Source organism: Pseudomonas sp. (assembly GCF_036387035.1).
Taxonomy (GTDB): Bacteria; Pseudomonadota; Gammaproteobacteria; order Pseudomonadales; family Pseudomonadaceae; genus Aquipseudomonas.
On record NZ_DASVUM010000086.1, the window covers coordinates 1 to 51,080 of the forward strand.

The 51,080-nt window shown below is 60.1% G+C and carries 43 protein-coding genes and 1 pseudogene; 24 read left to right on the top strand and 20 right to left on the bottom strand.

Features of this window, described 5'->3' with window-relative positions; all coding sequences use genetic code 11:
• Positions 1-69 precede the first annotated feature (69 nt).
• The 7 genes from VF672_RS07670 to VF672_RS07700 form a co-directional block, all read right to left on the bottom strand.
• On the bottom strand, positions 70-396 hold the full coding sequence (locus tag VF672_RS07670; RefSeq protein WP_331103271.1) for a GIY-YIG nuclease family protein: 327 nt from the start codon (positions 394-396) through the stop codon (positions 70-72).
• 45 nt (positions 397-441) lie between these two features.
• Positions 442-927, bottom strand: a complete 486-nt coding sequence (locus VF672_RS07675) for a nuclear transport factor 2 family protein (protein WP_331103273.1) — start codon at positions 925-927, stop codon at positions 442-444.
• Positions 928-1,016: 89 nt separating this feature from the next.
• Positions 1,017-2,330, bottom strand: a complete 1,314-nt coding sequence (locus VF672_RS07680) for a CynX/NimT family MFS transporter (RefSeq protein ID WP_331103275.1) — start codon at positions 2,328-2,330, stop codon at positions 1,017-1,019.
• Between the two features lie 180 nt (positions 2,331-2,510).
• On the bottom strand, positions 2,511-3,275 hold the full coding sequence (locus tag VF672_RS07685; protein ID WP_037014923.1) for an amino acid ABC transporter ATP-binding protein: 765 nt from the start codon (positions 3,273-3,275) through the stop codon (positions 2,511-2,513).
• Positions 3,276-3,285: 10 nt separating this feature from the next.
• Positions 3,286-4,383 (bottom strand): amino acid ABC transporter permease, encoded by a 1,098-nt coding sequence (locus VF672_RS07690; protein ID WP_331103279.1) that lies wholly within the window; start codon positions 4,381-4,383, stop codon positions 3,286-3,288.
• Positions 4,384-4,393: 10 nt separating this feature from the next.
• Positions 4,394-5,575, bottom strand: coding sequence for an amino acid ABC transporter permease (locus tag VF672_RS07695; RefSeq protein ID WP_331103281.1), 1,182 nt, complete (start codon positions 5,573-5,575; stop codon positions 4,394-4,396).
• A 64-nt stretch (positions 5,576-5,639) separates the two neighbouring features.
• On the bottom strand, positions 5,640-6,671 hold the full coding sequence (locus VF672_RS07700) for an amino acid ABC transporter substrate-binding protein (RefSeq protein WP_331103283.1): 1,032 nt from the start codon (positions 6,669-6,671) through the stop codon (positions 5,640-5,642).
• Positions 6,672-7,161: 490 nt separating this feature from the next.
• Between VF672_RS07700 and VF672_RS07705 the strand changes: the two genes are divergently transcribed.
• Together VF672_RS07705 and rhlB are read left to right on the top strand one after the other, a co-directional pair.
• Entirely contained in the window at positions 7,162-7,818 is a 657-nt protein-coding gene (locus VF672_RS07705; protein WP_331103285.1) for an alpha/beta hydrolase, read from the top strand.
• Between the two features lie 108 nt (positions 7,819-7,926).
• Entirely contained in the window at positions 7,927-9,399 is a 1,473-nt protein-coding gene (gene rhlB / locus VF672_RS07710; RefSeq protein WP_331103348.1) for an ATP-dependent RNA helicase RhlB, read from the top strand.
• Between the two features lie 33 nt (positions 9,400-9,432).
• Here the strand turns inward: rhlB and moaE are convergent, their stop codons facing one another.
• From moaE to VF672_RS07735, 5 genes and pseudogenes are all read right to left on the bottom strand, one after another.
• Positions 9,433-9,882: a molybdopterin synthase catalytic subunit MoaE gene (gene moaE, locus VF672_RS07715; protein ID WP_331103287.1), complete on the bottom strand. Its 450-nt coding sequence runs from the start codon at positions 9,880-9,882 to the stop codon at positions 9,433-9,435.
• A 1-nt stretch (position 9,883) separates the two neighbouring features.
• The gene (locus VF672_RS07720; RefSeq protein ID WP_414705581.1) at positions 9,884-10,135 is read right to left on the bottom strand and encodes a MoaD/ThiS family protein; all 252 of its coding nucleotides are present in this window, start codon (positions 10,133-10,135) and stop codon (positions 9,884-9,886) included.
• Positions 10,132-10,617 carry a cyclic pyranopterin monophosphate synthase MoaC gene (moaC, locus tag VF672_RS07725; protein ID WP_331103289.1) on the bottom strand — a complete coding sequence of 162 codons (486 nt, stop codon included), beginning with the start codon at positions 10,615-10,617 and terminating at the stop codon, positions 10,132-10,134. Before moaC ends, VF672_RS07720 begins: the two co-directional genes overlap by 4 nt.
• Before the next feature lie 224 nt (positions 10,618-10,841).
• Positions 10,842-12,236 carry a PhoH family protein gene (locus VF672_RS07730; protein WP_331103291.1) on the bottom strand — a complete coding sequence of 465 codons (1,395 nt, stop codon included), beginning with the start codon at positions 12,234-12,236 and terminating at the stop codon, positions 10,842-10,844.
• Positions 12,237-12,642: 406 nt separating this feature from the next.
• Positions 12,643-13,803, bottom strand: a pseudogene (locus tag VF672_RS07735) (polysaccharide deacetylase family protein); the annotation flags it as partial.
• Positions 13,804-13,989: 186 nt separating this feature from the next.
• On the opposite strand from VF672_RS07735, the gene yaaA reads away from it, so the two are divergent.
• The 15 genes from yaaA (at position 13,990) to VF672_RS07810 (ending at position 33,942) form a co-directional block, all read left to right on the top strand.
• Positions 13,990-14,769 carry a peroxide stress protein YaaA gene (gene yaaA, locus VF672_RS07740; RefSeq protein WP_331103293.1) on the top strand — a complete coding sequence of 260 codons (780 nt, stop codon included), beginning with the start codon at positions 13,990-13,992 and terminating at the stop codon, positions 14,767-14,769.
• 994 nt (positions 14,770-15,763) lie between these two features.
• Complete coding sequence (locus VF672_RS07745; RefSeq protein ID WP_331103295.1) at positions 15,764-17,080, top strand: nucleotide sugar dehydrogenase; 1,317 nt, start codon at positions 15,764-15,766, stop codon at positions 17,078-17,080.
• A 129-nt stretch (positions 17,081-17,209) separates the two neighbouring features.
• Positions 17,210-18,691, top strand: a complete 1,482-nt coding sequence (alg8, locus tag VF672_RS07750) for a mannuronan synthase (protein WP_331103297.1) — start codon at positions 17,210-17,212, stop codon at positions 18,689-18,691.
• 53 nt (positions 18,692-18,744) lie between these two features.
• Complete coding sequence (locus VF672_RS07755) at positions 18,745-19,917, top strand: PilZ domain-containing protein (RefSeq protein WP_331103299.1); 1,173 nt, start codon at positions 18,745-18,747, stop codon at positions 19,915-19,917.
• Between the two features lie 2 nt (positions 19,918-19,919).
• On the top strand, positions 19,920-21,332 hold the full coding sequence (gene algK / locus VF672_RS07760; RefSeq protein ID WP_331103301.1) for an alginate biosynthesis TPR repeat lipoprotein AlgK: 1,413 nt from the start codon (positions 19,920-19,922) through the stop codon (positions 21,330-21,332).
• Positions 21,329-22,834, top strand: a complete 1,506-nt coding sequence (locus VF672_RS07765) for an alginate export family protein (RefSeq protein ID WP_331103303.1) — start codon at positions 21,329-21,331, stop codon at positions 22,832-22,834. Before algK ends, VF672_RS07765 begins: the two co-directional genes overlap by 4 nt.
• A gap of 27 nt (positions 22,835-22,861) precedes the next feature.
• Positions 22,862-24,508 (top strand): mannuronan 5-epimerase AlgG, encoded by a 1,647-nt coding sequence (algG, locus tag VF672_RS07770; protein WP_331103305.1) that lies wholly within the window; start codon positions 22,862-22,864, stop codon positions 24,506-24,508.
• Between the two features lie 13 nt (positions 24,509-24,521).
• Entirely contained in the window at positions 24,522-25,961 is a 1,440-nt protein-coding gene (locus VF672_RS07775; protein WP_331103307.1) for an alginate O-acetyltransferase, read from the top strand.
• 7 nt (positions 25,962-25,968) lie between these two features.
• A complete protein-coding gene (locus tag VF672_RS07780) occupies positions 25,969-27,105 on the top strand; it encodes a mannuronate-specific alginate lyase (RefSeq protein ID WP_331103308.1) in 1,137 nt (378 codons plus the stop codon).
• A 232-nt stretch (positions 27,106-27,337) separates the two neighbouring features.
• Complete coding sequence (locus VF672_RS07785; protein WP_331103310.1) at positions 27,338-28,900, top strand: MBOAT family protein; 1,563 nt, start codon at positions 27,338-27,340, stop codon at positions 28,898-28,900.
• Between the two features lie 10 nt (positions 28,901-28,910).
• The gene (locus VF672_RS07790) at positions 28,911-30,086 is read left to right on the top strand and encodes an alginate O-acetyltransferase (RefSeq protein ID WP_331103312.1); all 1,176 of its coding nucleotides are present in this window, start codon (positions 28,911-28,913) and stop codon (positions 30,084-30,086) included.
• 32 nt (positions 30,087-30,118) lie between these two features.
• Positions 30,119-30,775, top strand: a complete 657-nt coding sequence (locus VF672_RS07795) for an alginate O-acetyltransferase AlgF (protein ID WP_331103353.1) — start codon at positions 30,119-30,121, stop codon at positions 30,773-30,775.
• Positions 30,776-30,980: 205 nt separating this feature from the next.
• Positions 30,981-32,435 (top strand): mannose-1-phosphate guanylyltransferase/mannose-6-phosphate isomerase, encoded by a 1,455-nt coding sequence (locus tag VF672_RS07800; protein WP_331103314.1) that lies wholly within the window; start codon positions 30,981-30,983, stop codon positions 32,433-32,435.
• A gap of 184 nt (positions 32,436-32,619) precedes the next feature.
• Entirely contained in the window at positions 32,620-33,084 is a 465-nt protein-coding gene (locus tag VF672_RS07805) for a multidrug transporter (RefSeq protein WP_331103317.1), read from the top strand.
• Positions 33,085-33,117: 33 nt separating this feature from the next.
• On the top strand, positions 33,118-33,942 hold the full coding sequence (locus VF672_RS07810) for an SDR family oxidoreductase (protein WP_331103318.1): 825 nt from the start codon (positions 33,118-33,120) through the stop codon (positions 33,940-33,942).
• Positions 33,943-34,139: 197 nt separating this feature from the next.
• On the opposite strand, the gene VF672_RS07815 is transcribed toward VF672_RS07810, so the two are convergent.
• From VF672_RS07815 to VF672_RS07830, 4 genes are read right to left on the bottom strand one after another with little or no spacing between them, the layout of a single operon-like run.
• Complete coding sequence (locus VF672_RS07815; protein ID WP_331103320.1) at positions 34,140-35,012, bottom strand: HlyD family secretion protein; 873 nt, start codon at positions 35,010-35,012, stop codon at positions 34,140-34,142.
• A gap of 15 nt (positions 35,013-35,027) precedes the next feature.
• Complete coding sequence (locus VF672_RS07820) at positions 35,028-35,228, bottom strand: DUF1656 domain-containing protein (protein WP_065991906.1); 201 nt, start codon at positions 35,226-35,228, stop codon at positions 35,028-35,030.
• Positions 35,218-37,416 (bottom strand): FUSC family protein, encoded by a 2,199-nt coding sequence (locus VF672_RS07825; protein WP_331103325.1) that lies wholly within the window; start codon positions 37,414-37,416, stop codon positions 35,218-35,220. Before VF672_RS07825 ends, VF672_RS07820 begins: the two co-directional genes overlap by 11 nt.
• Before the next feature lie 22 nt (positions 37,417-37,438).
• Positions 37,439-38,950: an efflux transporter outer membrane subunit gene (locus VF672_RS07830; RefSeq protein WP_331103327.1), complete on the bottom strand. Its 1,512-nt coding sequence runs from the start codon at positions 38,948-38,950 to the stop codon at positions 37,439-37,441.
• Between the two features lie 181 nt (positions 38,951-39,131).
• On the opposite strand from VF672_RS07830, the gene VF672_RS07835 reads away from it, so the two are divergent.
• Both VF672_RS07835 and VF672_RS07840 read left to right on the top strand, forming a co-directional pair.
• On the top strand, positions 39,132-40,079 hold the full coding sequence (locus tag VF672_RS07835) for a LysR family transcriptional regulator (protein ID WP_331103329.1): 948 nt from the start codon (positions 39,132-39,134) through the stop codon (positions 40,077-40,079).
• Between the two features lie 99 nt (positions 40,080-40,178).
• On the top strand, positions 40,179-41,153 hold the full coding sequence (locus VF672_RS07840) for a D-glycerate dehydrogenase (RefSeq protein WP_331103331.1): 975 nt from the start codon (positions 40,179-40,181) through the stop codon (positions 41,151-41,153).
• A 187-nt stretch (positions 41,154-41,340) separates the two neighbouring features.
• Here the strand turns inward: VF672_RS07840 and VF672_RS07845 are convergent, their stop codons facing one another.
• A complete protein-coding gene (locus VF672_RS07845) occupies positions 41,341-42,240 on the bottom strand; it encodes a DMT family transporter (RefSeq protein ID WP_331103333.1) in 900 nt (299 codons plus the stop codon).
• A 132-nt stretch (positions 42,241-42,372) separates the two neighbouring features.
• On the opposite strand from VF672_RS07845, the gene VF672_RS07850 reads away from it, so the two are divergent.
• Positions 42,373-43,245: an AraC family transcriptional regulator gene (locus VF672_RS07850; protein WP_331103334.1), complete on the top strand. Its 873-nt coding sequence runs from the start codon at positions 42,373-42,375 to the stop codon at positions 43,243-43,245.
• Positions 43,246-43,436: 191 nt separating this feature from the next.
• Here VF672_RS07850 and VF672_RS07855 read toward each other — a convergent pair whose 3' ends face one another.
• From VF672_RS07855 to VF672_RS07865, 3 genes are all read right to left on the bottom strand, one after another.
• Positions 43,437-45,758, bottom strand: a complete 2,322-nt coding sequence (locus VF672_RS07855) for a TonB-dependent receptor (protein WP_331103355.1) — start codon at positions 45,756-45,758, stop codon at positions 43,437-43,439.
• A gap of 109 nt (positions 45,759-45,867) precedes the next feature.
• Complete coding sequence (locus tag VF672_RS07860) at positions 45,868-46,851, bottom strand: FecR family protein (RefSeq protein ID WP_331103336.1); 984 nt, start codon at positions 46,849-46,851, stop codon at positions 45,868-45,870.
• Positions 46,848-47,453, bottom strand: coding sequence for an RNA polymerase sigma factor (locus VF672_RS07865; protein ID WP_331103338.1), 606 nt, complete (start codon positions 47,451-47,453; stop codon positions 46,848-46,850). Before VF672_RS07865 ends, VF672_RS07860 begins: the two co-directional genes overlap by 4 nt.
• A gap of 292 nt (positions 47,454-47,745) precedes the next feature.
• Between VF672_RS07865 and VF672_RS07870 the strand changes: the two genes are divergently transcribed.
• The 4 genes from VF672_RS07870 to VF672_RS07885 form a co-directional block, all read left to right on the top strand.
• Positions 47,746-48,168 carry an HPF/RaiA family ribosome-associated protein gene (locus tag VF672_RS07870; RefSeq protein ID WP_074884145.1) on the top strand — a complete coding sequence of 141 codons (423 nt, stop codon included), beginning with the start codon at positions 47,746-47,748 and terminating at the stop codon, positions 48,166-48,168.
• A gap of 538 nt (positions 48,169-48,706) precedes the next feature.
• Positions 48,707-49,036: a DUF3509 domain-containing protein gene (locus tag VF672_RS07875; protein WP_331103342.1), complete on the top strand. Its 330-nt coding sequence runs from the start codon at positions 48,707-48,709 to the stop codon at positions 49,034-49,036.
• A 233-nt stretch (positions 49,037-49,269) separates the two neighbouring features.
• Positions 49,270-49,614 carry a hypothetical protein gene (locus VF672_RS07880; RefSeq protein ID WP_331103344.1) on the top strand — a complete coding sequence of 115 codons (345 nt, stop codon included), beginning with the start codon at positions 49,270-49,272 and terminating at the stop codon, positions 49,612-49,614.
• Between the two features lie 346 nt (positions 49,615-49,960).
• Positions 49,961-51,080: DUF6861 domain-containing protein (locus VF672_RS07885; RefSeq protein WP_331103346.1), on the top strand; the 1,120-nt coding region annotated here is incomplete at its 3' end.

Here is a 51,080-nt window from a genome sequence, read left to right on the forward strand (position 1 = left end):
GACATGCTTCGGGCCATCCGCAGGAGTAAACCGTCAGCTTAGCGCCCCGAGCGCTCACGGCATACCCGCTCAGGCTGATGGCCCGGCATCACTGGGCTGGATGTAGCCGGCTGCCAGGCATTCCTTGGCGCTTTTGCGCAGCTTCTTGATCAACCGTTCCTGACGCAAAGCGTCCCCCTTGTCGCGGCAGGCTTCGACATACACCAGCGCCACCGCCCGGCTTGAACTGAAGAAGCGCGCACCTTTGCCGCTCTGATGCTTGATGAAGCGCCGTTGAGGGTCGGTGCTGATGCCGCAGTACAACGAACCGTTGGCTGCGCGCACCAGGTACACAAACCAGGATTTGGCAGGCGCATCTTCCCCCAGGGGGGTGATGGCGATTTCGATTTCAGGCATGCGGGACCGCGGCACAGTGATCAAGGGTGAAGATTTTACCAAGCGTCAACGCCCGGCTTGAAAAGCTTTCAGCCCTTTCTGTCCCTGTGCACGGATGGCGTTCTGCACAAACGGCGCCCAGCCCAGTAACGCACCTCTGGTCCCCAGCGCTTGGCGCGACCAGCGCCATAAATCGAACTGGTCGTGGTGCTCGCAGATTTTCCCGTCGCGAAACACAAACCGCGCCTGAATATCGTTGATCACCGTGCGCCCGGTCTGGCTGAAGAGGTAGGTGGCAACCCAATGGGCGGCGCCGGTCGTTGCATCCGCACGGACGTGATCGAAAATCACCGAAAAGTCACGGGCGCGCGACGTCAGCATGCGCCACATGTCGCCGGCTTCTCGCCCGCGCAACTCACCAAACACCGGGTCGGAAAACACCACGTCTTCGCTGTAGCACGCGGCCATCGCCTCGGCGTCGAGGCGGCTGAACGCCTCATAAAAGCGCGTGATCAACGCGCTGTTGTGCTCGCTGGTAAGGGTCTCGCTCATGCGAATGACGTCCATGGAAAAGAGGTGCCTGCACGATAAGCGGCTGCACGGCGTTTTGCCACGAGCATTCGCACGGGAAATGCCGTCCCTCAGACTTTCTCGCTGGTGACGTCCACATAACGCGCACGTCCGGCGCCGAGGCCGGCAATGATCGCGGCGGCACCGATGATCCCGAAGATCCAGCCCACCGAGTCCCAGTTGCCGGTCCAGTCATGCACCACGCCTACTGCGAAGGGCCCAAGCGATGCCAGCGTGTAGCCGAAGCCTTGCGCCATGCTCGACAGGTTGGCGGCGACGTGAGAGTCCCGCGAACGCAAGACGATCAGGGTCAGCGCGAGGCTGAACGTCCCGCCCTGCCCCAGCCCGAGCACAATGGCCCAGGCCCACAACTGCTCCAGCGGCGCGTACAGGCAGCCGAACAGGCCCGCCAGGGTCAGCAGCATGACCAGCACGATCGCAATGCGCTGATCCTTGCCGCGAGTGGCGAGCCAGGGAGCCGCCAGCGAGCTGACCAGTTGCACCATGATCGAGCCGGACAGCAATAAGCCGGCTTCAGTGGCGGTGAGACCGCGGCCGATAAGGATGGATGGCAACCAGCCGAAAACGATGTAGGCCAGCGAAGATTGCAGGCCCATATAAAAGGTAACCTGCCAGGCCAGCGGATCGCGGCGCAGACCGCGCACACGATAAGCAACCTGATGCTGGCCGTGGCGCTGACGCGTCTGTGGCCACCAGAAGATCGCCGCGAGAATCGCCGGGACGATCCAGAATCCGAGACCCAGACGCCAGTCGCTGCCGTTGCCGTTGCCGTTACCCAATGCCTCGCTCAACGGAACGGTGGAGCCCGCCGCCACCGCCGCGCCCAGGCACAGCGCCATGGTGTAGACGCCCGTCATCGCACCGGCCTGTTTCGCGAAGTCGCGCTTGACGATACCGGGCAACAACACCCCGATGATGCCAATGCTGGCGCCCGCCATGACGCTGCCGGCAAACAGGCCGAACTCACCCAGCGAACTGCGCAAAACGATCCCGCAGGCCAGCGTCAGCAGTATGCCCAGCACCACCCGTTCGCTGCCGAAACGCCGTGCCAGAATCGGCGCAAGCGGCGCAAACAGACCCAGGCACAACACGGGCAGCGTCGTCAGCAAGCCGGCCGTGGCCGCAGAAATCCCGAGACTGCGTGACACCTCACTCAGCAACGGCGCCATGCTCGACAACGCCGGGCGCAGATTGAGCGCCACCAGCACCAGGCCCAACAGCAGGAACCACGGGCGTTTGAGCACGGGATGTTGCTGCTGCACTTGCTCGTCATCCGCTTCTGCATCGATCAGCAGCTTGTCGATATCGTGAGGGGTCGAAGCATGGGAACGGGTACTGCTCGCCGTCGGCGCCTTGGTCGTCATGGGATTCTCGTGGGGGCAGGAGGATGTAACAGCGCAATTGCGCAAGGCCCAATCCTGTTGGAGATCGAGAGAGAACACAAGTTTTACGAAGATTGCGTACAGTTTTGCAGCGCAGGTGAGGTGATCACCCATAAAAAACCCGGGCACAGGGCCCGGGCTCTTTGCGTAGCGGCTACTGACTCAATGCAGGATCTGGCTGAGGAACAGCCGTGTGCGGTCGCTTTGCGGGTTGTCGAAGAAGTCGTTTGGTGCGGCTTGTTCGACGATCTCGCCCTTGTCCATGAAGATCACGCGGTTGGCCACGGTGCGGGCGAAGCCCATCTCGTGAGTCACGCAGAGCATGGTCATGCCCTCTTCCGCCAAGCCCACCATGGTGTCGAGCACTTCTTTTACCATCTCCGGATCGAGGGCAGAGGTCGGCTCGTCGAACAGCATGATTTTCGGCTTCATGCACAGGGCGCGGGCAATCGCCACACGCTGTTGCTGACCACCGGAAAGCTGGCCCGGGTACTTGTGCGCCTGCTCCGGAATACGCACGCGCTCCAGGTAGTGCATCGCGATTTCTTCGGCCTTGCGCTTGGGCATCTTGCGCACCCACATCGGCGCCAGCGTGCAGTTCTGCAGGATGGTCAGGTGCGGGAACAGGTTGAAGTGCTGAAACACCATGCCGACTTCGCGGCGGATGGTTTCGATCTGCTTCAGGTCAGACGTCAGCTCGGTGCCATCGACCACGATGCGACCCTGCTGGTGCTCTTCCAGACGGTTGAGGCAGCGAATGGTGGTCGACTTGCCTGAGCCCGACGGGCCGCACAAGACGATACGCTCGCCCTGACGCACGTTCAGGTTGATGTCTTTCAATACGTGGAACTGGCCGTACCACTTGTGTACGCCTTCCATCCGGATCATGCCTTCGGCGCCCAGAGGCTTACTGATAGCTTCACTCATCACAAAACTCCTAACGCTTGTGGCCTGTGTCCAACTTACGCTCCAGGTGCATGGAGTAGCGGGACATGCCGAAACAGAAGATCCAGAACACCAGGGCCGCGAACACGTAGCCCTCGGTCGCCATGCCGAGCCACTTGGGGTCGGCGGCGGCTTGCTTGACGCTATTGAGCAGGTCGAACAGGCCGATGATGATCACAAGGCTGGTGTCCTTGAACAACGCAATGACCGTGTTGACCAGGCCGGGAATCACCAGCTTCAAGGCTTGCGGCAGAATCACCAGCCCCATGCGGCGCCAGTAACCGAGGCCCATGGCGGCCGCCGCTTCGTATTGACCCTTCGGAATGGCCTGCATGCCGCCGCGAACCACCTCGGCCACATACGCCGACTGGAACAGGATCACGCCAATCAAGGCGCGCAGCAGTTTGTCGAAGTTCATGCCTTCAGGCAGGAACAACGGCAGCATCACCGACGACATGAACAGCACGGTGATCAGTGGAACGCCCCGCCAGAACTCAATGAACGTCACGCACATCACGCGGATTGCCGGCATCTCGGAGCGACGCCCCAATGCCAGCACCACGCCCAGCGGCAACGCGCCTGCGATACCCACCGTGGCGATCACCAGGGTCAGCATCAAGCCGCCCCACTGACTGGTTGCGACCTGGTCCAGGCCGAACACACCGCCATGCAGCAGGAAGTAGGCCACGATCGGGTAAATGAACAGGAACGACAGGCCGTAGATCGCTTTGCGCGGCATCACGCTGATGAACAGCGGCGCGACGCCGATGATCGCCAGCCAGACGGTCAGATCGACCCTCCAGCGCAGGGCCTGAGGGTAATAGCCGTACATGAACTGGCCGAAGCGCTGCTCGATGAACACCCAGCAGGCGCCCGCCTTGGTGCAGTCTTCACGCGTGGTGCCGACCCAGTTGGCATCAAAGATGGACCAGCTCAGCAACGGCGGAACAACCAGCCAGATCAGGTAGATTGCGAACAGGGTCAACAGCGTGTTGAGCCAGTTCGAAAACAGGTTCTGGCGCATCCACGCCACCGGGCCGAAGACTTTGCTCGGCGGTGGCATGTCGGGTTTGAAAATATGGGATGTCATGCGCGTTTCCTCACCGCTCGATCAGCGCAATGCGCTTGTTGTACCAGTTCATCAGCAGGGAAATGCTGATACTGATCGCCAGGTACACGCTCATGGTGATGGCAATGACTTCGATGGCCTGACCGGTCTGGTTGAGCACGGTACCGGCAAACAGCGAAACCATTTCCGGGTAGCCGATACCGGCGGCCAGCGAAGAGTTCTTCGCCAGGTTCAGGTATTGGCTGGTCAATGGCGGAATGATCACCCGCAGCGCCTGCGGAATGATGACCTTGCGCAGCGTCGGGCCAGGACGCAGACCCAGCGAACGCGCCGCCTCGGTCTGGCCGTGGCTCACCGATTTGATGCCCGAACGCACGATCTCGGCGATGAACGCCGCCGTGTAAACCGTCAAAGCCAGCGTTAGCGCCAGCAATTCAGGGATCAACACCCAGCCACCGACAAAGTTGAAGCCTTTTAGCTCAGGCAATTCCCAATGCAGCGGCGCACCGAAGATCAGCGCGCAGAGCGCCGGGATCACGATGAACAGCGCAAGGCCTGCCCAGAACTTGTGGAACGGCACGCCCGTGGCTTCGAAGCGCTTGTTCGCCCAGCGTGTCATCAGCACGATGGCAACGATCGCCAGCACCACACTGATCACGAACGGCCAGGCCGCATCGGTGGCAATGGCGGCCGGCATGTTCAGACCACGACTGCTGACGAAGAACGAGCCGAAAAACCCGTGGGCAGCCCGCGGCCCCGGCAGTGTCAGGAACACGGCGAAGTACCAGAACAGGATCTGCAGCAGCGGCGGAATGTTACGGAAGACTTCGACGTAAACCGTCGCCAGCTTGTTGATGATCCAGTTGTTGGACAAGCGCGCGACACCGACGATAAAACCGAGCAGGGTCGCGAGGATCACGCCAATGAATGTCACCAGCAGCGTGTTGAGTAAACCGATCAGGAAAACCCGCGCGTAGGTGTCCGACTCCGTGAACGGGATCAGATGCTGCGCGATGCCGAAGCCGGCACTGTTTTCAAGGAAACCGAAACCTGAGGTGATCCCCCGGTGTTGCAGGTTGGTCTGGGTGTTATCGAACAGATACCAACCCATCGCGACTACGGCGACAACCGTAATTATCTGAAATAGCCACGCACGCACTTTAGGGTCGCTGAGGCTGAGCCTCTGCTTTGGTGCGCTGATTTGATTTTGCATGGAGTGCCCCGGAAGAAATGCAACAAAGCGCCCGGCTGCCTTTACGCAGCCGGGCGCAGGTCAATCAACGCACAGGTGGTGCGTATTGAATGCCGCCAGCGTTCCACAGAGCGTTCTGACCGCGGTCGATTTCCAGAGGAGTGCCCTTGCCCAGGTTCTTCTCGAAGATTTCGCCGTAGTTACCGACTTGCTTGACGATTTGCACGACCCAGTCTTTCTTCAGTTTCAGCTGCGGACCGTAATCGCCGTCAGCACCCAGCAAGCGGGCCACGTCAGGGTTCTTGGTCGACTTGGCTTCAGCTTCGACGTTCTTGGAGGAGATGCCCGCCTCTTCAGTGTTCAGCAGCGCGTAGCCAACCCAGCGAACAATGGTGGTCCAGTCTTCGTCGCCACGCGCGACAACAGGGCCCAGTGGTTCTTTGGAAATGGTTTCAGGCAGAACCACGTAGTCCTTCGGCGAAGCCAGCTTGGAGCGCTGTGCGTACAGCTGGGATTTGTCGGAGGTCAGTACGTCGCAACGACCGGATTCCAGCGACTTGGCGCTTTCGTCGGAGGTGTCGAAGGTGATCGGGGTGTACTTGAGGTTGTTGGCGCGGAAGTAGTCCGAGACGTTCAACTCAGTGGTGGTACCGGCTTGAATACAGATGGTCGCGCCGTCCAGTTCCTTGGCACTTTTCACGCCCAGCTTGCTGTTGGCGAGGAAGCCAACGCCGTCGTAATAGGTCACGAAGCCCGGGAACACCAGACCCATGCTCGCGTCGCGGGAGCTGGTCCAGGTGGTGTTACGCGACAGGATGTCGATTTCGCCGGACTGCAGCGCGGTGAAGCGCTCTTTGGCGTTCAGCTGGCTGAACTTGACCTTGGTCGCGTCGCCAAAAATCGCAGCAGCGACAGCGCGGCAGAAGTCGGCGTCGATGCCCTGGATCTTGCCGCTGGCGTCCGGAACCGAGAAGCCTGGCAGACCGTCACTGACGCCACACTGAATAAAGCCCTTCTTCTGAATGGCGTCCAGCTTGGCACCCGCTTGAGCGAACCCGGTCAGGCCGAGCGCTGCAGCGGCGGCCACTACAGCCAGGGTGGATTTCAACATCTTCATTCAAACCTCCAGTTTGCTCTTTGTTGTGTAGGAGCCTTAGCCCCGTCGCACCCTTGTGAGGCATTCATGACCCGTGCTGGCTTATTTTTGGGTCATGCGACGTTGAACCCGTTTTACCGCCACCGACGCCAGGCATCTGGTCATCGCGTGATCGGCATGTTGCGAGTCCAGCAGACTGAAGCCCCATGATGTCCTTGAACCCCGAGGTTCAAAGCGAATCGTGCCGGGAATCCTGCTCGATGATTCCATGCTGCCTCTGACGCAACACCGGGCTGTCTGCTTGATAGCCTATTAGTGTTACCGCGCGAGGTGAGCGCCTTCACTCCGCGGGTTGTGTAGCAAAGCCCGTACCACCATGCTGGCAATGTCGAATTAGCGACAGGTCAAGATCAAAACTTGTAACCTTGCGACATCTTGATTCGAACGCTGACGCCCCGGCGCACCGCCTTAAAGCGCTGCGACGAGGGCATTGCACACTTATGGAGCACACATGACTGAACCCTTGATCATCGAGCCGGAATCGGCCGTCGACGCCTGCGTGATCTGGCTGCACGGACTGGGCGCTGATCGCTACGATTTTCTGCCCGTCGCCGAGATGCTGCAGAAGTCGCTGAGCACCACACGGTTCATTTTGCCGCAGGCGCCCACTCGGGCCGTCACCATCAACGGCGGCTACGCGATGCCCAGCTGGTACGACATCAAGGCGATGAGCCCGGCCCGCGCCATCGACATCGATGAACTGGAAGGCTCGGCGCAGCGCATCATTTCGTTGATCGAGCAGCAACGCGACAGCGGCATCGACCCGGCCAGAATCTTTCTGGCCGGATTCTCCCAAGGTGGCGCGGTGGTGTTGCACACGGCCTTCTTGCGCTGGGAAGGACCGCTGGGCGGCGTGCTCGCGTTGTCCACGTATGCGCCGACCTTCAGCGACGAGATGCACCTGTCTGCCAGCCAGCAACGTATCCCGGCCTATTGCTTGCACGGCAGCAACGACCCGGTGGTTTTGCACGCAATGGGGCGGGCGGCTTATGAGCATCTGAAGGCGCAGGGCGTCACCGTGACATGGCAGGAATACCCAATGGAGCACGAAGTGTTACCGCAGGAAATTTCCGACATAGGTGTCTGGCTCGCGGATAAGCTTCGCTAGCCCACTCATTTGATCCTTCCAATTACGTTGCGGATTTGCTAGGACACTACGCGGCGCCGGGTTCTTGCTTTACACTCCCCGGCGTACATTCCTAAATCAATCGATGAGATCACCGTGCTCAAAGCACTTAAAAAGATGTTCGGAAAAAGCGAGGCTGAGCCGCTCGCGCCTGCCGCTCCCCTTCCCGCCCGCCAGCGCCAGACCGAAAGCGTTTCCCGGGAACCGTCCGCAGCACCCGTGCACGCGCAATCGCCCGAGCACGAGGCAGCCCCCGCATTGGCCGTACCGCCGGCCGCCAAGGCAGAACGCCCGCGCCGTGAGCGTGCGCCCAAGCCCGTCGTCATTCCCTGGAAACCCGAAGATTTCGTCGTCGAGCCCCAGGAAGGCAAAACCCGCTTCCACGACTTCCCTCTTGCTCCTGAATTGATGCACGCCATTCAGGACCTTGGCTTCCCGTACTGCACGCCTATCCAGGCGGGCGTTCTGGGTTACACGCTCAAAGGCCGAGATGCGATCGGCCGTGCTCAGACAGGCACAGGCAAGACCGCCGCCTTCCTGATTTCCATCATTACCCAGCTCACCCAGACGCCTCCGCCAAAAGAGCGCTACATGGGTGAACCGCGTGCGCTGATCATCGCGCCGACCCGCGAGCTGGTGGTGCAGATCGCCAAGGATGCCGAGGCCCTGACCAAGTACACCGACCTCAACGTGATGACGTTCGTCGGCGGCATGGATTTCGACAAGCAACTCAAGCACCTGGAAGCTCGCCACTGCGACATTCTGGTCGCCACGCCAGGCCGTCTGCTGGACTTCGCCCAGCGCGGCGAAGTCCACCTGGACATGGTTGAAGTCATGGTGCTGGACGAAGCCGACCGCATGCTCGACATGGGCTTCATTCCTCAGGTCCGCTCGATCATTCGCCAGACCCCGCACAAGGGCGAGCGCCAGACGCTGCTGTTCTCCGCCACCTTCACCGAAGACGTGATGAACCTGGCGAAGCAGTGGACAACCGATCCGGCAATCGTCGAAATCGAATCGCTCAACGTCGCCAGCGACACCGTCGAACAGCACATTTATGCCGTGGCCGGCGCCGACAAGTACAAGCTGCTGTTCAACCTGATCAACGATAACGGCTGGGAGCGGGTGATGGTGTTCGCCAACCGCAAGGACGAAGTCCGGCGTATCGAAGAACGCCTCGTGCGCGACGGCATCAACGCTGCGCAGTTGTCCGGCGACGTGCCACAGCACAAGCGCATCAAGACGCTGGAAGGCTTTCGTGAAGGGAAGATTCGCGTGCTGGTGGCCACCGACGTGGCCGGCCGCGGAATTCACATCGACGGCATCAGCCACGTGATCAACTTCACGCTGCCGGAAGTACCGGACGACTACGTTCACCGTATTGGCCGAACCGGTCGTGCAGGCGCGGATGGCGTATCGATCAGCTTCGCCGGCGAAGACGATTCGTATCAGTTGCCATCGATCGAAGAAAAACTGGGGCGCAAGATCAGCTGTGAAACGCCGCCGACCGTGTTGCTACGGCCTGTTGTGCGCGTGCAGCGGGCGATTCCAGCGGCGGAATGACGCCACACATCTGTAGGAGCGTGACTCTACCGGCTACTTCCAGCGATCCGCAGCCTTGTGGTCGCTGTCACGCCCTTCGACCCAGCGCGGCCCTTCTGAAGTGTTTTCCTTCTTCCAGAACGGCGCACGGGTCTTTAGATAATCCATGACGAAATCGCAGGCTTCGAATGCCGCCTGGCGATGGGCGCTGGCCGCCGCGACGAACACAATCGGCTCGCCAGGTTGCAACTCGCCCACCCGGTGGATCACCTCAAGCTTGAGCAGCGGCCAGCGTTGCTGCGCTTCGTCGACGATTTTGAGCAACGCTTTCTCGGTCATGCCGGGATAGTGCTCGAGAAACATTCCCGCCACCTCACGGCCGTCGTTGAAGTCACGCACGTAGCCGATAAAGCTGACCACTGCCCCCACGCCAACATTGGCATCGTGCATGGCATTGACCTCAGCACCGGGATCGAACGCCGCGGCTTGTACTCGCACACCCATATCAGCCTCCAGTGACGGTCGGGAAGAACGCCACCTCATCGCCCGGCTCAACCGGTTCGTCCAATGAGCACAGCGACTGATTACGGGCGCACATGATGCCTTTCTCGCCGAGCACCTCCCACACGCCGCCGCGCTCAAGCAAATGCTGGCGCACGGCGTCAACGGTGGCGAACGCGCCTTCGAGGTGCTCGCTCTCGGTGCCGAGGGTTTCGCGAAAACGCGCGAAGAACTGAACTTGAACGTGAATGGTCATCGGGCACTTACCGGTTCGTCAGCAACGAAGTGCCCGCTTTTACCGCCGAGCTTTTCGAGCAATCGCACGTGTTCGATGGTCATGCCACGGTCCACCGCTTTGCACATGTCGTAGATGGTCAGGGCGGCGATGCTGGCGGCCGTCAACGCTTCCATTTCCACGCCGGTCTGGCCGGAGAGTTTGCAGCGCGCGAGGATGTGCACGCTGTCGGGGCTTTCGGCGGTGAGTTCAACTTTCACGCCCGTGAGCATCAACGGATGGCAGAGAGGAATCAGGTCGCTGGTTTTTTTCGCCGCCTGGATACCGGCGATGCGCGCAACGGCAAATACGTCCCCTTTGGGATGCCCGCCCGCTACGATCATTTGCAAGGTTTCGGGCAGCATGCGCACGCGCGCTTCGGCCACGGCTTCACGGAACGTCACGGCTTTTTCAGTGACGTCGACCATGTGGGCGCGACCTTGGGAATCGAGATGGGTAAGCACGGGATAACTCCTGAACAGGAGCGGGGATTGTAACGCCGATGCGGCACGAACGGCACCGCGCTGGGCGAGAAACCGCGTCAGGCGCGGGGTCGTAGGAGCCGGCTTGCTGGCGAATGCAATGGATCAGCCGCCGATGCAGTGCATGACCGAAAGCGTTCGCCAGCAAGCCGGCTCCTACACGTCCAGCGGTAAGTGGATATTCATGTAAGGCGATGGACCACAGTTTACAGATGGCTCTCCGCGTATTCAGCCAGGATGGAGCGTGGAACACCTTGCAGGCTGATGTGCACGCCGTTGGGGAAGTCTTTGAAACGCTCCGTCAGGTAAGTCAGCCCCGAACTGGTGGCTGACAGGTAAGGAGTGTCGATCTGCGCCAGGTTACCCAGGCAGACCACCTTGGAGCCGGCGCCCGCACGGGTGATGATGGTTTTCATCTGGTGCGGCGTGAGGTTCTGGCACTCATCGATCAGGATCAGACTCTGCTGGAAGCTTCGACCTCGAATGTAGTTGAGGGATTTGAACTGCAGCGGCACTTTGCTCAGGATGTAATCGACGCTGCCATGGGTGTTTTCATCGTCCATGTGCAGCGCTTCCAGGTTGTCGGTGATCGCACCAAGCCATGGCTCCATCTTTTCAGCTTCGGTGCCGGGCAGAAAGCCGATCTCCTGGTCGAGCCCCTGCACGCTGCGCGTGGCGATGATGCGGCGATAACGCTTGCTGACCATCGTCTGTTCGATGGCAGCGGCCAAGGCAAGAATCGTTTTGCCCGAACCTGCTGCGCCAGACAGATTGACCAGATGAATATCCGGATCGAGCAGTGCGAACAGCGCCAGCCCCTGATAAATGTCGCGCGGTTTCAGCCCCCACGCCTCCTGGTGCAACAGCGGCTCCTGATGCATGTCCAGCAACAGCAGTTCATCGGGCTTCACGCCTTTGATCCAGCCCACGAAGCCTTGCTCATCAATAATGAATTCGTTGATGTGCACGGCCGGAATCTGCTCGATCATCTGCACCTTATGCCAGGTACGCCCATGATCCTGACGGGTATCGACCTTGCTGACCCGGTCCCAGAAAGAGCCGGTCATGGTGTGGTAGCCACGGGAAAGCATCGACACGTCGTCGACCAACTGGTCGGTGCTGTAGTCTTCCGCTTCGATACCGCAGGCGCGCGCCTTGAGGCGCATGTTGATGTCTTTGGTGACGAGCACGATGCGCGTGTCCTTTTTCAGCGCGTGCAGGTCAATCAACTGGTTGATGATGATGTTGTCATTGAGGTTGTCGGGCAGCAGCCGGTTGGGCTCTTGCCGCTTGTTCATGAGGATAGACAGGTAACCTTTGAAAACGCCTGTACCGCGGTCGATCGGTACGCCTTGTTCGACCTCCTCCGGGGTCGCTTCGCCGAGTGTCTTGTCAATTAACCGGATCGCCTGCCGACATTCGGCAGCCACCGAGTGCTTGCCTGCCTTGAGCTTGTCCAGTTCTTCCAGGACCGTCATGGGCAGTGCAACGTGATGTTCTTCGAAATTCAGAAGCGCGTTTGGATCATGGATCAATACGTTGGTATCGAGCACGTAGAGGATTGGTTGGTTAGAGGAAGGGCTGCGTCCGTGGTCATCCATACTCGCTCACCTTTGTAGTGGCTAGGTGACGCAACACGCTGCGATGCTGCGCCACGAAAAGGCCGTCGAGCTTTCTCCTTGAGGCAGGAGAAAATTGCGCAAAGTGGGGTCTGGAATGACGCCACCTGTCTTGCAGGTTTCGGCGGTCTGTTGTCGTAATACCGCAAAACCGATGACATAAAAACGCGTTTCAACGCTTTTTGAAGTTTATTTCTCAGGGGGCCAATTACCCCTTGGCGGATGGGGCAGGCGCGTTTACAGTCGGAAGTCCGGTCTGGGAGAAATCCTCAGAAATTTCCGACATTCCCCCTCGTCATTCCCGTTCCTGCTCCCCTTGCACGCCCTGACCATCCGCGGGATCCGACTGCTCGGCCGGCGCCTCGGCGGCGTCATCGTCCGGCGTATCAGCGTCCTCATCCTGGGCATCGGCTTCGTCCGCCAGTTGCTGCGGGTAGATGTGGCAGTCTTCCCACATCACGCCGCTTTGCGCGGTATTGGCCATCAGCCACGGCACCGCCTGCTGTGGCTTGTCCGTACTGTCATGGAATACCACATTGCCGCGCCGCCACAGCAGCATCAGCGTGAGCACCCGATTGGCGGCCTGCTCGGCGCTGATACGGCCGGTGCTGTCCTGGGAGTCAATGTTCCACAGCGAGACCCGGAGTTGTTGATCCCGGAAGAACGGCGCGCTGTCCGCACGACGATGACCGTAAGGCGGGCGGAACAGCGGCACGAAATTGTCCGGCAGCACCTGCTGAACCAGCGCGGCCGTACGCTCGATGGAATCTTGCCAGTCGCGCCAGTGCGCATGGGACCTGAACTCCCAGCCCTGCAGGCCGACACATTGCTGACGGTAGAGCGTTTGCAGCGCCTGAGGCGACGAGTTCTCGAGCCGACTTTGCAAGCCCTTGCCCAGCACAAAGAAGGTTGCGGTCAGCTTCTGTTGGCGCATGAAGTCGGCCAGCCAGTCGGTGGCGCCGTCAGCGACGGTCGGACCGCTCTCGAAATTGAGCAGGAAGGTACGGTCCGGCATCTCCTCGCCGCTGAGCTCGTCGGAGTTGTAGCGCTCGATCTCGCTGCTGGTTTGCGGGAACAAGGCGGCCATGCGCAACAGTTCGTTCAGGTAGCGCTGGTTAAACGCATCCGCCGGCGCTGCCCATCGCGCATAGAAAGAGTCGTCGGCGACTTTATATTCAGCGGCGCGCTGGCGCAGCATCGGCACGTCATCGACCAACACACAGAACGAGGCGTCGGCTTCACAGGTTTTTTCAGCGAATTGCCAGTTCTGGAACAGGCGCGTCCACAACCGTGTGCGGATCAGGTTCACCGTCGGCAGGTTGATCTGGCGCAGACCCAGGCGCGCGCCAAGCTGGGCATCGCTGAGGTTTTCGCTTTCGAGCAACTGGTGCGCGAAGCTGAGAATCTGCGCGCGCGAAGCCACATCGAACAGCTGCGGCGTTTCCAGAGCCTCCGGCCAGACACTGCGATCCAGCATCGCAATATCGCCCGTGGCCGCTTGTGCGTTGAGCCCCAGAAGGCAGGCTCCGATCAATAACAGCATGCGCAACACAACGTGCTCCCAATCCTTGATAAATAGGCCGAAAACCGGCGAAGCACTATAGCCGGATTTTGCTCCGGGCCAGAATGCCGTATCGCGGCACCACGGCTGGAGGAACGCCACCTATCACCACCATAGCTGGAGTGATCGGCACGCAACCCCTAGAATCGCCCGACGATTAAAGGAGACCTGCCCATGCTGATGGTGATTTCCCCAGCCAAGACCCTCGACTTTGAAACACCGCCTGTCACCAAACGCTACACACAGCCGCAGTTTCTGGACCATTCTCAGGAGCTCATCACCCAGTTGCGAGACCTGACGCCGGCGCAGATCGGTGAACTGATGCACCTGTCAGACAAACTCTCAGGCCTTAATGCCGCCCGCTTTGGCAGCTGGAACCCGGCGTTCACGCCCAAAAATGCCAAGCCGGCGCTGCTGGCATTCAAAGGCGATGTTTACACAGGCCTTGCCGCCGACACCCTCAGCGAAGCCGACCTGGATTACGCCCAGAAGCACCTGCGTATGTTGTCCGGGCTCTATGGATTGTTGCGTCCTCTGGACCTGATGCAACCGTATCGTCTGGAAATGGGTACCAAGCTGGCAAACGCCAGGGGCAAGGATCTTTATGCCTTCTGGGGCAACCGCATCAGCGAGTGGCTGAACGATGCGCTGAAAGAGCAAGGCGACGACGTACTGCTCAATCTGGCATCGAACGAGTATTTTTCGGCAGTAAAGCGTCCGTCACTCAATGCCCGGGTGATCGAAACAGAGTTCCGCGACCAGAAAAACGGCCAGTACAAGATCATCAGCTTCTACGCCAAGAAAGCCCGGGGGATGATGAGTCGGTTCGTGATCTCCGAGCGCATCAGTAAGCCCCAGGACCTGACGCAATTTGACGTCCATGGCTATCGCTACGACAAAGCGCTGTCGTCGCCCGACAAGCTTATATTCCTGCGCGATGAACAAGACGCCTGAGCTGCCACCCTTCCCTTCTCCAGCACGCATTGCCCGGTGATGCAATCTCCGGGCAAAGCGACGCCATGGGCTCCCCGCTTCGGTGCATTGATCAACACCTTTGAGTGGCCGTTTAAGTGCAACTGAGTAGATCCCACCATTCGAATGGGCTGACCCCTCCAACTGACTGCCAAAGTAAAAAGTGATCCAGGTCGCAAATCTCGACACTTAGTTAGTTCATAAACACGTATTTTCGCAGACGAACGGTAGTGCTGGCGGCTAATTGGCGCCAACCATAAGGCGGAAACTAACGTGCCCTTTTTTTCTCAAAAATTTAACAACTTTTTTTGCAGATTCTGGCGCCTTCATTTGAACTAGTGGCACTCTTCCCTCCAAGCGGACCAAACCCTTATAAACTAAGGCTGGGACCGCTGCCGGCCTCCCGCCGAGAGCCGTCGGTACCCAGCGGGTGTTACGAAAAATCTCAAAAAGAGGACGAGCGGCCCGGAACTTATGGGGATTGCCCACGCTCCTACATCCCGTAACAATTCTCGTCCCCCATGTAAGACATCTCTTACATGGCACATGGACAGATCTGGAAAGTTGCTTCTCAACGAAGTTAGACCCGTCGGTCAGGTGGTACGTACAAGGAGTCACGCACCAAACTAGTTGAAGTGAATTGAGCTAGCACCATTCGGGTGCCCGCAGTCGTGAATCGGGGCTGATTCATCGGGAGACGGCCAGAAGCCTTGTCCCAGACGGCCTGAGCGCGACGCGCAAACCATCCGCTGGAGTGCTTGCCACATCCCAGATCGGGAACCTATATAAATATGTATGGGCTACTCGACGCTTTGGATCTGTAGCATTCGGGTTTGCCTTTCATATAGGTAACTCACCCTTAATTCTGCCTGTGCTTGTCCCGCGACATTCATTTGTTGTGCGTACGAGTGCGCGAAAGTTGTAAGACAGTTTTTATATTCGGCCAACTAATGGCGTAAACATCGAGGAGATTACTATGCGTATCAGCATCTTTGGTTTGGGCTATGTCGGTGCAGTCTGCGCCGGTTGCCTCTCGGCGCGTGGTCATGATGTTGTTGGTGTGGACATCTCCGCTGCCAAGATCGATCTGATCAACAAAGGCAAGTCGCCAATCGTTGAGCCAGGTCTGGGCGAGTTGCTGGAAACCGGCATCAAGACGGGCAAACTGCGCGGCACCACGGACTTCTCCGAAGCCATTCGCGCCACTGACCTGTCGATGATCTGCGTCGGCACGCCAAGCAAAAAGAACGGCGATCTGGAGCTGGACTTTATTGAGTCGGTCTGCCGTGAAATCGGCTTCGTACTGCGTGACAAGAGCACCCGTCACACCATCGTCGTTCGCAGCACCGTTCTGCCGGGCACCGTGGCAAACGTCGTCATCCCGATCCTCGAAGACTGCTCGGGCAAAAAAGCCGGCGTCGACTTCGGCGTTGCTGTAAACCCAGAATTCCTGCGTGAAAGCACCGCGATCGCCGACTACGACCGTCCGCCAATGACCGTTATCGGCGAATTCGACAAGGCCTCGGGCGACGTTCTGCAGTCCCTGTACGAAGAACTCGACGCGCCGATCATCCGCAAGGACATCGCCGTTGCCGAAATGATCAAGTACACCTGCAACGTATGGCACGCGACCAAGGTCACCTTCGCCAACGAAATCGGCAACATCGCCAAGGCAGTCGGCGTCGATGGCCGTGAAGTCATGGACGTAGTGTGCCAGGACAAGGCGCTCAACCTGTCCCAGTACTACATGCGCCCAGGCTTCGCTTTCGGCGGTTCGTGCCTGCCGAAGGATGTCCGTGCCCTGACCTACCGCGCCAGCACACTGGACGTTGAAGCACCTCTGCTCAACTCCCTGATGCGCAGCAACGTGTCCCAGGTTCAGAACGCGTTCGACATCGTCGCCGCCAGCGACACCCGCAAAGTCGCGCTGCTGGGTCTGAGCTTCAAGGCCGGTACCGATGACCTGCGCGAAAGCCCACTGGTCGAGCTGGCAGAAATGCTGATCGGCAAGGGCTACGACCTGAGCATCTACGACGCCAACGTCGAATACGCTCGCGTTCACGGCGCCAACAAAGACTACATCGAGTCCAAGATCCCGCACGTTTCGTCCCTGTTGAACTCGGACTTCGACGCGGTCATCAACAACTCCGACGTCATCATCCTGGGCAACCGTGACGAGCGCTTCCGTGCACTCGCCAACAACGCGCCAGCCGGCAAGCGTGTGATTGACCTGGTGGGCTTCATGAAAGGCACCACCACCGAAAACGGTCAAATCGAAGGTATCTGCTGGTAACACACAGCAAGCTGCAAGCCACGAGCTGCAAGTTTCAGGCTTCATCCCTCCAGTCCCCGGCGTCCGCGCCTGCGACTGGAGGTTTGAAGCTTGCGGCTTGAGGTTGCAACTGACTTAGGGATACACACTATGCAAAGGCTGAAGCACTGCTTCCTCCAGGCCGCAGGTTGGCTGTTTTATTTAAGTTTGCTGGCGGCCATTGCCATGGCGCTGCCTGCATCGCTGTTTGACTCGCATTCCAAAAATTTCATTTTCCTGGTCGGTATCGTCGGCATCTGGCGTTACTCGATGGGCGCAACGCACTTCGTGCGCGGCATGATTTTCCTTTACATCGTCTACCCGCATTTGCGTCGCAAAGTGCGCAAGCTGGGCAAGGCAGCCGATCCCTCCCACGTGTTCCTCATGGTCACCAGCTTTCGTATCGATGCGCTGACCACCGCTCAGGTGTACAGCTCGGTGATTCGCGAAGCCATCAACTGCGGCTTCCCGACCACCATCGTGTGCTCGCTGGTGGAAATGTCCGATGAGCTGCTGGTCAAGGCACTGTGGGCCAAATACAACCCGCCGGAACACGTGAAGCTCGACTTCGTGCGCATTGCCGGTACCGGCAAGCGTGACGGCCTGGCGTTCGGTTTCCGCGCCATCTCCCGCCACATGCCTGACGACCGCGCCGTGGTTGCGGTAATCGACGGCGACACCGTGCTCGCTGAAGGCGTGGTGCAGAAAACAGTTCCGTGGTTCCAGCTGTTCGGCAACGTCGGCGGGCTGACCACCAACGAGTTCTGCGAAGTGCGCGGCGGCTACATCATGAGCGAGTGGCACAAGCTGCGTTTCGCTCAGCGTCACATCAACATGTGTTCGATGGCGCTGTCCAAGCGCGTGCTGACGATGACCGGCCGTATGTCGGTGTTCCGCGCAACGGTGGTAACCGATCCGGTTTTCATCGCCGACGTGGAAAGCGACTCGCTGCAGCACTGGCGTCTGGGCCGCTTCAAGTTCCTGACCGGCGACGACAAGTCCAGCTGGTTCAGCCTGATGCGCCTGGGCTACGACACGTTCTACGTGCCGGATGCCGCGATCAACACCGTTGAGCACCCGCCGGAAAAGAGCTTCCTGAAGGCCAGCCGCAAACTGATGTATCGCTGGTACGGCAATAACCTTCGCCAGAACTCCCGTGCATTGGGCCTGGGCGTGGGTCGTCTCGGCATCTTCACCAGCATCGTGCTGTTCGACCAGCGCGTGTCGATGTGGACGTCGCTGCTTGGTCTTACCGTTGCCATGCTGGCGAGCCTGAAATACGGCATCGAATACCTGCTGGCGTACCTGCTCTGGATCGGTATCACCCGCTTGATCCTGACGCTGTTGCTCTCGTGCAGCGGCCACCGGATCGGGCCGGCCTACCCGATCATTCTGTATTACAACCAGATCGTCGGCGCCCTGATGAAGATTTACGTCTTCTTCCGTCTCGACCGACAGTCCTGGACCCGCCAGGACACAAAACTGAGCCGCGACATGGCGAGCTTCCAGGGTTGGTTCAACACCTGGTCGTCGCGGACCATGACTTTCTCGGCTGGCAGCATCTTCGTTGCCGTGCTGCTGACAATGGTCTGAACGGGCCTCTGACCGAAACAATGGATCAACTCGATTAATCAGGAATTATCACCATGAATACAGCCGTGAATGCCAATGTCGTCCATGAATCCGAAGCCCAGCGTCAACACGCACGGGTCAAGATCCCGGCCAAACTGCGACTGCTCAATGGCCAGCCGAACGCCCCACTGGTGCGTGTCGAAGACCTTTCAGCTGGCGGTTTGAGCTTTGTTGCTCCTGCCAACCTGCGCCCAAGCGTGGGTCAGGTCATCAAGGGTCGTCTGCAGTTCCTGATCGACAACCTCGGTCTGGCGATGGACATCGACCTGCAAGTGCGCACCATCGACTCTGCCACTGGCCGGGTTGGCTGCCAGTTCCAGAACCTCGAACCCCAGGACATCGCCACTCTGCGTCAGTTGATCACGTCGCACCTGTCGGGCGATCTCATCAGCATGGGCGAAGTGCTCGCGACCCTGCAGCGCGACAACTTCACCAAAGCGCGCAAGAACAAAGACTCCGGCAGTGGCCAGAGCGCATTCGGTCGCCTGCGTGCCGTGACGTTCAGCGCCGGTATCTTCATCGTGGGTCTGGCTGCATTCGGCTTCGTCGCCAAGTCGGTTTACGGCATGTACTTCGTCAGCCACTCCACCTCCGGTCTGGTCAGCGTGCCAAGCCTGGATGTCACCATGCCACGTGAAGGCACCGTGACCAGCCTGGTCGCACCAAACGGCGAAGTCGCCAAAGGCGCTCCGCTGGCCACCTTCAACACCAGCATGCTGGACATGTTGAAAGGCAACCTGGACCCGGACGAAATGCAGCCGGCCAAGATTGAAGAGCTGTTCGGCCGTCAACTGGCTGGCACCATGACCAGCCCGTGTGACTGCGTGGTGGCCAAACAACTGATCGCCGATGGTCAGTACGCCGCCAAGGGCCAGGTCATCTTCCAGATGGTGCCGCGCAATGTCGCCGCCAACGTTGACGCCCGCTTCACCTACCGCCAGTTCGCAGACGTCCAGCCGGGCGCTCGTGTGAACTTCCAGGTTGCTGGCGAAGAAGGCAGCCACAGCGGCAAGATCGTCAGCGCCACGGCTCTGAGCCCTGCTGATCTGTCTTCCGACATCCGCGTTCAGATCCAGCCTGACGAAGCCATCAACAGCAACCTGGCCGGTCGCCCGGTTGAAGTGGTGAGCAATCGTGGCCCGTCGCTGAACTGGCTGATCGACAAAGCCACGGCGGCAGGTTTCTAAACATGGCTAGCCCACTACGAAGCTTGTCAGCCCCTACATTGTTGAGCCTGGCGATCGCTATCGGTTTGGGCGGCTGTGCCGGCCTGCCCGATCAGCGCCTGGCCAACGAAGCCCTGAAACGCGGCGACACTGCGATGGCGGAGCAAAACTATCGGCAACTGGCGGACCTGGGCTATAGCGATGCACAGGTCGGCCTCGCGGATATCCAGGTGGGTACCCGCGACCCGGAGCTGATCAAACAGGCCGAGGCGACTTACCGCGCGGCGGCTGCCACTTCGCCACGGGCGCAGTCGCGTCTGGGCAAGTTGCTTGCAGTCAAGCCGAACTCCACCGAAGCCGAGCAACGTGAAGCCGAAGGTCTGCTGAAAAAGGCCTTTGCCAATGGCGAAGCCGGCACCCTGATCCCGCTGGCCATGCTGTATCTGCAGTACCCGCACACGTTCCCGAACGTGAACGCACAGCAGAAGATCAACGAATGGCGCGCCACCGGTTATCCGGAAGCGGGCCTGGCCCAAGTGCTGTTGTATCGCACGCAGGGCACGTATGACCAGCATCTGGCAGAGGTCGAAAGCATCTGCAAACAGGCGCTGCACACCAGCGACGTTTGCTACACCGAGCTGGCGACGGTCTACCAGAAGCGCGGCGAAACCGACAAGCAGGCTGCGCTGATCGAGCAGATGCAAAGCGGCTATGCCATGGGCAGCGTGCCTGCCATGCGTGTCGACAGCGTCGCTCGCGTGCTGGCCGATTCGACCATCGGCAAGCCGGACGAAAAGACCGCGCAGTCGCTGCTGGAGAAAGTCGCCCCCGGCTACCCCGCTTCGTGGGTCAGCCTGGCGCAGCTGTTGTACGACTTCCCCGAACTGGGTGACGTCAACAAGATGATGGAATATCTGGACAACGGCCGTGCTGCGGATCAACCGCGTGCCGAGCTGCTGCTGGGCAAACTGTATTACGAAGGCAAGCTGGTCTTGCCGGACGCGAAGAAAGCCGAAGAGCACCTGACCAAGGCCGCCGCGACGCAAATCTCCGCGCATTACTACCTGGGCCAGCTTTATCGCCGGGGTTATCTGGGCCATCCAGACCCGCAGAAAGCTGTCGACCAGTTGCTGACCTCCGCTCGCGGTGGGCAGAACAGTGCCGACTTCGCCCTCGCGCAGTTGTTCTCGCAAGGTAAAGGCATCAAGCCTGATCCGGTCAACGCATGGGTCTTCGGCCAGCTCGCACTGGCTCAGGGCACGCCGCAAGCGACGGATCTGGCGCAACAACTGAACGAACAATTGCCGCCTGAGAAGCGCGCCCAGGCGCAGAGTCTTCTCCAGCGAGAACAGCAGGTCCGGGGCACCACGGCGCAAAACGCGCTGGCCTTGCAGACACTGCAAGAAGAAAAAGACGGCGGGGACGCACCTCTATGAAGCTTAAGTTGAACCCTCTGATGGCGGCCGGATTCGGTCTGGGCTTTTCTCTGATCTGGGCCACGCCGACACTGGCAGCCCTGACCGACACTCAGAATTTCGGCATTGAAGTGAAAGCCACGGGCCAGATGGAAGACGACCGTGACCTCGGCACCCGCAGCGGTGGCGACGTCAACGGTGTCGGCCTGGACCTGCGTCCGTGGGCCTATGGCGAATGGGGCAACTGGAGCGGTTACGCAATGGGCCAGGTAGTGACCGCTACCGACACCATTCAGACCGACCCGCTGGATCAGCAGGTCACTGACGCAAACGGCCAAAGTGCCCAGCGTTCGCGCAGCACGTCAAACAGCCGCAAAGTGGATGACAGCTACGCTGCCCTTCGCGAATTCTGGATCGGCTACAGCGGTTTCACGCCCTACCCTGGCGAGATCCTGAAAGTGGGCCGTCAGCGCCTGCGCAATGACGATGGGCAGTGGCACGACACCAACATCGAAGCCGTGAACTGGACTTTCGACACCACCCTGCTCAAGGCAGAAGTGGGTGCTGCTCAGCGTTTCAGCGAATACCGCACCGACCTGACCGAGCTGTCGGCTCAGGACAAGGATCGCTCACACCTCTACGGTGATGTGGAATACCAGTGGACGCCAGGGCAGTGGGCGGGCGTTCGCGCTCACCATAGCCATGACGGCGGCAGCCTGAAACATCAGGGCGAGTCCATCGATGACCTGGACAAGACCACCCGGGGTGATCTGACCTGGCTGGGTCTGCAGGCCAACAGCGACGCGTACAACTACCGCAACCTGAACACCGTCAATTACTGGGGCAGCCTGACGTGGCTGACCGGCGACCGCGATCGCATCGGCACCACTTACGACGCCATTGGCGATCAGTACGTGGCCGGGCAGAAGACCGACGAAAACGTCAACGGCTGGGCCACAGACCTGGGCCTGCGTTTCCGTCTGGACCCGATGTGGCAGGTGGGCGGTGCTTATTCCCGTGCCAGCAAGAACTACGAGCAGAACGGTCTGGAAAGCAACCGCTCGAACTGGACCGGTACCCGCTCACGCGTGCATCGCTTCGGTGAAGCATTCCAGGGCGAAATGGCCAACGTAGAGTCCGGCTCGCTGTTCGCCTCCTGGCAGATGCAGGACGAGTACGACGCCTCGCTGATCTACCACAAGTTCCGTCGCGTTGACGGTCATTCGGGTATCGGTGGCGCGGGTGTGAACCCGGCCCAGGAAAACGTCGACGACGACGGCGTCAGCACCTTCGCCTCGTTGCCGCTCGAAGATGGCCGCAAGGACCTGGGTCAGGAAATGGACCTTGTCGTGACCAAATACTTCAAGCAAGGCCTGTTGCCGGCTGCTGTGAGCCAGTCGTTCGACGAGCCGTCGGCGCTGATCCGTCTGCGTGCGGGCGTGTTCAAACCGGGCGATGCGTATCACAGCGGTGTAGACGATTACATGCACCGCGCCATCGTTGACGTCATCTGGCGCTTCTGATGCAAGCCGCGATAGGAGTGCAATGAGATGAAGAGTCAAGCAAGCACATTGCGTCACCGGGCATGGCCGCATGCCCTGCGGGAATGCTCCGTGCTGAAAAGCGCGGTGCTGAGCAGCGCCCTGCTGCTCAGCACCGGGGCGATGGCCAACACCCCCGCGCCGGTTCCTGCACCGGCCGCGCATGCGGCTGACGGCAAGGACGTGCTGGTCAAAGGCCTGCATCAGGCCAAGACCTACACCATCACCAGCCCGCCCATCGAGCCGTTGTTGATGGACAAGCCAAAGCTGCCTGACCTGTCGGGTTACACCCAGCAGGCCATGCAGAAAAAGATCGTGCGCAGCAAGCCGGGCAAGGTTGCGATCAAACGCATGATGCAGGAAGACTCGCTGAAGGAATTCATCGGCGGTGACAACAAGATGGCCGAATGGGTAGCCCGTCAACACGGGATTCCACAGGCGATCTTCATCGAAGACGGCTACATGACGTTGCAGGATCTGGCGAAGAAGGTGCCTAAACAGTACCTGAGCGAAACGTCGCCGGGCGTCTTCCTGGCACGTCTGCCGATCGTCGTCGGCAAGAACGGCATCTTTGAAGTCGACAAGAAAACCACCGAGCTGCGCCTGTCCCAGGACGCCGGTGCGTTTCTGGTCAACGACAACCTGCTGTTCATGTCGGACACCAAGCTGACTGGCTGGAGCGAGAAAGCCAACGGCCCTTCAACGTTCAAGGCGCCGAAGGAATTCCGCCCGTTCCTGCTGTCGTGGGGCGGTACCCAGACCTACATGTTCAACACCAAGGTGGCGAGCCTGGGTTACAACAACAGCAAGTCGTACGGGCTCAGTATTTCCCAGTACACCCCGAACATGAAGGCGCAGATGAACCGCCCGGAACCCACCGGCTGGATCGTCAATTCTGACTTCTCGGATATGTGGTACGGCTTCTACTGCTATGAAACCCGTGACTTCGTGGTCAAGGGCAGCACTTACCACGACAACATCATCTACGGCATCGACCCCCACGACCGTTCCCACGGTCTGATCATTGCCGAGAACACGGTGTACGGGACCAAGAAGAAGCACGGGATCATCGTCTCCCGTGAGGTGAACGACAGCTTCATCATCAACAACAAGAGCTACGACAACCACCTGTCCGGCATCGTCCTTGACCGTAACAGCGTGAACAATCTGGTGGCGTACAACGAGATCTACCGCAACCACACCGACGGCATCACCTTGTATGAGAGTGCCGACAACCTGCTGTGGGGCAACCGCGTGTTCGCCAACAAACGTCACGGCATCCGGGTTCGCAACAGCACCAACATCAAGCTGTACGAAAACCTGGCCATCGGCAACGGTTTGATGGGCGTTTACGGCCACATCAAGGACCTGTCGGACACTGACCGCGACATCAAGCTCGATCCGTTCGACGCTGAAGTTTCGATGATCATGGTCGGCGGCGAACTGACCTCCAACGGCTCGGGCCCGCTGTCCATCGACTCGCCCTTAAGCGTCGAGCTGTACAAGGTGTCGATGCTTGCACCGACCAAATCCAGCGGGATCAGCTTCAACGGTGTACTGGGCGATCGTCAGGACGAAATCCTCGATCTGCTGGTGCGCCAACAGAAAGCCGTGTTGATCGACCCGGTCGAAAGCCAGAAACAACTCCGGGACTGAGGAAGATATTTCTATGCACGCACATTTGATCAAATTGCTCAGCCTCTCGGGCCTGACCGCTGCACTGTTCGCCGCAAGCAACGCGGCGTACGCCGCAGACACCACCGCCCCAAGCTTCACTGCCGAACCGTGCTGCAGCATCTGCCCTGAAGCGCATGACGAGAAGAACTACGTCAGCCGCTACCAGCAGAACTTCACGACGCTGGTTCAGGCGCAAGGCGACTGGCTGTTCCGGACCCGAGAAGATTTGCGCACCGAGTTCGACACCACGCCGGAAGGCTACCGCCGCATGCAAATGCTGCACGACGCCTTCAAGAGCAAGGGTGTAGAGCTGGTCGTGGTTTATCAGCCAACACGCGGGCTGGTCGATCGCAACAAGCTGTTCCCGGCTGACCGTGACAAGTTCGATTACAGCACCGCGCTGCGCAACTACCAGGCCATGCTCGGTCGTTTCGCAAAAATGGGCTACACCGTGCCGGACCTGTCGCCGTTGACCAACGAGCAACAGGCCCACGACTTCTACTTCCGCGGTGACCAGCACTGGACGCCGTATGGCGCCCAGCGCACAGCGAAAATCGTCGCTGATTCCGTGAAGAAGATGCAGGCGTTTGCCGGCGTTCCGCGCCGTGAATTCGAGACCCACTTGTCAGGTCGCATGGGCAAGAAGGGCACTCTTCACAACATGGCCGGTCAATTGTGCGGCACGAGTTACGCCATCCAGTACATGGACCAGTTTGAGACGGAACCCAAGGGCGAAGCAGCCGACGGCGACCTGTTTGGTGATTCCGGTAACCCGGAAATCACTCTGGTCGGTACCAGCCACAGTGGCAAGAACTACAACTTCGCCGGCTTTTTGCAGGAATACATTGGTGCTGATGTGCTGAACGTCGCCTTCCCGGGCGGCGGCCTCGAAGGTTCGATGCTGCAGTACCTGGGCAGCGAAGACTTCCAGAAACACCCACCGAAGATTCTCATCTGGGAATTCTCGCCGCTTTATCGTCTGGATCAGGAGACCATCTATCGCCAGATGATGTCGCTGCTGGACAACGGCTGTGAAGGCAAACCGGCGTTGATGAGCACCAGCACCACCCTCAAACCAGGGATCAACGAGTTGCTGGTCAACGGCAAAAACGGCATCAAGGATGTGCGCAACGGCAGTAATCAGATCGACATCAAGTTCGCCGACAACTCGGTGAAAACCCTTCAGGCGCGCCTCTGGTACATGAACGGTCGCCACGAAGACTTGAAAATCGAAAAACCTGAAACTTCTGAAACCGACGGGCGCTTCTCCTTCGAACTGCGCGATGACAAGGACTGGGCTGACCAGCAATTGCTCGCACTTGAAGTTCAGGGCCCGGAAGCGGGCGCTGCGCCTCAGCAGGTCGAAGCGAAAGTATGCAAACGCAACGTGTTCCCGAATGCCGCGCATCAAACCGCGCAAGCCGGGTTATGAGGCTCTTATGCACACTCCAAAACTGATGCTCCCTACCCTTCTGTCGCTGGCGATGCTGTCTTCGACAGTGTTCGCCACCAGCGCCAGCGCTGCGTCGACACTCGTGCCGCCGCAGGGTTACTACGAAGGTGTCGAGAAATTCAAGACGGGTCAGGGAAAGTTCAACTGTGACGCAGCACCGCAGCCGTATACCGGCCCGCTGCAGTTTCGCAGCAAATATGAAGGCTCCGACAAAGCCCGCGCCACGTTGAACGTTGTGTCCGACCAGGCATTCCGTGACGCGACCAAAGACATCACGACCATGGAACGCGCCACCAGCAAGGTGGTGATGCAGTACATGCGTGACGGTCGTCCGGAACAGCTCGATTGCGCGTTGAACATGTTGACCACCTGGGCCAAGGCCGATGCGCTGGAGTCAACCGACTTCAACCACACCGGCAAGTCGATGCGCAAATGGGCACTGGGCAGCATGTCGTCCGCCTACCTGCGCCTGAAGTTCTCCGAGTCGCATCCTCTGGCCACCCGCCAGCAGGAAACGCAGGTCATCGAATCCTGGTTCAGCAAGCTGGCGGATCACGTCGTCAGCGACTGGAGCAACCTGCCGCTGGACAAGACGAACAACCACTCGTACTGGGCGGCCTGGGCCGTGATGTCCACGGCGGTGGCAACGAATCGCCAGGACCTGTTCGACTGGTCGGTGAAGGAATTCAAGATCGCCGCCAACCAGGTCGACCCGCAAGGTTTCCTGCCCAACGAGCTCAAGCGCAAACAGCGTGCGCTGGCGTACCACAACTACGCGCTGCCGCCGCTGGCCATGATCGCAAGTTTCGCCCAGGCGAACGGTGTCGATCTGCGCCAGGAAAACAACGGCGCGCTCAAGCGTTTGGGTGATCGGGTGCTGGCTGGCGTGAAAAATTCGGGCAGCGAATTCGCCGCCCGCGACGGCGAAAAGCAAGACATGACGGACCTGAAAACCGACATGAAATTCGCTTGGCTGGAACCCTACTGCTCGCTGTATGACTGCGGCCCGGACGTCCTGGAACAGAAGCACAAGATGCAGCCGTTCAAGAATTTCCGCCTCGGCGGCGATTTGACCCGTACCTACGACCCGACGCATGAAAAGGGTGACAAGGGCGGTTCGTAAGAGCGAAAGCTCCAGTTGCGTTCGCCGTGGTGATCCACAGCGAGCCAACTGTAGGAGTGAGCTTGCTCGCGATAGCGGTGTATCAGTCAGGGCGGCATCAACCGCACTGACGCATCGCGAGCAAGCTCACTCCTACAGGGAGTAGGCAGCTACATGTTTCACCCCTCCATTTTTTCATGGGGGGTTTGGGGGGGCTTCGGCCCTTGATGTTGGACAAATGGAGAGATAAAGGATGGTTTTCTCATCCAACGTGTTCCTGTTCCTGTTCTTGCCGGTCTTTCTCGGCTTGTACTACCTGAGCGGGCAACGCTATCGCAACCTGTTGCTGCTGGTCGCCAGCTACGTGTTCTATGCGTGGTGGAGAGTGGACTTTCTCGCACTGTTTGCGGCGGTGACACTGTGGAACTACTGGATCGGTCTGCGCGTGGGCGCTGCCGGGGTCAGAACCAAACCGGCACAGCGTTGGCTGTTGCTTGGCGTGGCGGTCGACCTGTGCATCCTCGGTTATTTCAAGTACGCCAACTTCGGCGTGGACAGCATCAACGCGATGATGACGTCGGTCGGTCTTGAACCGTTCATCCTCACGCATGTGCTGTTGCCCATTGGTATCTCGTTCTACATTTTCGAGTCCATCAGCTACATCATCGACGTCTACCGTGGCGATACGCCGGCGACCCGCAACCTCATCGACTTTGCAGCGTTCGTGGCCATTTTCCCGCACCTGATCGCAGGCCCGGTACTGCGGTTCCGCGACTTGGTCGATCAGTTCAACAACCGTACGCACACCCTCGACAAGTTTTCCGAAGGCTGCACGCGGTTTATGCAGGGCTTCATCAAGAAGGTTTTCATTGCCGACACACTGGCGGTGGTCGCCGACCATTGCTTCGCCTTGCAAAACCCGACAACGGGCGACGCATGGCTCGGTGCGCTGGCGTACACCGCGCAGCTGTACTTTGACTTCTCCGGCTACAGCGACATGGCCATCGGCCTGGGTCTGATGATGGGTTTCCGCTTCATGGAAAACTTCAAGCAGCCCTACATCAGCCAGTCGATCACCGAGTTCTGGCGTCGCTGGCACATCAGCCTGTCGACCTGGTTACGTGACTATCTGTACATCACCTTGGGCGGCAACCGTGGCGGCAAGGTCGCGACCTATCGCAACCTGTTCCTGACCATGCTGCTGGGCGGCCTGTGGCATGGCGCCAACATCACCTACATCGTTTGGGGTGCGTGGCATGGCGTGTGGCTGGCGATCGAAAAAGCCATCGGCCTGAACACCGCACCGCGCACGTTCAATGTGGTTCGCTGGGCGTTCACCTTCCTGCTGGTGGTCATGGGCTGGGTCATCTTCCGCTCGGAAAACCTGCACGTTGCCGCCCGTATGTATGGCGCGATGTTCAGCTTCAGCGACCTGGGCCTGTCCGAACTCAACCGCGCGAGCCTCACCGGCCTGCAAGTGGCGACCCTGGTCGTGGCCTACATCACCCTGGCCTTCTTCGGCCTGCGTGATTTCTACCGCAACCGCGCCCCGGCCAAGCCGACGGATAAAGCCTTGCAAGCCGACGGCCCTGCCGCTGCGGAGCCTGGCCTGATCAAGGCAGTACCGGGCGACAAGCCAGGCAGCATCCATCAACCGGGTTACATCGTCGGCACCGAAGCGCAGGTTCAACCTGCCTACTGGACTGTCGACTGGTCGCGCTATGCCATGCGCGCCCTGATCCTGCTGATGTTTGTTGCATCGATCCTGAAACTCTCGGCGGCCAGTTTCTCGCCGTTCCTTTACTTCCAGTTCTGAGGAGCCTGACATGACCCGTTCATTACGTTTCCTCTACATTTTCCTGTTCCTGGCAATTCTGCTGGTGCTGGGCCTGTGGTCGCTGCGCAGCTTCATCGGTTTCTCAACGTCGAAGGAAACTACCGTCCTCAATGGTCACTGGACCAAGGCGGTGGAGACCCATTACGACGAAGAATTCCCGATCAAGCGTCTAGGCACCAACCTCTGGGCAGCCCTGGACTACAAGGTGTTCAACGAAGGTCGTCCGGGCGTGATCCTGGGCAAGGACCAGTGGCTGTACACCGACGAAGAGTTCGACGCCGTTGCCAACAGCGAGCAGAACGAAGCGGACAACCTGGCGATCATTCAAGGCGTGCGTGACACCCTGAAAAAGCAAGGCACGCAGTTGGTGCTGGCGATCGTTCCAGCCAAGACACGTCTGTATCCGGAGCACGTTGGTGACAACAAACCGGCCACGCTGCACACCGACCTGTATCAACAGTTCCACGCCCAAGTGAATCAGGCCGGCATCCTTGCCCCTGATTTGCTGACGCCGCTGCAAGGCGCCAAGGCGCAGGGCCAGGTGTTCCTGCGCACTGACACTCACTGGACGCCGATGGGCGCGGAAATCGTCGCCCGGCAGTTGGGTGAGGTGATCAGCAAACAAGTGCCGCTGAACGTCGAGCCACAAAACTTCGTCACCGAAGCCAAGTCGACCGAACCCTACAAGGGTGATCTGACCAACTTCCTGCCGCTGGATCCGCTGTTCAGCAACCTGCTGCCCAAGCCGGACGACCTGCAACAGCGCAGCACCAAGCCGGCTCAGGCTGACGCCGAGAGCGGTGACGCCCTGTTCGCTGACAACTCGGTTGCCGTTGGCCTGGTGGGCACCAGCTACAGCGCCAACCCGAACTGGAACTTTGCCGGTGCGCTCAAACAGGCCTTGCACGCAGACGTCGTGAATTACGCCGAAGACGGCCACGGCCCGATCCTGCCGATGCTCAAGTATCTGCAGACCGACGCCTTCAAAAGCAGCCCGCCGCAGGTGCTCATCTGGGAATTCCCGGAGCGCTACCTGCCCGCTCACAACGACCTGACCGAGTTCGACCCACAGTGGATCGCTGAACTCAAAAAGGCCCGTGACCCCCAACAGAATCTGGCCGAAAACGCCACCAACTCCAAGTCGCCTACCCAGGCGCAAAACTGAGAGGACTCTTGACTATGACTTCGCAGAACCCAATGCCAGTTCGTTCGAGCAAAACCAACCTGCTGAAAACCTGCGTGCTGGCCGCGAGCCTGGGCTTCGTATCCCTTTCCGCATTCGCCGGTGGCGACGCCGCCCTGTACGGCCCAACCGCACCAAAAGGTTCGACCTTCGTGCGTGTTTACAACGCCAGCAGCAGCGAAATCACCGCCAGCGTCGGCAACACCAGCCTCAACGAAATCGGCCCACTGGCCAGCAGTGACTTCGGCTTCATGCCGCAGGGCGATTACACCGCCAAAGTCGGCAGCCAGTCCCTGCCGGTGAAACTGGCCAGCGATCACTACTACACCATCGTCAACAACACCTCGGGCGCGCCGCAGCTGGTTGAAGAACCTCCTTTCAAGAACAAGCAGAAGTCGCTGGTTCGTGTACAGAACCTGAGCGACAAGGCACTGACCCTAAAAACCGCTGACGGCAAGACCGACGTGGTCAAGGCTGTGTCTGCCAAGGGCACCGGCGAGCGCGAAATCAACCCGGTCAAGGTCAGCTTTGCGCTGTTCGACGGCGACAAGAAAGTCAGCGACCTGAAGCCTGTTGCGCTGGAGCGTGGTGAGGCCGCCGTGCTGTACGTCACCGGCAGCGGCAGCAGCTTGTCGCCAGTCTGGGTCAAGCGCCCGACAGGTACCCAGTAACACATTTGAATCTGGCCGAGAGGCCGCAGGCGGCGCGCGTGATTACCCGCGCGCTGCCACAGATTTACGGAATTAAGCGTTCGGCGTCGGGCACTGCGGAGCAAGCAGCCAGCCAAGAGGACGCCGGGCGATGCAAGACAAAAACCAGAAAGACCGAAACGACCTACAGCCCATTCGAACGATTTTTGCTTAACGGAGAAACAAAATGATTCCAGTGATCTTGTCAGGCGGCAGCGGTTCCCGACTCTGGCCTCTTTCGCGTAAACAGTTTCCCAAGCAGTTCCTGGCACTGACCGGCGAACACACCCTGTTCCAGCAGACCGTCCAGCGCCTGCAATTCGACGGTATGCAGCACCCTGTCGTGGTCTGCAACAAGGACCACCGCTTCATCGTCACCGAGCAGCTCGGTGCATTGGGCCTGGAAACTCAGGCCGTGATCATGGAACCGTTTGGTCGCAACACCGCGCCTGCCGTCGCCATCACCGCGATGATGCTGGCCAACGAAGGCCGCGACGAGTTGATGCTGGTGCTGCCAGCCGACCACGTGATCGATGATCAGAAAGCCCTGCAACGCGCACTGGCCCTGGCCACCGTTGCCGCAGAGCGTGGCGAAATGGTCCTGTTCGGCATCCCGGCGACCAAGCCTGAAACCGGCTACGGCTACATCAAGTCCACCGCCGATGCACTGCTGCCGGAAGGTGTGAGCCGTGTGCAGCAGTTCGTTGAAAAACCAGACGAGCAGCGCGCCATTGAATTCGTCCAGGCCGGTGGCTACTACTGGAACAGCGGCATGTTCCTGTTCCGCGCCAGCCGTTACCTGGAAGAGCTGAAAAAGCATGATCCGGACATCTACGACAACTGCCTGCTGACCCTTGAGCGCAGCAAGCACGAAGGCGACAGCATCTCCCTGGACGAGGCGAGCTTCGCTTGCTGCCCGGACAATTCCATCGACTACGCCGTCATGGAAAAAACCCAGCGCGCTTGCGTGGTTCCTCTTGATGCGGGCTGGAGCGACGTCGGCTGCTGGTCGTCCCTGTGGGACGTGCACGCCAAAGACGAGAACGGCAACGTTGCCAAAGGCGATGTCGTTATTCAGGACAGCCGCAACTGCATGATTCAGGGCAACGGCAAACTGGTGACCGTGATCGGTCTGGACAACATCGTTGTCGTCGAAACCAAAGACGCCATGATGATCGTCCACAAAGACAAGGTGCAGGGCGTCAAGCAACTGGTCAACACGCTGAATGAGCAAGGCCGCAGCGAAACCCAGAACCACCTCGAAGTCTATCGTCCGTGGGGCTCGTACGACTCCGTCGACATGGGCGGCCGCTTCCAGGTCAAGCGCATTTCCGTCAAGCCGGGCGCCAGCCTGTCGCTGCAGATGCACCACCACCGCGCCGAGCACTGGATCGTTGTTTCGGGTACCGCTCAGGTTACGTGCGACGATAACGTGTTCCTGCTGACCGAAAACCAGTCGACGTACATCCCGATCGCCTCGGTTCACCGTCTGCGCAACCCAGGCAAAATCCCGTTGGAAATCATCGAAGTTCAATCGGGCAGCTACCTGGGCGAAGACGACATCGAGCGCTTCGAAGACGTCTACGGCCGCTCCACCCCAGGCATCGAAGCCGGCGTGAAGACCCAGCTGATCGCGCGTTAATACCGATTCACCTGTAGTACTAGCCCCCGTCAGCCCTCTGCGTATTCCCCATCCGCAGAGGGTTTTCGGGGGCTTTTTTATGCGCTTTTGTGCCTGCGCGAACCAGAATCAGATAAACCATCATTAGCTCAATCCCCTCCCCTTTCGGTACGATGCCCGCCTCTGCACTCGCGAGATCGACACGATGATTTTCGGCGCCGTACTCCTGCTCACCTGGCTGGTCCTGCTCCTGCGCTACCCTTCCAAAGCGCTGCCCGTTTCACTGGCGGCGGCCCTTGGACTGGCAGTGGTGGCGGCGTTTGTGGTCTGGGAGGACCGCCGTGATGAGCAGCGCCTTGAGCGCCTGCAATTGCGCGTGAACTATGCGCCGCAGCAATGCCCGGCGGGTCGCCCGTTGCTGGTGCTGATCGATAACGGCAACACCGTTTCGCTCACGGAACTGCGCTGGAAGATCGCGGCCTACGCGCCGGGGGATACCGTCAATCTGGCCGAAGACACTTATACCGCGCCGCGCTATCGCGGACCGGGCGATTTGTTGCCCGGTAGCCAATGGCAAGACTGCTTGCCGATGCCGCCTCTGCGCCCTGGTTATCGGCCGCAAACCCTGGAATTTCGCGCCGAACGCCTGCAAGGCACGTTCTCTGGCTGAGCGCCGCCCTTCTCTTTTCCCAAGGAATGAACCATGTCTGTGGTGTTGATCACCGGTTGTTCCAGCGGCATCGGCCGCGCCATGGCGGATGCCTTCAAAGCGGCAGGCCATGAAGTCTGGACAACCGCCCGCCAGCCGGCCGACGTGCAGGCGCTGGCCACTGCAGGGTTTCGTGCCGTGGCCCTGGACGTCAATGACAGCGCTGCGGTTGATCGACTCGCCTACGAGCTTGATCAACACGGCAAAGGGCTCGACGTGCTGATCAACAACGCAGGCTACGGCGGCATTGGCCCGCTGCTGGATGGTGGTGTCGAGGCCATGCGCAGGCAGTTCGAAACCAATGTGTTTTCCGTGGTCGGCGTAACACGCGCGCTGTTTCCGTCGCTGCGCCGCAACAAAGGTCTGGTGGTAAATATCGGCAGCGTTTCGGGCGTGCTCGTCACGCCATTCGCCGGCGCGTACTGCGCCTCAAAGGCCGCCGTCCATGCCATGACCGACGCATTGCGCATGGAACTGGCGCCCTTCGGCATCCGCGTGATGGAAGTCCAGCCTGGTGCCATCGACACCCACTTCGCCCAAAACGCAAGCCGTGAGGCAGAGCAATTGCTTCGCCAGGATTCGCCGTGGTGGCCATGGCGTGAAGGCATCCGCGCCAGGGCCAATGCGTCGCAGGGCAATCCGACGCCCGCCGCCGACTTCGCCCGCGACGTGCTCAACGCCGTACAACGCAACCATCCGCCGCGTCTGCTGCGCTCCGGCAACGGCAGCCGCGCGCTGCCGCTCATGGAGCGGCTACTGCCCAAGGCATTGCTGGAGTGGGTCCTGAGCAAGCGCTTCAAGCTGGATAAAAAATACTGACCGCTGCGCCAGGCCTCTGTAGGAGCGTGGCTTGTCCCGCGAACTGGCGCGAAGCGACAGCAACCGCCAGCGCCTCGGTGTTTACTGATGCACCGCATTGGCCGGTCTTACTGTCGCTGCGCAACAGATCGCGGGACAAGCCACGCTCCTACCTCCACCAGCGCGACACCCATCTGGCTTAAGGCGCAGTCAAGGTGCTACCGCGTTGAAGCTTGCGCTTCGGGATTCACAATTACCGTGCAGGTAATCCCCGCGGCCAAGACCACCCCTTCCGGCACGTGATCCAGATGAATACGAACCGGCACGCGCTGGGCAAGCCGTACCCAGTTGAAGGTCGGGTTGACGTCGGCAATCAGCTCGCGGCTTTCAGGGTTGTCCCGATCATAGATGGCGCGGGCGATGCTTTCGACGTGGCCTGTCATGACCTCACCGCTCATCAATTGCATGTCCGCCGGGTCACCGATCTTCACGTACGGAAGTTTGGTTTCTTCGAAGAAGCCGTACACCCAGAACGAGTTTCGGTCGACGACGGCCATCTTCGCTTCGCCGATCCGCGCGTAGTCACCGCGATGCACGTTGAGGTTGGTGACGTAGCCATCCACCGCCGCCAGGACTTTGGTGCGTTGCAGGTTCAGCTGCGCCGCCTCAAGCTGCGCGACCGCCAGTTGATAATCCGCCTGCGCGGAAGTCGCGACATTGCTGGCGTCTTCGCGGCTTTCAGCGGAGATCACCAGCGCGTCCATGTCCTTGCGCCGGTTGGCGTTGACCTTGCGCATCTCCCACGTCGCCTTGCGTGACGCCACCATGGCCTCGGCCTGCTTGACTGCCAGCTGATAGTGCTCGGGATCGATCTGCATCAGCAGGTCGCCTTTTTTCACCGGCTGGTTGTCCTTCACCGGCACATCGACCACCACGCCACTGACATCGGCGGCGACATTGATCACGTCTGCACGCACCCGGCCGTCGCGGGTCCACGGCGTGTCCATGTAGTGAATCCACAGCAGCCGGCCGATCCAGATGGCCAGGGCCAGAATCATCAAAGTCGCGATCAGACTGAAGAGCTTTTTCATCTCAACCAACGTGCCTCAACGGTAAACAGTGAGCGCCATGGCGCCGAAAATGCAGCTGAACAGGCTCAGGCGCAGCAGCGCCGGATGCCAGAAAAAACGGTACAGGTCGAGCCCGGACATAAATCGGTCCAGCGCCCAGGAAAGTACCATTGCGACCAGAAACATGACCGTCACGGTCGGCATGTAGACGCCGTGGAAGGCGAGTTCACGTGGCATTGAGTTGTCCTTGCGGCGAGGCCACAGACGCCGGTTCTGGCGTGGTGCCTGCCAGCGGGGACTGCGGGTCCAACAGGCAGGTGCGGATGAAGTGCAGGTAGCTTTTCACCCGGCGCAACGGCGAGGTGTCGAAGTGCGGGGCAAAGGGCTCGTCGGTGTTCTGCACGCAGACAATGGCGTGATCGACCGCAGACAGGCTGCGCGCCAGGTTGTGGCGGTCAGGCTGAATGAACAGGCGAACGAGCGAGCGGCCCATGGCGCGAATCGCCTGCCGCCAGGGTTGCGATTCGGCGTAGCTGGGGTGCACCGGCAAAACCTCCTGCTCGCGGCGCAACTCGATAATCGCGTGGCCGATCTCCAGCACCACCAGCATCCAGCGCAGCAGATGACGCTGGACCTCGGGCTTGCCGGCGGCCAGGCCATATGCCTGATGCATCAGGTCCCGCGTGCGGCTTTCAAACCCGGAGCGAATCCCGCGCAGCGGCGCGCTGATGGCGAAACTCACTTGCTGGCGCAGGTTGCCTTCGAGTCGCTGCCACAGCCAGCGACTGTTCGGAGGCAGAATGATCGCCCCCGCCGCCGCGCACAGCAGCATGCCCAGGACCATGGCGATGTAGTCGTTGATGAAGGCATACGGGTTGTAGACCGTGAGGTTGTCCGGCGCGGAACCGATGCTGAAGAAAATCAGCAGCCCCAGTCCGTAACCCACCCACTGAGGTCGCGTGGTCAGAAACGTGCCGAACACGAACACCGGCGCCAACACCATGCACAGCAAAGGAAAGCCATCAATGCACGGCAGTACGAAAAAGGTAATGAAAAACCCCGACACAGCGCCCAGAAAGGTCCCGCAGGCCATCTGAAACGACATGCGCCTGGGGTTAGGCGTGGTCGCGGAAAGCGCCACGGTCGCGGCGGACACAAGGGTCATCGACGCACCACTGGGCCACGCCGTGGCCACCCAATACACCGACATGACGGCAAGGATAAACGTCGCGCGCACACCCGATGCCAGCGACGACAGCCAACTGGTGGTCGAGACAAACGGCTCGACCCACTTTTCCCGTGCATGGCTGTGTTCGGCCAGCGATGCGTGGGTCTGGGCGTAGTCGTGCATGTCGTCAACGAAGCGATACAGCAGCTCATACGCGGTGTGAAAATCCAGCAGGTCGTCGTCGCCGGGCTCGGTCCGGACAAACTCGGCACGCAAGCTGCGCACATGCTCGGGCAGGTCGGCCTTGTACACGCTTAACCGATTGGCGAGCAGCGCGGCATCCGCGTTGGTCAGCGCCCGGCCGGCGAAAGGCTCCAGCAAGCGGGTCAGCGCGCTCAGGCCGGGCTCAATGGCCTGGACAGCCGGCGTCACGCCGCGTCGACGCAAGCGCTCAAGCAATTGATGCAAGGCGTTGAAACGCGTGGTGATGGTCATGAACTCGCTGTTCAGGCGGTTCAACCGGCCGTTGCGTCGGCGCATGTGCGGGTCTTCGAACACCGTGACGGCGCGCAGGCCTTCGAGCCCCACGGCGTCGGCGATGAAACGTACGTTGCTGGCTTCGAACGACGCAGGATCGCTTTCACCGCGCAGGCCGATGATGACGAACTCGGCGAAGGTGCCGAAGCGTTGGTACAACGTGTTGCGCATCGCCGCGCCCGCGCTCTGCGGCAGGATGGCAGCGCTGACCAGGGTCGAGCAGACAATGCCGAGGGAGATTTCCAGCACCCGCCACAGCGCCGCCATGAACGAGGTGTCCGGGTGCGCAAGCGCTGGCAAACCGGTCATCGCGGCGGTATAGCCGGCGAGGACGAAGCCGTACGCGCGGAAGTTGCGATAGCGCGCGGCCCCGGCGCAGCAGAAGCCGACCCAGATCGCCAGACTGCCGAGGAACAGCTCGCTGTTTTGCGCAAACAGTGCCATCAGCGTGACCATCACTACGGAGCCGGCGACGGTGCCGAGCAAGCGATAGAAGCTCTTGGCGAACACCTGACCGCTCTGCGGCTGCATGACGATGAACACCGTGATCATCGCCGTGCGCGGCTGCGGAAGTTCCAGGCGCATGGCGATCCAGTACGTCAGGAACGCGGCGGTCAGCACCTTGCAGATGTAGATCCAGGTCACGCCATCGCTGCGCGCCCACTCATTGAGACCGCGACGCCATTCCAGGGATTTGAGCCACTCGACACCCGCGTTCATCGCCAGGCCCTGCCAACGCGCTTCATTTATCAAACACCGCCAACGACGCCGGGGTTTTCGGCGCGGCAGTCCTGTCAGGCGCGGGCGCATCATTGCCCGCCATCAACCCGCCGCCCAGCGCCACCACCAACTCGGCGTGCACCGTCAGGCGTTCGGCCTGGACGTGTTGCCGCACCTGCTGCTGATGGAACAAAAGCGTCTGCGCGTTGAGCACATTGAGGTAATCGGTCAGCCCGCGCTGATAAGCGATCATGGCGATGTCGTAGGTTTTCTGGGCAGCGGCCACCGACTGATCGGCGAACTGCTGCTGCTTCTCCATCGACTCGCGGCGAATCAACTGATCGGAGATGCTCTTGAGGGCCATCACCAGGGTCTGGTTGTATTGCGCGACCGCTTCGTCATAACCCGCAGACGCCACGCCCAGTTCGGCGCGCAAACGCCCGCCGTCGAAGATCGGCAAGGTAATCGCCGGGCCCACGCTGTAGTTGAATTTCTTGCCGGTCAGAAATTCCAGCATGCCGCCGCCGGTGGCCATGTAACCCAGGCTGCCCATGAGGTCGACGTTCGGATAGAAGCCGGCGTGAGCCACATCGATGCCCCGGGCCTGTGCCGCCACCCGCCAGCGACTGGCGACCACATCCGGACGTTGCCCCAGCAACTCGGCCGGCAACGCAGACGGCAACTTCAACGCAGCGTTCAACGACAGCGTCGGGCGCTGAAGACGCGAGCCTTCGCCCGGCCCTTTGCCAGCCAGCGCCGCGATCTGATTGCGGCTGAGGGCAATCGCCTCGTCCAGCGCGTCAATCTGACGATGTGTTTCGGGCAGCGGGGTTTCCGCCTGGCTGACCTCGAAATGGGTGCCGATGCCGCCTTTCAGACGACGCTGGGCCAGATCAACGATCTGCTGCTGTTGAGTGAGGGTCGCTTCGGCAATATCACGCTGGGCGTAGTTGAGCGATAACTGGATGTACGCGCGGACAATGTTGTCCTGCAATTCGAGCTGCGCCTGATGCTCCTGCGCCGCGCTCAGGTGCGCCATGTCCAGGGCCTGTTCGGAGTGATTGCTCTCCTGGCCCCACAGATCAAGGGAATAACTCAGGCCCAGCGACGCGTTGTTGTTCCACGTGCTGGTGTTCGACAGCTCACCCGGACCGTAGAACTGATCGGTCGGCCAGTTGTGCCGTTTCAGCGTGCTGTCGCCGGATATCTGCAGGGCTTGCGCCGACTCCGCGATGCCTGCCATGGCCTTGGCCTGACGCACCCGCGCAGCGGCCATCGACAGGGTCGGGCTGCCGAGCGCCGCCAGTTCGATCCAGTGATTGAGTTGCTCGTCGCCATAGGCGCGCCACCACTGACCGGCAGGCCAATGGGCGTCTTTGTCGGCCGCCTTGATGGCGTCGTCGGTGGCCAGCGCGTCAGGTGACAACGCTGTGCCTTGTGGGGCGATTCCGCCAGTTCCGATGCAGCCGCTGATGAGTAACATTAAAGCCCACACACTGAGGGGCTTGAGCCCTCTGACGAGACGACGCGGCACTGCTGCAATTACCTGAATGGAGGGGGAATCAAGGATGCGGCGATTCTAGGGGGCGTCTAGTCCGGCGATAAGCCGGGACTTCTGCGAATCTTTGTTACCAAACCGGAGATAATCCTTTGGTATGGCTGACATGGATCAGTAACTTCATGTCACAATTTGCCATCTCACCTGAGAACGGCCAATGGACACTCTGCAAAACATGCGTGCCTTCACTTGCGTGGCGCAAGCAGGCAGCTTCACCGCTGCCGCGGTTCAACTGGACACCACGACTGCAAACGTTTCGCGCGCTGTCTCCAACCTCGAAGCACACCTGCAAACCCGACTCCTGAACCGCACCACGCGGCGTATTGCTCTCACTGAAGCCGGCAAGCGCTATTTGCTGCGTTGCGAGCAGATTCTCGGCTATGTGGAAGAGGCGGAAGCGGAGGCCAGCGACGCCCACGCGCGCCCGGCCGGGCAGTTGAAAGTCCATTCGATGACCGGCGTTGGCCAGCATTACGTCATCGACGCGATTGCCCGCTACCGGCGCAATCACCCGGACGTGTCGTTCGACCTGACCATGACCAACCGCGTCCCGGACCTGCTCGAAGAGGGTTACGACGTGTCAATCGTGCTCGCCAGCGAGCTGCCGGATTCGGGCTTCGTGTCCCAGCGTCTGGGCATCACCTACAGCATCGTTTGCGCCTCCCCCGCCTACATCAAGGCATTCGGTATGGCGCACCGGCCAGCTGACCTGCTCAATCACGCTTGCCTGCGCTTGGTCAGCCCGGTGTTTCCGCTGGAAAAGTGGGCGTTCGATGGCCCCGAAGGCCAGGAGACCGTGACCATCGGAAACTCGCCGTTTCTGGTGAATTCGGCCGACGCCATGCAGGCGGCGATCAGCAGCGGCATGGGCATCGGGATTCTGCCGATCTACTCGGCCATCGAAGGTTTGCGCAATGGCTCGCTGGTGCGGGTTTTGCCGCAGTACCGCTCCCACGAGCTGAACCTGTATGCGATCTACCCTTCGCGGCAGTACCTGGATGCGAAGATCAAAACCTGGGTCGAGTACTTGCGCGGCTCGCTGCCGGAAATCATGGCCGCCCATGAAGCTGACCTGCAGACGCATGTGTTGCCGGAGACGGTTTAGTCATCGCACACGCGCAACGGCGGTGACCCTGCCAATCGCTCGGCAAGAATGTTAGCGTGCTACGCAATGCCCTTCTGAACTGCCGAGAGAAGCTATCCGATGAAAAAGACCGTCCTTGCCTTCAGCCGCGTGTCCCCGGAAATGGCCGAGCGCCTGCAGCAAGACTTCAATGTGATCATCCCGGACCCGAAGAAGGGTGATCTGAACGAGCAGTTCAATGAAGCCCTGCCCCACAGCCACGGCATGATCGGCGCCGGTCGCAAGCTGGGGCGCGAGCAGTTGGAAGGCGCGAAGCAGCTGCAAGTGGTGTCGAGCATTTCGGTCGGCTATGACAACTACGACGTCGGCTACCTCACCGAGCGCGGCATCATGCTGACCAACACGCCCGACGTGCTGACGGAAAGCACCGCCGACCTGGGCTTCTCGCTGATCATGAGCAGCGCCCGTCGCGTTGCCGAGCTGGACGCCTACACCAAGGCCGGAAACTGGAAGCGCAGTATCGAAGCGCCACATTTCGGCACCGACGTTTACGGCAAGACGCTGGGTATCGTCGGCATGGGCAACATCGGCGCAGCGGTGGCGCGACGGGGTCGGCTGGGCTTCAACATGCCCATTCTGTACAGCGGCAACAGTCGCAAAACTGCTCTTGAGCAAGAACTCGGCGCACAATTCCGCACGCTGGATCAGCTGCTGGCCGAGTCGGATTTTGTCTGCCTGGTCGTCCCCCTCAGCGAGAAAACCAAACACCTGATCAGCACCCGCGAGCTGTCGCTGATGAAAAAGAGTGCGATTTTGGTGAACATCGCCCGGGGTCCGATCGTTGATGAGCCGGCGCTGATCAAAGCACTGCAAGACGGGACGATTCGCGGCGCCGGCCTGGACGTCTACGAAAAGGAGCCGCTGTCTGAATCGCCTTTGTTCGCCCTGAGCAACGCGGTGACGCTCCCTCACATTGGTTCGGCAACTGACGAAACCCGTCAGGCCATGGCCGACCGCGCCTACGAAAACCTGCGTGCCGCGCTGCTGGGCGAGAAGCCGCAGGATCTCGTGAATGCGCAGGTGTGGAAGGGCTGATACGCCCTTTTGAGTGGACGCGATACTCATGATCGTTCCCATGGTCCCCGTGGGAACGATGGTATTCGTAGGAGCCGGCTTGCTGGCGAACGCGTCAGACCATTCACCCCTACAGCGTCTGACCTGCCGTCTTCGCCAGCAAGCCGGCTCCCACAGTCCTCTCCCCGCCGGTCTCCACTAGCGCCCTTCAGGCCAATTTCGCCTCCACCGGCACGACCACCTTCGGCTTCCTGAACACCAGCACGTTCCCCGCCATCACCAACACCAGGCCCATCAGCGCCGGCGCAGTCCACTGGTAGCCTTCGGCAAACGCCGACACGTTGAGCGCCACCACCGGAAACAGCACGGTGCAATACGCCGCGCGCTCCGGGCCCATGCGGCCGACCAGGGTGAGGTACGCAGTGAAGCCAATCACCGAACCCGGTATCACCAGGTACAGCAACGAGCCGATGTAGCGCGCGTTCCACTCAAACGCGAACGGTGTACCGCTCAGCAGGCAATACACGCACAGCATTGTCGCGCCATACAGCATGCCGTAGGCATTGGTGGTCAGCGGGCGCAGGCCGGCTTTCTGTTGCAGGCTGGAGAGCATGTTCCCCGCCGAGAAACACAGCGTGCCTAGCAGGGTCAGCGCCAGGCCGATCAAGGTCTCGCGACTGGCGCTGTGCCCGGCCAACTCTGGCCAGAACAGGCACGCCAGACCGATCAGCCCCAGCGTGCCGCCCATCACCACGTTGCGCGCGACTTTCTGCTTGAAAAAGATCCGGGCGTTGAGTGCGTTCCACAACGTCGCGGTGGAAAACACCACGGCCACCAGACCGGTGGGTATCCACTGGCTGGCAGTGTAGAAGCACATGAAGTTGATGCAGAACAGGCACAGCCCCTGCGCCAGACAGATGAGCTGCCCGCGACGATTGACCTTCTGTAATTTCCCGGTCGCCAGCAACAGGGCGAAGATGATCAGCGCCGCGAGGCCAAAGCGGTAGACGATCGACACCGGGATGGCGACTTCGCCCAATTGCAGTTTCAAAGCGATCCAGGTCGTGCCCCAGATCAAAACGGTCAGCAAATACAACGTGATGTTCATGTCGGGCTCCCAGTGAAGCCACAGTCTGGCGGTGCCCCGCTGCGCGCACTTGCAAAAACTTGCGCATTTGATCGCCGCCCCACTGCCAGTCGGCAGGTCTGGGAGTAGGATGCGAAGCGTCAAGGAGCCCCCATGCCGTCACTCGAAACCATCCAGGTCTTTCAATCGCTGAACAGCTCGCCCCACGCGCAGCTGGAAAAGTGTGCGCCCCTGGGTGACGGCCTGATGGCGGCGTTATGGAACAACCGCCACGACGCGCAGAACTACCACGCGCCGACGCACCACACACTGTCGTGCTACATCGGCGGCGGCACCGGGACGTTCCGCCGCGATCAGCCGGACAAAAAGGGCGCCCCGGACAAAATCTGCACGCTGCCCGCCGGCCATGAGTCTTCGTGGGTGGTGAACGGCGAAATCCGCCTGGCGCATTTGTACATCAGCCCCGAGCAGTTCGCCCTCAACTGCGTCACGTTGCTGGACCGCGAGCCACGGCAGTTGGCGTTGCAGGAGCTCACGTTTCTAGACGATCCCGTGCAAGCCGACCGCTTTCATCGCCTGATCCGGATGAACTGGAGTGAGCCCGGCGAGCGCATGCTTACCAGCAGCCTCGCCCATGAATTGCTCGACCACATGGTCCTGCGCCAGGTGGGACGCCGTGAAGGACTGCGGTTGAAAGGCGGGTTGGCGCCGCACTTGCGCACTCGGTTGATGGAATTCATCGAGCTGAATCTGGCCGAGCCATTGAGCCTCGGGCAACTGGCGGGCATGTGTGCGTTGTCGGAACACCACTTCGCGCGGATGTTTCGCGAAAGCTTCGGCCTGCCGCCCCATCAATACCTGCTCGCACGACGCCTCAACCGCGCCAGGGAATTGCTGCGGTCGACACGCAAGGCGTTTGGCGAAATCGCTCTGGCGTGCGGTTTCGCGAGCGCCAGCCATTTCAGCAACCGGTTCAAACAATCGGTTGGAGCGACGGCGGGTGAGTACCGGGCGGCCTTTCAGTGAACGCCTGCTGAGCGTCGCTGACGGTGACGGTGACGGAACAAACATCTATCAAAGTGTAGGAGTGAGCTTGCTCGCGAAGAGGTCGTCACATCCAATGATTTTCCCGGGCTGAACATAGCCTTCGCGAGCAAGCTCACTCCTACAAGGATTTTGCGTACGCGGCAGGACATGCGGTCGGCAGCAAAGGACGTTCAGAATTCCAGCGTCGTCGCCATCACCACCTGCCGAGAATCCCCCAGCGATACGAAGTAGCGGCTCACCGCGGAGCTGTAATAGGTGCGGTCGAAAAGGTTCTTCACGTTCAGTTGAAGTTTCACCTTTTGCCCGTCCAGACGGGTCTCGTAGGTCGCGAAGGCATGGGCGACGGTATAACCCGGCAGGTCAAAATCATTGTCAGGGTTGCCCGCGCGTTCGCCGACGTACTGCGCGCCTGCTCCCGCGCGCAGCCGGTTGGCCCCCATCACGGCGCCGAAGTCGTATACCGCCGAAACCGAGCCGCTGTGCCGGGGCACGTTCTGCAAGCGGTCGCCTTTAAGGGTCGGATCCTCCGCTACCCAGGCATCGGTGAAGGCGTAACCACCGATCAGGCTCCAGCGCTCTGAAAGCTGTCCGCTGAGGTCGAGCTCAACGCCCCGTGAGCGCACCTGACCGGCCGTGGTGTACACCGTGTTCGCCGTCAGCGCGTCAAAATTCGCCACCAGCACGTTGCGCTTTCTGATGTCGAACAGCGCCAGCGTCGCGCTGACACCGTCGGGGGCATCCCACTTGGCACCCAGCTCCCACGCTCTTGATTGCTCGGGCAGGGTCGCGGAATCCAGCACTGTCCCGCCCGCCAGCGTGGCGATGCTGGAATTGGGCTTGAACGCTTCGGTGTAGCTGCCATACAACGACAGTTCGTCGGTGTAGCGGTAAACCAGTCCTGCTCGCGGAATCCATTTTTGCCCGTCTAAATCGGTGTTACGCGTGAACGGCGCTCCCTTGCCGGCCTGCTGATCGAACACTTGATAACGCGTGCCCGCAACGAAGATCCAGTGATCGGTAAGGTGCACGGCGTCCTGAAGAAACACTGAATGGCTGCGCAGAATATCGAGCTGATGGCTGTCCGCCGCGCTGACCTGAGTACCCTCAGGTTCCTGACCGTAGACCGGATCGACGTAACTGAACGTGCTTTGGCTTTTCTGGCGAATCAATTCACCGCGGGCAATCTTGCGGTACTCGTCGTCAATGCCGATCAGCAGCTCGTGCCGCATACCCGCCAGCGAGGTGTCACCGCTCAGGGTGGCGGTGGTGAAGCGGTCGGTGCTCAGCGCGTTGCCGGTGCCGTCGATGGAGCGGGTCAGTGTACCGGTGGCCGCGTCCACGCCGGTCACCCGAACCTGGCTGGCGTCGTAGGTCTCGCGGTTGTAGCTGTAGCCAAGGTGACCTTTCCAGGTGTCGTTGAATGCGTGGTCGAGCTCGAAGCGGTAGAGATCCGAGCGCCCTTCCATGTTGTTGAATGGCTCGTCCAGACGCCGGGCAGCGGGAATGTCCAGCGGATGACTGGTGCGCGGATCAATCGCGGTGCCGCGATCAAACGGCGAGAGAAATTCCCGGTGCTCGTAGGACGCCGACACTTCGGTGTCATCGCCGTACCAGGCAAGCGACGGGGCCACCAGCGACTCACGGTGCACGCCGTAATTGCGCCAGTAATCCTCATCCTCGTGGTCGACAATCAAGCGATAAGCCAACCCGGTCGACGCCCCTTCAGCGCCGCCTATTGCGCCGGTGCTATCGAGTGTTCCTCCGCTGCCGTTTTTGCCCGAGCCAAAGCTTGAGCCCCGGGCCGTGAGGGCGTTGGCGGACTGCAACTGCGGCCGTTTGCTGACTACGTTGATCACCCCGCCCGGGTCTTGAATGCCATACAAGAGCGACGCCGGCCCCTTGAGGACTTCGACACGTTCAGCCGTGGCATTCAGATTGCGGCCCTGCACGACCGGCATGCCGTCGCGCATGATCGATCCGCCGCGGTTATCGCCAAAACCGCGCTTCATCAGCGTGTCCTGAGTGCTGCCGAGGGTGTTGCCCTGGGTCACGCCGCTGACGTTGGCCAGCGCATCGTCAAGGTTGCGCGGTGCCTGATCACTCAGCACCTGAGCCGGAACAACGCTGACCGCTTGCGGGTTTTCAAGCGTCGGGATTGAGCTGCGCATCACCGATGTCACGGTCGGCGACCGGTAGCTGTACGCGGCGTCGCGTGTCGAATCGATTTGCGTCGCACCAAGGCTCAGGGTGCCCTCGGCGGCGCTGGATTGCAGGGTGAACGTTTCGTCGGTGGCCCGGCGGAACGTGAGGCCAGACGTACTCAACAGAACGCGGAGCGCCTCCTGCGCATTGAACGAGCCCACCAGCGCGGGCGCAACGACCGCGTACGGAGTGTCCTGGGTGTAAATCACACCCTGCCCGGTCACCCGACTGAACTCCCTAAGCGCCTGAGGCAGCGGTTTGGCCGGGATCGAAAAGTCGTAGACCGGCATGGCCGCCTGGGCGCATCCGCCCCAGACCGCCACCAACGTAACGCCGACCCACCTTCTCACATCAATCAACCCCGTCAGAATGCACCACACCTCAACCGATTACCGGCCATCAGCGGATCACGATTACCCGCCCCAAGGCGTCGTACTGCTCGAAGCCGATCACGGACTTCAATGCCGCCAAAACGGCCTCCGGGTCGTGGCTGGGGAAGCTGCCGCTGACTGTCCGCGCGGCCAGTTGGTCGTTGAGCAGCAGGATCCGGCCCGGGTAATAACGGTTCAGGTCGTTGATGACATCGGCGAGCGGTGTGCGCGAGTAATTGAGCCAACCCTGACGCCAGGCCAGTTGGCTTTCACTGTCGACGGGCTGTGGATTGCCGGTGCGCTCACGGTCATAACGCGCCTGCTGACCGGCTGTCAGGATCTGCTGAGGCGCATCGGCGGCTGCCTTCACGCCAACGCGCCCCGACAGTACAGTGACTTGAGCACCGGCAGGTTGCAGCCGCACCTCGAACTGCGTGCCCAGCACCCGGGTTTGACCGCGCCCACCCTGGACCACAAACGGCTCGCCGGTGTGAGTGACTTGAAAGAATGCGGCGCCCCGGCGCAACTCGACGTGGCGCTCTGCTGCGTCAAAACGCACGGAGATAGCACTGTCGGCGTCCATGGTCACCTGAGAGCCGTCAGTCAGCGTCACGTTCCGGATCTGCCCCGGTGCCGCCACGTAATCCGCCCCCCAGTCATCGGCCCAGCGCTGCGGATTCCAGCCCAGCCCCGCGCTGATCATCAGCACCAGACACGCCGCCATCGCCAGCGCCGCTCCCCAGCGTGGCAGCCTGCGCGGCCTGGACGCGTCCATTTTTCGCAGCAAGGCATCGAGCGCGGCGGCGTCTTCGCCAGCCAGTGTGGCGGCAGGCTCCTCGCTGAGCTCCCACAGCACCTGCGCCTGGGCATAAGCCTCGGCGTGAGCAGGATCGGCGTGCAACCACTGGCTGAAACGCGCCTGTTCGGCGGCCGTTGGCTGGTTGTGCAGTACGCTGAGCCAGCTCAACGCCATGCTGTGTGGGTCGGCGTTCGAGTCAGAGAACGTGTTCATCGACGTCCGCCTCCGGATTTGTCACCCAAAGGTACAACCCGAGCGGCGTTCTGGTTAACGCTCGCCTTGCACGCCTGCAGGGCACGCATCATGTGTTTCTCCACGGCACTTTGCGAAAGCCCCATCACCTTGGCGATTTCGGCGTACTTGCGCCCATGGATACGGTTGAGCAGGAAAATGTGCCGGGTTTTTTCCGGCAACCCACGCAACGCCGTTTCGATACGGCGCAGATCGTTGCTCGCCTCCAGCGCCGCTTGAGGTTCATCCGCGTCGGGCTGGCAGGCCTCAGGCAGCCGCTCATCGTTGAGCCTGGCGCGGGTGCCTTCTTGCCGCAGATGGTCAATGGCGATATTGCCGGCGCAGCGCAGCAGGTACGTGTTGAGCTCCTCGACCTGCACCAGCGGACGCCGCCAGAACCTCAGAAACAGGTCCTGAACCAGGTCCGCAGCCGTCGCCCGGCACCCCACTCTTCGACTGACCAGGGCTTCCATTTGCGGGCGCTGGGACAAGAACGCTTCCAGAAACCGCGCGCGCGCAGCCTTCGGCGCCTCGTGGTCGAGGTCCTGACACGCTGGGTTCGACGACGGAGGCGGATCGATCATGATGGGCACGAGGTGAAGAACAGGGATAAGGCGCGATATTAATGATAAATATTCTCATGCGCAAAAGATGTCCGACGAATCCCGCAACAAATCTGCAGGACCCCGCTGCTAACCCTTCAAAGGCGTAGCCCCGCAAAAATGGACTTGCCGGTCGAGTTCCCCTAGGTGCGAAATATATTCTCAGCCGCAAGGGGTTGAATTGTTGCTCGATCGGCGCCAACACTGTGAATGAGGGCAGACGAAAAACACCTCGTCCAGACTCTCCCGAGCAAGCCAAAGTAAGGGAAGAACTATGCAAATCCAGGTCAACAGCGATAACCACATCGAAAACAGCGTCCGTCTGGAGGAGTGGGTACGAACCACGGTTGAAACTACGCTCGAACGTTACGAAGAGGATCTCACCCGCGTTGAAGTCCACATCAACGACGAAAACGGCGACAAGCCAGGCCCGCATGACATCCGCTGCCAGATGGAAGCCCGGCCAAAAGGACACCAACCTATTTCCGTGACCCACAAGGCCGACTCGATCGATCAGGCAGTGGATGGCGCAGCGGTCAAACTCGACCACGCCCTGGAACATCTTTTCGGAAAACTGCGCGGCAACAAACGCGGCGCGGCGCCGGTGATTGCAAGCGATCTGGATGACGAACCCGTCAGCGCTGATGCGCTGCTCGAAGAAGAATTCCTCGAAAAGGATGATGCATTGCACGGCTGATGCAGATGCCTTGAGCGACTGCACTGCAAAAGGGGCGGGCCTGAACACAGGCCCGCCCCTTTTTTTGCCCGTTAAACGCTAAATGTCGAAATGTCGAAATGAACTTGGGCTACGGGCAAGCGACGCTTTGGTTAAAGAACACCATGCACACAAAGAAAGCATTGGGCGCGTTAATGGTGCCCGCCGGAAAATAAACAAGCAGTTGGCCAGTACCCCATCGCCTCCTTAGGCATGGTCTGCGTGTCAATTCATCGCCTGTTTGTCCGCTTAAAAAAGGCAGTCCATACCTTCCGTCCCTTGTGGCCCAAACCCTGCAAGCTTTGTAACGTCGAGCTTACACCCGACCTGCACGCCGCGAGCCTCTTGGTCCGGCTGCAGTGACTCGCTTCATGACCGAAGTATCAACGGACCCTTATGGATATCACCGCGACTTCAGCGAGAGCGGCCAAGGCAGGAATCATCAACCGTTGATCGGCTTCGAGAACTAAAGGGATTAAACCCCAGTCAACTCATGCAGATCGTTTACAGGTAACAGGCCATGGATAACCCTTTTCAATTGATCACTGACGCCTTCCACCCCGACTACCGAGTCAACTTGAGTATTCAAGGCCTCGACGGGACCATCATGCTGACGCTGTCAAATGAGTCAGGTGTTGTTGCCAAACGTTTGATCAGTGCAGAGCAACGCAATTCGCCCAAGCGCCTGCGTCGATTGATCGAAAGCATTCAGTTCGGCATCGCCATCGAGCAAGGCCATAGCGCCATCAAGATTCTCGCGGCCATGACGGACGGGGACCTTAAACAGCTCTCGCCGCCCCCTGCTCGCACGCCCTTCCTGAGCCGCCCGCAGCTGAATGTCGGCATTTGACGTACTGATGCGCATGGAGTGAGACGATACCGATCGTCTCTCCAGCGCAGGCCATGCGAAACACCCTCTTGCGCACCCCGTGCACGCCCTCCGATGATCGCCCGCCCCCCCGTAAGTCCCGCCGATTCAGCCCACAGACAGAAAGCACCTGTTACAACAAGGCTGTAGCAAGCCGGCTGCGCCGTTGCAATACACGGCAGGCAGCAGAGTCTGGACAAGTCTGAGGTGACGATATGTCTCTACGTTACATAGCGCTGATTGGCGCGCTGGCCCTGGCGACCGGCTGCGTGGAAGAACGAGTGGTGCATGAGCGGCGAGTCGTCGACCGCCCCCCGCCACGCGCCGAATACGTTGAAGTTGTCGCCCCGCAAGCGCCGCCCGTTCGAGTCATCGAGGAAGAACCGGCCCCTCGCCAGGGCTATGTCTGGTCCCGCGGCTACTGGCGCTGGAACGGCAACCGATATGTCGCCGAGCACGGCCACTGGGAAGCGATACGCCCCGGCTATCGTTATCAACATCCGTACTGGGAAAGCCGGGGCGATGGCTGGCATTACCATGTTGGGGTGTGGGTAAACTGACGGTTTTTTGCACATGAAAATGCCCCGCTGAGACGGGGCATTTTTTATGGATTTGCTGGTGAATAGGTCATCGTAAGGTAGATCGCTGATTGCAAGCGGTGCTCACAAGGAGGAGGCAGGTTCGTACCAAACGACCAACCCATCTGGCAAAGTATCTCGGTCGCCGCTGCAGCAACAACCTGCCAACTGCTTGAAGCATCACTGGTCGTAGTGCTAATGGTGAAGGATAGGATCCACTCTCAGTTGTTTTCTAGCGCCTGTAGTCCTAAATTAGCGGCATGCCGTGGTCCTGCCGGGCCACCATCTGGGCGTAATTGGCGCCCTCCAATGGGGACATAACCGCTAAATGGATTTTTTCGCTAATTTACCTAGCTGGGGCGACATCGAGCGAAACCTCGACCAAAAGTTCAGTGAGCTGAATCAGGGCGTTGATGACGGCTGGAACGGCTTCACCCGCCGCGTCAGTAACGGCGCAACTCAAGCCTACGGGTACGTAGGTGGGCACAACATCGATAATGTTCGCCACGCGCTGGACTTGTCCTCCCCCATCATGCAGATGAACATTCGGCGCAAATGGGCGTCGATCAATATTGAGGAAATTCTGCCGGAGTTGATGAAGCTGTTGCAGGAAGTTGTGATGATCGTAGGTGGCAGCGTGCTGATGGGGGCAGCGATGGGTGGCGCTGCCGGATCACTTGCCTTCGGGGCTGGAGCCTTGCCCGGTACAGCAATCGGTGCAAGTGTAGGTTTGCAGGTTGGCAACTTGATCATGGCAGCGCTTGGATTATATGCAATCGCTGGTTATTTCTCGGCAGGTATCGGGCCATGCCTATCGACGATATACGAAGGTCTATGCACCGCGTGGCAAGCTGAAGACGGCTTGGTAAATCCAGGCCTTGATCCAACTGGCGGTTCCGCTGCGATGATCCAGGACCGCATAGAGCGCGCAGCTCGTCTGCTGGCCCAAGGTCAAGAGCAGTTGGTGTTGCTGTTGCTAATGGCAATTGTCACCTATCTCACTCGAGGGCAGATGAGAGCGGGGGTATCCAACAGTTTGGAAAGTATCGCGACGAGAAGCGCCAAGCTACGAGCAGATATTTCCAGCAAACCAATCGTTGAATGGCTCACGAAAAATGAAGAGACCCTTTTGCGGCATCCTGAATTACAGATCAGGGGGGTTACTTCAGTCGAGCAGCTTGCGCGGGAAAGTAAGATGCGTGACTTTTACGCTAAGCAAGACTCAGAGTTCGTGCCCGTGGAGCATAAACGAGACTCTGTGAAAACACTTGAGCCAAAGGGCTTAAGCAACCAGCAAGTCCGTGATTATCTGCAAAGCGTTGAAGGACAGAAATACATGGCTAAAATCGCAAAGGCAGATCCTGAGTTACCAATTCCAGATATCTTGGAGAGAGCGTTGAGCCATGTAGCATCAGGCAGTACCGTACCGGTCACCACCAGTATTACGA

Bases quoted from the DNA above. Each gene is read 5' to 3' on its own strand.
- VF672_RS07675 (WP_331103273.1), bottom strand. From the start codon at position 927: ATGAGCGAGACCCTTACCAGCGAGCACAACAGCGCGTTGATCACGCGC.
- VF672_RS07745 (WP_331103295.1), top strand. From the start codon at position 15,764: ATGCGTATCAGCATCTTTGGTTTGGGCTATGTCGGTGCAGTCTGCGCC.
- VF672_RS07870 (WP_074884145.1), top strand. From the start codon at position 47,746: ATGCAAATCCAGGTCAACAGCGATAACCACATCGAAAACAGCGTCCGT.
- yaaA (WP_331103293.1), top strand. From the start codon at position 13,990: ATGCTGATGGTGATTTCCCCAGCCAAGACCCTCGACTTTGAAACACCG.
- VF672_RS07825 (WP_331103325.1), bottom strand. From the start codon at position 37,416: ATGAACGCGGGTGTCGAGTGGCTCAAATCCCTGGAATGGCGTCGCGGT.
- VF672_RS07850 (WP_331103334.1), top strand. From the start codon at position 42,373: ATGCCGTCACTCGAAACCATCCAGGTCTTTCAATCGCTGAACAGCTCG.
- VF672_RS07880 (WP_331103344.1), top strand. From the start codon at position 49,270: ATGTCTCTACGTTACATAGCGCTGATTGGCGCGCTGGCCCTGGCGACC.
- VF672_RS07790 (WP_331103312.1), top strand. From the start codon at position 28,911: ATGACCCGTTCATTACGTTTCCTCTACATTTTCCTGTTCCTGGCAATT.
- algG (WP_331103305.1), top strand. From the start codon at position 22,862: ATGAAGAGTCAAGCAAGCACATTGCGTCACCGGGCATGGCCGCATGCC.
- alg8 (WP_331103297.1), top strand. From the start codon at position 17,210: ATGCAAAGGCTGAAGCACTGCTTCCTCCAGGCCGCAGGTTGGCTGTTT.
- VF672_RS07695 (WP_331103281.1), bottom strand. From the start codon at position 5,575: ATGCAAAATCAAATCAGCGCACCAAAGCAGAGGCTCAGCCTCAGCGAC.
- VF672_RS07805 (WP_331103317.1), top strand. From the start codon at position 32,620: ATGATTTTCGGCGCCGTACTCCTGCTCACCTGGCTGGTCCTGCTCCTG.
- VF672_RS07690 (WP_331103279.1), bottom strand. From the start codon at position 4,383: ATGACATCCCATATTTTCAAACCCGACATGCCACCGCCGAGCAAAGTC.
- VF672_RS07765 (WP_331103303.1), top strand. From the start codon at position 21,329: ATGAAGCTTAAGTTGAACCCTCTGATGGCGGCCGGATTCGGTCTGGGC.
- VF672_RS07840 (WP_331103331.1), top strand. From the start codon at position 40,179: ATGAAAAAGACCGTCCTTGCCTTCAGCCGCGTGTCCCCGGAAATGGCC.
- VF672_RS07865 (WP_331103338.1), bottom strand. From the start codon at position 47,453: ATGATCGATCCGCCTCCGTCGTCGAACCCAGCGTGTCAGGACCTCGAC.
- VF672_RS07755 (WP_331103299.1), top strand. From the start codon at position 18,745: ATGAATACAGCCGTGAATGCCAATGTCGTCCATGAATCCGAAGCCCAG.
- VF672_RS07800 (WP_331103314.1), top strand. From the start codon at position 30,981: ATGATTCCAGTGATCTTGTCAGGCGGCAGCGGTTCCCGACTCTGGCCT.
- algK (WP_331103301.1), top strand. From the start codon at position 19,920: ATGGCTAGCCCACTACGAAGCTTGTCAGCCCCTACATTGTTGAGCCTG.
- VF672_RS07845 (WP_331103333.1), bottom strand. From the start codon at position 42,240: ATGAACATCACGTTGTATTTGCTGACCGTTTTGATCTGGGGCACGACC.
- VF672_RS07680 (WP_331103275.1), bottom strand. From the start codon at position 2,330: ATGACGACCAAGGCGCCGACGGCGAGCAGTACCCGTTCCCATGCTTCG.
- VF672_RS07835 (WP_331103329.1), top strand. From the start codon at position 39,132: ATGGACACTCTGCAAAACATGCGTGCCTTCACTTGCGTGGCGCAAGCA.
- VF672_RS07730 (WP_331103291.1), bottom strand. From the start codon at position 12,236: ATGGATGACCACGGACGCAGCCCTTCCTCTAACCAACCAATCCTCTAC.
- VF672_RS07700 (WP_331103283.1), bottom strand. From the start codon at position 6,671: ATGAAGATGTTGAAATCCACCCTGGCTGTAGTGGCCGCCGCTGCAGCG.
- VF672_RS07815 (WP_331103320.1), bottom strand. From the start codon at position 35,012: ATGAAAAAGCTCTTCAGTCTGATCGCGACTTTGATGATTCTGGCCCTG.
- VF672_RS07685 (WP_037014923.1), bottom strand. From the start codon at position 3,275: ATGAGTGAAGCTATCAGTAAGCCTCTGGGCGCCGAAGGCATGATCCGG.
- VF672_RS07720 (WP_414705581.1), bottom strand. From the start codon at position 10,135: ATGACCATTCACGTTCAAGTTCAGTTCTTCGCGCGTTTTCGCGAAACC.
- VF672_RS07670 (WP_331103271.1), bottom strand. From the start codon at position 396: ATGCCTGAAATCGAAATCGCCATCACCCCCCTGGGGGAAGATGCGCCT.
- VF672_RS07705 (WP_331103285.1), top strand. From the start codon at position 7,162: ATGACTGAACCCTTGATCATCGAGCCGGAATCGGCCGTCGACGCCTGC.
- VF672_RS07855 (WP_331103355.1), bottom strand. From the start codon at position 45,758: ATGCCGGTCTACGACTTTTCGATCCCGGCCAAACCGCTGCCTCAGGCG.
- VF672_RS07820 (WP_065991906.1), bottom strand. From the start codon at position 35,228: ATGCCACGTGAACTCGCCTTCCACGGCGTCTACATGCCGACCGTGACG.
- moaE (WP_331103287.1), bottom strand. From the start codon at position 9,882: ATGGGTGTGCGAGTACAAGCCGCGGCGTTCGATCCCGGTGCTGAGGTC.
- VF672_RS07785 (WP_331103310.1), top strand. From the start codon at position 27,338: ATGGTTTTCTCATCCAACGTGTTCCTGTTCCTGTTCTTGCCGGTCTTT.
- VF672_RS07810 (WP_331103318.1), top strand. From the start codon at position 33,118: ATGTCTGTGGTGTTGATCACCGGTTGTTCCAGCGGCATCGGCCGCGCC.
- VF672_RS07875 (WP_331103342.1), top strand. From the start codon at position 48,707: ATGGATAACCCTTTTCAATTGATCACTGACGCCTTCCACCCCGACTAC.
- VF672_RS07775 (WP_331103307.1), top strand. From the start codon at position 24,522: ATGCACGCACATTTGATCAAATTGCTCAGCCTCTCGGGCCTGACCGCT.
- VF672_RS07780 (WP_331103308.1), top strand. From the start codon at position 25,969: ATGCACACTCCAAAACTGATGCTCCCTACCCTTCTGTCGCTGGCGATG.
- VF672_RS07860 (WP_331103336.1), bottom strand. From the start codon at position 46,851: ATGAACACGTTCTCTGACTCGAACGCCGACCCACACAGCATGGCGTTG.
- VF672_RS07795 (WP_331103353.1), top strand. From the start codon at position 30,119: ATGCCAGTTCGTTCGAGCAAAACCAACCTGCTGAAAACCTGCGTGCTG.